Source organism: Actinomyces oris, assembly GCF_001937665.1.
Lineage (GTDB): Bacteria > Actinomycetota > Actinomycetes > Actinomycetales > Actinomycetaceae > Actinomyces > Actinomyces stomatis.
In genome coordinates, this window is the sequence record NZ_MSKL01000019.1 from 57,672 (window position 1) to 101,855 (window position 44,184).

The 44,184-nt window shown below is 69.3% G+C and carries 34 protein-coding genes and 1 pseudogene (1 of these 35 cut by a window edge); 25 read left to right on the forward strand and 10 right to left on the reverse strand.

Going from position 1 to position 44,184, the window contains the following annotated elements; all coding sequences use genetic code 11:
- The 6 genes from BKH28_RS07765 to BKH28_RS07790 form a co-directional block, all read right to left on the reverse strand.
- Positions 1 to 1,368: the 5' portion of a phosphoglucomutase/phosphomannomutase family protein gene (locus tag BKH28_RS07765; protein WP_075418259.1), read on the reverse strand. It extends 51 nt beyond the left edge of the window; only the first 1,368 of its 1,419 coding nucleotides appear in the window; it begins with the start codon at positions 1,366 to 1,368; its stop codon lies beyond the left edge, outside the window.
- Between the two features lie 92 nt (positions 1,369 to 1,460).
- Positions 1,461 to 2,324 carry a carbohydrate ABC transporter permease gene (locus tag BKH28_RS07770; RefSeq protein ID WP_075418260.1) on the reverse strand — a complete coding sequence of 288 codons (864 nt, stop codon included), beginning with the start codon at positions 2,322 to 2,324 and terminating at the stop codon, positions 1,461 to 1,463.
- Positions 2,321 to 3,313: a carbohydrate ABC transporter permease gene (locus BKH28_RS07775; RefSeq protein ID WP_081380089.1), complete on the reverse strand. Its 993-nt coding sequence runs from the start codon at positions 3,311 to 3,313 to the stop codon at positions 2,321 to 2,323. Before BKH28_RS07775 ends, BKH28_RS07770 begins: the two co-directional genes overlap by 4 nt.
- A gap of 56 nt (positions 3,314 to 3,369) precedes the next feature.
- Positions 3,370 to 4,662, reverse strand: coding sequence for an extracellular solute-binding protein (locus BKH28_RS07780; protein ID WP_075418261.1), 1,293 nt, complete (start codon positions 4,660 to 4,662; stop codon positions 3,370 to 3,372).
- Between the two features lie 136 nt (positions 4,663 to 4,798).
- The gene (gene gnpA, locus BKH28_RS07785; RefSeq protein ID WP_075418262.1) at positions 4,799 to 7,009 is read right to left on the reverse strand and encodes a 1,3-beta-galactosyl-N-acetylhexosamine phosphorylase; all 2,211 of its coding nucleotides are present in this window, start codon (positions 7,007 to 7,009) and stop codon (positions 4,799 to 4,801) included.
- Between the two features lie 97 nt (positions 7,010 to 7,106).
- The gene (locus BKH28_RS07790) at positions 7,107 to 8,318 is read right to left on the reverse strand and encodes an ROK family transcriptional regulator (protein ID WP_256695539.1); all 1,212 of its coding nucleotides are present in this window, start codon (positions 8,316 to 8,318) and stop codon (positions 7,107 to 7,109) included.
- A gap of 645 nt (positions 8,319 to 8,963) precedes the next feature.
- Here BKH28_RS07790 and BKH28_RS07795 point away from each other — a divergent pair.
- The 3 genes from BKH28_RS07795 (at position 8,964) to BKH28_RS07805 (ending at position 12,112) form a co-directional block, all read left to right on the forward strand.
- Positions 8,964 to 10,292: a quaternary amine ABC transporter ATP-binding protein gene (locus tag BKH28_RS07795; RefSeq protein WP_075418263.1), complete on the forward strand. Its 1,329-nt coding sequence runs from the start codon at positions 8,964 to 8,966 to the stop codon at positions 10,290 to 10,292.
- A complete protein-coding gene (locus BKH28_RS07800; RefSeq protein ID WP_075418264.1) occupies positions 10,292 to 11,170 on the forward strand; it encodes an ABC transporter permease in 879 nt (292 codons plus the stop codon). The genes BKH28_RS07795 and BKH28_RS07800 overlap by 1 nt, the downstream gene beginning before the upstream one ends.
- Positions 11,171 to 11,236: 66 nt before the next feature.
- Complete coding sequence (locus BKH28_RS07805) at positions 11,237 to 12,112, forward strand: glycine betaine ABC transporter substrate-binding protein (protein WP_075418265.1); 876 nt, start codon at positions 11,237 to 11,239, stop codon at positions 12,110 to 12,112.
- 304 nt (positions 12,113 to 12,416) lie between these two features.
- Here BKH28_RS07805 and BKH28_RS13810 read toward each other — a convergent pair whose 3' ends face one another.
- Positions 12,417 to 12,572 carry a hypothetical protein gene (locus BKH28_RS13810; RefSeq protein WP_256695540.1) on the reverse strand — a complete coding sequence of 52 codons (156 nt, stop codon included), beginning with the start codon at positions 12,570 to 12,572 and terminating at the stop codon, positions 12,417 to 12,419.
- A gap of 256 nt (positions 12,573 to 12,828) precedes the next feature.
- The gene (locus tag BKH28_RS07815; protein ID WP_256695541.1) at positions 12,829 to 13,344 is read right to left on the reverse strand and encodes a hypothetical protein; all 516 of its coding nucleotides are present in this window, start codon (positions 13,342 to 13,344) and stop codon (positions 12,829 to 12,831) included.
- Positions 13,345 to 13,602: 258 nt separating this feature from the next.
- On the opposite strand from BKH28_RS07815, the gene BKH28_RS07820 reads away from it, so the two are divergent.
- The 3 genes from BKH28_RS07820 to BKH28_RS07830 all read left to right on the forward strand — a co-directional run bounded on the left by BKH28_RS07820 (position 13,603) and on the right by BKH28_RS07830 (position 18,562).
- On the forward strand, positions 13,603 to 14,730 hold the full coding sequence (locus BKH28_RS07820; protein ID WP_075418266.1) for an o-succinylbenzoate synthase: 1,128 nt from the start codon (positions 13,603 to 13,605) through the stop codon (positions 14,728 to 14,730).
- A gap of 134 nt (positions 14,731 to 14,864) precedes the next feature.
- Positions 14,865 to 16,607, forward strand: a complete 1,743-nt coding sequence (gene menD / locus BKH28_RS07825) for a 2-succinyl-5-enolpyruvyl-6-hydroxy-3-cyclohexene-1-carboxylic-acid synthase (protein WP_075418267.1) — start codon at positions 14,865 to 14,867, stop codon at positions 16,605 to 16,607.
- 212 nt (positions 16,608 to 16,819) lie between these two features.
- On the forward strand, positions 16,820 to 18,562 hold the full coding sequence (locus tag BKH28_RS07830; protein WP_075418268.1) for a trypsin-like peptidase domain-containing protein: 1,743 nt from the start codon (positions 16,820 to 16,822) through the stop codon (positions 18,560 to 18,562).
- Positions 18,563 to 18,585: 23 nt separating this feature from the next.
- On the opposite strand, the gene BKH28_RS07835 is transcribed toward BKH28_RS07830, so the two are convergent.
- Together BKH28_RS07835 and BKH28_RS07840 are read right to left on the reverse strand one after the other, a co-directional pair.
- On the reverse strand, positions 18,586 to 19,947 hold the full coding sequence (locus BKH28_RS07835) for an isochorismate synthase (RefSeq protein WP_075418269.1): 1,362 nt from the start codon (positions 19,945 to 19,947) through the stop codon (positions 18,586 to 18,588).
- A gap of 34 nt (positions 19,948 to 19,981) precedes the next feature.
- Positions 19,982 to 20,707 (reverse strand): demethylmenaquinone methyltransferase, encoded by a 726-nt coding sequence (locus tag BKH28_RS07840; protein WP_075418270.1) that lies wholly within the window; start codon positions 20,705 to 20,707, stop codon positions 19,982 to 19,984.
- A 376-nt stretch (positions 20,708 to 21,083) separates the two neighbouring features.
- Here BKH28_RS07840 and BKH28_RS07845 point away from each other — a divergent pair, with 376 nt between their 5' ends.
- The 19 genes and pseudogenes from BKH28_RS07845 to BKH28_RS07935 all read left to right on the forward strand — a co-directional run.
- Complete coding sequence (locus BKH28_RS07845; RefSeq protein WP_075418271.1) at positions 21,084 to 22,385, forward strand: geranylgeranyl reductase family protein; 1,302 nt, start codon at positions 21,084 to 21,086, stop codon at positions 22,383 to 22,385.
- Positions 22,382 to 22,741, forward strand: coding sequence for an NADH-quinone oxidoreductase subunit A (ndhC, locus tag BKH28_RS07850; protein ID WP_003787163.1), 360 nt, complete (start codon positions 22,382 to 22,384; stop codon positions 22,739 to 22,741). The genes BKH28_RS07845 and ndhC overlap by 4 nt, the downstream gene beginning before the upstream one ends.
- Before the next feature lie 62 nt (positions 22,742 to 22,803).
- On the forward strand, positions 22,804 to 23,418 hold the full coding sequence (locus BKH28_RS07855; protein WP_175284728.1) for an NADH-quinone oxidoreductase subunit B: 615 nt from the start codon (positions 22,804 to 22,806) through the stop codon (positions 23,416 to 23,418).
- Entirely contained in the window at positions 23,415 to 24,200 is a 786-nt protein-coding gene (locus BKH28_RS07860) for an NADH-quinone oxidoreductase subunit C (RefSeq protein ID WP_075418272.1), read from the forward strand. The genes BKH28_RS07855 and BKH28_RS07860 overlap by 4 nt, the downstream gene beginning before the upstream one ends.
- Positions 24,200 to 25,588 carry an NADH-quinone oxidoreductase subunit D gene (locus tag BKH28_RS07865; RefSeq protein WP_075418273.1) on the forward strand — a complete coding sequence of 463 codons (1,389 nt, stop codon included), beginning with the start codon at positions 24,200 to 24,202 and terminating at the stop codon, positions 25,586 to 25,588. Before BKH28_RS07860 ends, BKH28_RS07865 begins: the two co-directional genes overlap by 1 nt.
- Positions 25,588 to 26,358 (forward strand): NADH-quinone oxidoreductase subunit NuoE, encoded by a 771-nt coding sequence (gene nuoE, locus BKH28_RS07870; RefSeq protein WP_075418274.1) that lies wholly within the window; start codon positions 25,588 to 25,590, stop codon positions 26,356 to 26,358. Before BKH28_RS07865 ends, nuoE begins: the two co-directional genes overlap by 1 nt.
- Positions 26,355 to 27,686: an NADH-quinone oxidoreductase subunit NuoF gene (gene nuoF, locus BKH28_RS07875; RefSeq protein ID WP_075418275.1), complete on the forward strand. Its 1,332-nt coding sequence runs from the start codon at positions 26,355 to 26,357 to the stop codon at positions 27,684 to 27,686. Before nuoE ends, nuoF begins: the two co-directional genes overlap by 4 nt.
- 3 nt (positions 27,687 to 27,689) lie before the next feature.
- The gene (locus tag BKH28_RS07880; protein ID WP_075418276.1) at positions 27,690 to 30,437 is read left to right on the forward strand and encodes an NADH-quinone oxidoreductase subunit G; all 2,748 of its coding nucleotides are present in this window, start codon (positions 27,690 to 27,692) and stop codon (positions 30,435 to 30,437) included.
- On the forward strand, positions 30,434 to 32,038 hold the full coding sequence (nuoH, locus tag BKH28_RS07885) for an NADH-quinone oxidoreductase subunit NuoH (protein WP_075418277.1): 1,605 nt from the start codon (positions 30,434 to 30,436) through the stop codon (positions 32,036 to 32,038). The genes BKH28_RS07880 and nuoH overlap by 4 nt, the downstream gene beginning before the upstream one ends.
- The gene (gene nuoI / locus BKH28_RS07890; RefSeq protein WP_075418278.1) at positions 32,031 to 32,741 is read left to right on the forward strand and encodes an NADH-quinone oxidoreductase subunit NuoI; all 711 of its coding nucleotides are present in this window, start codon (positions 32,031 to 32,033) and stop codon (positions 32,739 to 32,741) included. Before nuoH ends, nuoI begins: the two co-directional genes overlap by 8 nt.
- A complete protein-coding gene (locus tag BKH28_RS07895) occupies positions 32,738 to 33,739 on the forward strand; it encodes an NADH-quinone oxidoreductase subunit J (protein ID WP_075418279.1) in 1,002 nt (333 codons plus the stop codon). Before nuoI ends, BKH28_RS07895 begins: the two co-directional genes overlap by 4 nt.
- Positions 33,736 to 34,041 carry an NADH-quinone oxidoreductase subunit NuoK gene (gene nuoK, locus BKH28_RS07900; protein WP_075418280.1) on the forward strand — a complete coding sequence of 102 codons (306 nt, stop codon included), beginning with the start codon at positions 33,736 to 33,738 and terminating at the stop codon, positions 34,039 to 34,041. Before BKH28_RS07895 ends, nuoK begins: the two co-directional genes overlap by 4 nt.
- A gap of 17 nt (positions 34,042 to 34,058) precedes the next feature.
- Complete coding sequence (gene nuoL / locus BKH28_RS07905) at positions 34,059 to 36,053, forward strand: NADH-quinone oxidoreductase subunit L (RefSeq protein ID WP_075418281.1); 1,995 nt, start codon at positions 34,059 to 34,061, stop codon at positions 36,051 to 36,053.
- 13 nt (positions 36,054 to 36,066) lie between these two features.
- Positions 36,067 to 37,671 (forward strand): NADH-quinone oxidoreductase subunit M, encoded by a 1,605-nt coding sequence (locus tag BKH28_RS07910; RefSeq protein WP_075418282.1) that lies wholly within the window; start codon positions 36,067 to 36,069, stop codon positions 37,669 to 37,671.
- Complete coding sequence (nuoN, locus tag BKH28_RS07915; RefSeq protein WP_075418283.1) at positions 37,668 to 39,281, forward strand: NADH-quinone oxidoreductase subunit NuoN; 1,614 nt, start codon at positions 37,668 to 37,670, stop codon at positions 39,279 to 39,281. The genes BKH28_RS07910 and nuoN overlap by 4 nt, the downstream gene beginning before the upstream one ends.
- Positions 39,278 to 40,384, forward strand: coding sequence for a polyprenyl synthetase family protein (locus BKH28_RS07920; RefSeq protein WP_075418284.1), 1,107 nt, complete (start codon positions 39,278 to 39,280; stop codon positions 40,382 to 40,384). Before nuoN ends, BKH28_RS07920 begins: the two co-directional genes overlap by 4 nt.
- 367 nt (positions 40,385 to 40,751) lie before the next feature.
- A complete protein-coding gene (locus BKH28_RS13550; protein ID WP_256695543.1) occupies positions 40,752 to 42,149 on the forward strand; it encodes an OmpA family protein in 1,398 nt (465 codons plus the stop codon).
- Between the two features lie 286 nt (positions 42,150 to 42,435).
- Entirely contained in the window at positions 42,436 to 43,923 is a 1,488-nt protein-coding gene (locus tag BKH28_RS07930) for an FAD-dependent oxidoreductase (RefSeq protein ID WP_075418286.1), read from the forward strand.
- Positions 43,924 to 44,006: 83 nt separating this feature from the next.
- Positions 44,007 to 44,184, forward strand: a pseudogene (locus tag BKH28_RS07935) (alanine dehydrogenase); the annotation flags it as partial.

Genomic DNA, 44,184 nt, shown 5'->3' on the forward strand with positions numbered 1-44,184 from the left:
CTCGACACCGGTGGGCATCTCGGCGAAGACCCGCAGGAGCGGCTCGGTGCCCGAGAAGCGAATCGTCACCCAGCCGCCGCATGTGAAGTAGACCTTGCAGCCGTCCTCCCAGGAGATGCGTTCGACGTCGTGGGCGAAGGCGGGCAGGTCGTGGGCGCTGAAGATGCGCTGCTCCAGCTCGGTGCGCCGCTCGGAGGTGAAGCCGTAGGCGTTCTCCACCATGACGAGCTCACCGTACCGGGCCACGATGTCGGCGTAGAGCTCGGAGAGCCTCTTGCCCGAGGCCGCCACCGCCTCGACCAGCAGGGAGCCGGCGTAGACCCCGTCCTTGCCGGGGATGTGACCGCGTACGGTCAGGCCCCCGGAGGACTCGCCCCCGATGACGGCCCCGGTCTCGGCCATCTTGGCGCTGATCCACTTGAAGCCGACGGGCACCTCGTGGCAGACCTGCCCGTGTGCGGCCGCGACCCGGTCCAGCAGGTGGGTGGTGGACATGTTGCGCACGGCCGGTCCCGTCCACCCCTTGTGGGTCAGCAGGTAGTCGTAGAGCAGGACCAGGACCTGATTGGGGGTGAGGTAGGCGCCGGTGTCGTCGATGATTCCCAGGCGGTCCGCGTCCCCGTCGGTGGCGATGCCCAGGTCTGCGCCGGACTCGACGACGGCGTTGCGCAGCGTGGCGACGGTCCCCTCGGTGGGTGAGGGCATGCGGCCCCCGAACAGGGGGTCGTGGCGGTCATGGATGACGTCCACCTGGCAGCGGGCGGTCAGCAGGATCGTCTGCAGGCTCGTCTCGGAGACACCGAACATCGGGTCCAGCACGATGCGCATGTGGGCGTGGCGGATGGTCTCGGTGTCGAGCTTGTCGATGATCGCGTCCAGGTACCAGTTGATGGAGCGCTGGACGGTGACGAGCTCGCAGGAACGGGCCTGATGGGGCTCGACGCTGCGCACGTCCGCATCCGTCAGGCCCTGCACGGAGGCGGCGAGCTCGTTGGTGACCCTCAGGTCGGCGTCGCGGCCACCGGGCAGGAAGATCTTGACACCGTTGTACAGGGCCGGGTTGTGGGAGGCGGTCACGGCCATCCCGTAGGCCGCCTTGAGGCGGCGCACCGTCCACATGGTGGTGGGGGTCGGGGAGGGGCGGTCGATGACGGTGACCCGGATGCCGTTGCCGACGAGCACCTCGACGGCCCACCAGGCGGCGGTGTCGGACAGGAATCGGCGGTCGTAGCCGATGACGACGCCCTGCTCGGCCGTGCCCTCCTTCACGATGCGGTTGGCCAGCCCCTGGGTCAGGAGCCTGACGTTGGCGCGGGTGAACTCGTCGCCGATCACGGCTCTCCAGCCGCCGGTGCCGAAGTGGATCATGGTGTTTCCTCTGCTGAGGTGCCGTTGCCCGGGACGGGGCGGCGAGGCGGGTATGGGTGTGGAGGGGGGAGGTCTCTGGGGACGGGCGGGGCTCAGCCCTTGACGGCGCCGGCGGCCAGGCCGGACTGCCAGAAGCGCTGCAGGCCCAGGAACAGCACGATCAGGGGTATGACGCCCAGGAGAGCGCCCTGGAGGAGCGCCCCGTACTGGGGGTTGAAGTAGGTCGACATCCCGTAGAGCCCCAGGGTGACGGGCTTGAGCGTGGCGGAGTTGATGGTCATCAGGGGCAGGAAGAAGTTGTTCCAGGTCGCCACGAAGATGAACAGGAAGATGGTCACCATCGCCGGCGCGAGCAGCCGCAGCACGATGGTGAAGAAGATTCGGATCTCGCTGGCCCCGTCAATGCGGGCGGAGTCGATGATCTCGTTGGGCACCGAGGAGTCGGCGTAGACGCGGCCCAGGAAGACCCCGAAGGGGCTGACCGAGCACGGCAGGATGATCGACCAGACGGTGTTGGTCAGGTGAACGGCGTCGAGGACCAGGTACAGTGGGATGGTCAGCAGCGCGATGGGCATGAGCAGGCCGGAGAGGATGACGACCTGGACGGCGCCCCGGCCCGCGAACTCGAACTTCGCCAGACCGTAGCCGGCGGCCACCGACAGGAGCGTGCCCAGCACCCCGGCGACGCACGAGTAGAGCAGGGAGTTGAGGATCCAGCGCCAGAAGAGCCCCTGGGTCCAGCTCATGAGCGCGCTGTAGTTGGCGGAGAAGTTGTTGTGGCCGGAGAACCACCATCCGGAGGAGGTCAGCAGGTCGGAGTTGGACTTGGTGGAGGAGACGATGAGCCAGTAGACCGGGCCGAGCATGTAGGCCAGGACGATGACCAGGACCGCGATGGTCAGGGCCCGTGCGGGGACCGACGGACGCAGCGAGCGAGGAGTGTCGGTGGGCTTCACTTGTCGATCCTGTTCTGCACGAGGGCGTAGAGGGCGGCCAGGACACCGGCCACCAGGGCGATGAGGACGGAGACCGCGGAGGCCGGGCCCGAGCCGGACGGCGAGAGCGCACCGGTCATCGAGTTGTAGGCCATCATCATTGGCGTGTAGTCCAGCCCCATCCACTGGTTCTGGCTGTACAGAACGGTGGGCTCGTTGAACAGCTGCACGGTCCCGATGATGGAGAGCAGAACCGCCAGCAGCGAGGCGGAACGGACCATGGGGATCTTGATGCGTCGGACGATCTGCCACCCACTGGCCCCGTCGATGCGGGCGGCCTCGTAGAGCTCGCGGGGCACGGACTGCAGCGCCGCCAGGAAGATGAGCATGTTGTACCCGGTGAAGGTCCACGTCGTGATGTTGGCCATGGACCACAAGATGATGCTCCTGCCGAAGAAGTCCACCTTCAGGCCCACCAGTCCCAGCAGCTCATTGATGGGGGAGAAGCTGGGGTTGTACATGTAGAGCCACATGATCGCGGCCACGATCCCGGGGATCGCGTAGGGCAGGAAGAAGCCCAGGCGGAAGACTGTCACCCGCCTGACCAGGAGGGAGTCGAGCACCAGAGCCAGGGCGAGGGCCGCCAGGATCATGACCGGGACCTGGACCACGCCGAACAGCAGGACCCGTCCCAGTCCCCTCCAGAAGACGGGCTGCCCCGCGGCCTGGACGTAGTTGTCCAGGCCGACGAAGGTGCTCACCTTCTCCCCGCCGCCGTAGAGGTCCGAGCCCGAGGCGACGTCGCGGAAGAAGGACCGGTAGACCGACACCACGATCGGAATGAGGAAGACGACGGCGAACATGGCCAGGAACGGGGCCACGAACCCGATGCCCGCACGGGCCTCCCTGCGCTTTCGCAGCGAGGTGGTGCGGATGGCGGGAGAGGTCCGTGGCCGGGCCGGTGACGAGGGGGAGGAGGAACCGCCCGTTGCCGTTGTCGTCGTACTCATGATGCTCTCACTTCGATCGTGGTGCCGGTGGCTGCCCGTGGGCCGTGCTCGACCGCCTACTCGGCGACGGGCAGGTTGGCGTCCTTCAGGGAGCTGACGGAGGTCTTCTGGGCCGCCTGGAAGATGTCATCGACCTTGCCGGTTCCCTTCCCGGCCGCCTCGGCGGCCTTGGTCATGGGGTCCGCCAGGGAGGGCCAGGTCGGCATGAAGCCGAACTTGGAGTTCACGGCCGTGTTGGCCTTGGTGAACTCGGCGTAGACGTCCTGGCCCCCGAAGAAGGTGGAGATGGCCTGCGGGGTCTTCACCGGGGCCTTCGCGGTCAGGACGAGTCCCTGGGTGGCCAGGTCATCGACCTGGGTGTTGAACCAGTCGTTGAAGGCCATGGCCCCCTCGGGGTTGGAGCAGCCCTTGAGGACGGCCACACCGGAGCCGCCGTCGGGGCCGGACATGGGCTTCTCCCCGAAGGCGGGCAGCTGGGCGACCGCCCAGGACCCGGCATTGGGGGAGTCCTTCATGGTGTCGGCCAGGAGCGCGCCCTCCCACGCGGCGCCAATGGTGCCGATGAGCTGCTGGTCGACCAGCGCCTTGCCGAAGGCGTCGTCCCAGCGGTTGGCCACGAGGGCCGTCTTGGAGTCCAGGACCCCCTGCCAGAAGGAGGAGACCTTGGCGGTCTCCGGGCTGGAGACGTTGACCTTCCACTTGTCGTTCTCAGCGCTGAACCACTGGGCGCCGGCCGCGGCCGACTGGCCCGCCAGGGTGTTGGGGGCCTCATCGGGCTCGAAGGCCAGGGCGTACTTGCCCTGCTCCGCCGCCTTCTTGGCGACCTCGGCCAGCTCGGCGCTCGTCGTGGGCACCTTCAGCCCGAGCTTGTCGAAGGCGGCCTTGTTGTAGAAGTAGACCAGCGGGCCGGAGTCCTGCGGCAGGCCGACGACGGTCTTGCCCACGGTCATCAGCGACATCGACCCCTCGGAGAAGTGCTCCTTGTACTTCTCGGCCTGGGCGGACACGTCGGTGAGCAGGCCGGAGGTGTAGAGCTTGGGAATCTCGGCGTAGCCGACCTGCGCCAGGCAGGGGCCGGTCCCGGCCTTGACGTCGTTCTCCAGCTTGACGTTCATGTCCGCGGCCTTGCCGTCGAACTTGGTGGCCTCGACCTTCATGTCGGGGTGCTCGGAGTTCCAGCGGGCCACGATGTCGTTGACCTTGGTCATCCCCTCGCCGTCGGGCAGGCGGTGCAGGTAGTGGATGACGCCGCCGGAGGAGGACGAGCCGGACGAGCCGGTCGTGGCCGAGCAGCCCGCGGTGAGCATTGCGAAGGCGAGCAATGAGGCGGCCAGTGCGTGTTTCTTCATGGGATTTTCCTTCTTCGTCATTGAAAAGGCCCGGCGTCTGCCGGAAGGAGCGGGGGCGCGGCGGGGAGGTGACGTGGAGCTGTCGGCGTTGTCGGTGCGCGCCCGTGTGAGGATCGTGGACATGGAAAGGGGGTGCTCACTGCGAGGCAGCGGTGAGCCACTGGTGTCCTCCTTCCTCCAGACGGACCGTCCGGGGGCCCTGGGGCGTCGGCACCGTCGTGGTGACGGGCTCCAGGGAGTTGTTGATGGCGAGGGTGGTGCGGCCATCGGGGTAGGCGGCCACCTCCACCCTGGGGTCGAGGGCCGCCCAGGCGGAGAACTCCTCCTGGCGGCCCGCGGCCCAGAAGATGGCCCGGTGCAGCAGCCGGGAGTTCTGGGCGCTGTAGGGCAGTCCCGTGGCGTACACCGCCCTGCCCCGGCCCAGCTCGTGGACAGCGAGGCGGACCTGGCCGTCCGCGGCGTCGAGCACCTGGGTGCCGGGGCTGGTGACGACGATGTCGGGAGTGCCCTCGCCGTCGTCGAGGCCGCCGTTCAGGTCCCGGGTGATGAAGTGCTCCTGCGCCTCGGGAGAACGACGGCGCGTGCTCAGTCCCCAGCCGATCTCCCGGTCGACGCCCAGGACGTCGGCGAGCTGGAAGGTGACCCCGTGGGCGGGGTGGGCGCTGGGAGCCCCCACCCCTATGAGGCCGCCGCCGGCGGCGACGAAGGAGCTGACCGCGGCCACCAGCTCCGCATCCGCCCACTGCTCGCCCCCGGAGAAGGCGGTGCCCTCGGCGCCTGCGCAGATGAGGACCTTCACGTCCGGGTCCAGGCCGGCGCGCACGTCGTCGAAGGACAGGAACTCCACGTCCACCGGCAGACCCGACAGCGCCTCGAGAACCCCCAGGTAGGTATAGGTCTGGCGGTACCACAGCGCGTGCGCGACCATATGCGTCATCCAGGAACGCAGGCGACCCCACGAGTTGACGACCGCGACCTTGAAGCCGGGGGTCAGCGGCCGCAGTCCCGCGGAACGCTCGTGGATGGCGCGGAACTCCGCGACAATCTGCTCGATGCGGTCGATGAAGTCGGGGTGCTCGACGGCCAGGGACAGGTAGCCGCCGTAGCCGATCCGGTCCAGGGGGGAGCGCACGATGGCGCGCCGGGCCTCCAGCCAGCTGCGGTTCGCCTCCCTGACGGGGTCACCTCCCGGGTGGAAGACGTCGGGGAAGAAGTACGGCAGGAACCGGCCCTCGGTGTACCGGACGTGCGGGATGTCGGCGATCATCCGGCAGGTCGCCCCCGATCCGACCGAGCCGACGACGGCGTCGAGGCCGGTGATGGCGAAGTGCTCGCCGTAGGGCTCAGTGCCGATCCAGTTGTCACCCAGGAACATCATCGCCTCCTTGCCCTGGGCGTGGACGGCGTCGGTCAGCTCCCGCACCCGGGAGCAGACGAAGCGCTGCTGGAAGTCGATCCAGTCGCGGAAGGCGCGGGTGGGAACCCGGAAGGGGGAGTTGTAGTAGCCGGCGTCGACGAAGTCCTCGGCGCTGAGGCGGTAGCCGTACTCCTCCTCGAAGGCCTCCAGGGCAGGGACGCTCACCGAGGCGGAGTAGCCGAACCAGTCGACGTAGCGCTCGGTGGCGTCGGCGCCGTAGACGAGGGTGAAGTGGTAGAAGAAGGTGGTGAAGCGGACCACGTCCACCTCGGGGTGCTCAGTGAGCCAGGCGCTCAGGTGGGAGCGCACGTGGGACCACGTGGCCTCGTGACGCACGTCGAAGGGCTTCTCCTTGACGCGCGTGGGGTCATCGTCCCAGCCGTTGGTGAGGTAGTTGTACATCTGGGTGGGGTCCCAGGTCTGGATCGCCAGGAAGCTGACGGTGTAGACGTGCCCGGCGAGAGCCTCGTGCACGATGACCGTGCGCCCGTCGGCCTCGATGCTCCACGCCGCAGCGGGCAGCTCCTGTCCGGTGGTGCGGTCGTGGGCCTGCCACCAGCGCGAGACGTCGCAGCCGGTGTCGGGGCGGATCTGGTCGGCGAACCAGGAGGCCAGAAGGTCGATGCTCACGGCGCCGTCGGCGGTGGCGGTGACCCGGTCGGACATGAGGAAGATCCGGGTGGCCTCCTGCGGATGGGCGTCGGCCCAGGTGTTGTCGCCGCGTCCCACGAAGTAGGTGGAGTAGACCTTGGCGGCCAGCTCCGAGACGATGCCGGGCAGTTCGGTGCCGTCGGAGTTCCGCACGGCGTCGGCGCCCAGGCGAGCGATGAGGCGGCGGATCTCCTCATCCATGCCGGTCTGGATCGGCAGGGTGAGGCGTCCTCCCACCTGGGAGGGGAGCGGTGAGGCGGGCTGGGTCTGGAGAGCCATCAGCACTCCTTCGGGCTGAATAGTCTGAACTCCGAACAAAATACAGCATGCGCTGTCCGCCTGCTACTGGCGAGATGGTCGATATATCGGGCGGCGCCTAGGAGCCGGGCCCGCGATCCACCAGTGAGGGGTTGTCGAGCACGGATTCCAGTGCCACCAGAGCCGCCCCTTGTGACGAGGCCCACTGACCCAGGTGGGAGGTCTCCAGTCTCACAGTGGCGCGCTGGTCCAGCAGCCGGGCCTTCAGGGCGGCGGCGGTGGGGTCGAGGAACACGTCGGCGAAGGCGGCCAGGTATCCCGACAGCACGATCACCTGAGGGTTGAGGACGTCCTCCAGGATCGCCAGGGCGCGTGCGAGCGCCTGCTGGGAGAGCTCCAGCCTCCGGGCGAGCCCGGTGTCCCCTGCGTCGAAGCGCTGACGCAGGATCTCGATGCGCGCGTTCAGGGAGGTGGTCTCGTCGCGCACCGCGTCGCCCGGCGGGTACGCCGCCGTCAGGGCCTGCAGGCCGGAGCGGGTCTCCCAGCAGCCGCGCCGCCCGCACCGGCACGTCAGGCCCTCGGGCTCCACGGGCATATGGCCGACCTCGCCGGTCAGGCCCAGCCAGCCGCGCAGGAGGTGGCCGTCGGAGATGATGCCGGCGCCGATCCCCTCGCCTCCCGACAGATAGAGCAGGTTGCGCACCCCGGTCTGCGCGTAGCGCTCATAGGTGGCCAGTGCGGCGAGCTTGGCGTCGTTCTCCAGCGTGATGGTGGGGACGCTCTTTGTCGGGCCCGCGCGGTGGGCGACTGCGTCGCGGACCCGGTCCGCCACGGCGATGTCGTGCCACTCCAGGGTGGAGGAGTAGCGCACGGTGTTGCTGGCGTAGTCGATGATCCCGGGCTGGGCCAGGACGATTCCCGGAACCGTCGTCCCCTGCCGCGTCAGCTGGTCCAGGGCCTGGGACAGCATGGCCGCTACGTGCTCGATCATTCTGTCGGGGTGGTGCCCGGCGTCGCCGACGAGCTCCGAACGGCGCAGGACGACCTCTCCGGTCAGGTCCGCAATGGACAGGAGCAGCGAGGCTCCACTGATCTCCAGACCTATTCCGGCCGCTGCGCGTGGAGCCGTGCGCAGGCCCGTGCTCGGTCTGCCGACGTTACCGGACAGGTCCGGCTCCTCCTCGATGAGCAGTCCTCGGGAGCACAGCTCGGCCACCAGCGTCGACACTGTTGCCTTGGACAGCCCCGTCTCACGGGCCAGTCGCGTGCGCGACAGTGCGGGACTCGTCTGAAGGTGGCGCAGGATGAGCGACATGTTCGAGATGCGCACGTCGGCGTGGGCCTTGGGCCCGTGTGCGCCCGGACCTCCGAGGGGCCCCCAGGGGGCTGGGCCATCCGCCGGGATCCATCCTGCAGCCGGCACGGCAGTCTCCTCCTCCGTCGGTGCCCCGGTTGGTCCTGCGGACCGCGGGTGTGCCCCTCAGAGTAGTGAGTCCAAGCGACAGGAGGGGTCTTTCGGGTGTGCACCATGATCGTTCCGATATGGAGCGGAACAGGCTGACGAAGTAAAAGAGATTATTATCACATCCTGTGGCTCCTGGGGGTTCCGGTTGCACATATGGATGTCATTGGCTATGTGCCTCGTTGTTGCTCGTGCGGTGCAGGACTCTGGGGAAGTCACGATGTTCGTGGTGATTTCAAGCATTCTCGGTGCTGATGAATGGTGATGACCGACCTTGCGCGCAGGGTGGATCCTGCTCCGTTCCATGGGCGTGGCGCCGGACACGCTCACAGGTGTGTCAAGGCCTGAAGTCCCGTGAATTCGCGGGATTCTGCGCCTGTTCAAATTGACCGCGTGAACACTGCGCAGCACCATGAAACGGGCTTGCAGTCGTCATGGGGTCCGGACACGGCTCTCACAACTCGTTTTCCGAACCCTTGCGGCCAGGCCAGGAGTTCGATTGCGAGGAGTGCTGTGAAAGTCATTGAGGCCAACCATGTCTACAAGGTCTTCGGGCGACGACCGTCCGACGGCGTCAAGAAGCTCAAGGCCGGCAGGACGCGGGACCAGCTGAGGAAGTCAGGGCAGACCGCGGCCGTCATCGATACCTCCTTCGACGTCGACAAGGGCGAGATCTTCGTGGTCATGGGCCTGTCGGGCTCCGGGAAGTCCACGCTCATCCGCATGGTCAACGGCCTGCTGCCCATCACCGCCGGCAGCATGACCCTCTACGGGGAGGACCTGGCGCACATCTCGAAGTCGAAGCTGCGCGAGCTGCGCCGCGAGCGCGTCTCCATGGTCTTCCAGAACTTCGCCCTCCTGCCCCACCGCACGGTGGGGGAGAACGCCGCCTACGGCCTGGAGATCCAGGGGATGAATCGCTCCGAGCGCGAGCGCCGGGCCGAGGAGGCCCTGTCCATGGTGGGCCTGGAGGGCTGGGGCGGCTACAAGCCCGGGGAGCTCTCCGGAGGAATGCGTCAGCGCGTGGGCCTGGCCCGGGCGTTGGCCGCCGAGACCGACATCCTGCTCATGGATGAGGCCTTCTCCGCGCTCGACCCGCTCATCCGCCGTGAGATGCAGGACCAGCTCATCGACCTCCAGGGCAAGCTCGGCAAGACGATCCTGTTCATCACCCACGACCTCAACGAGGCCATGCGGCTGGGGGACCGCATCGCCATGATGCGCGACGGGCGCGTCGAGCAGGTCGGCACCGCCGAGGAGATCCTGCGCGATCCCGCCTCCGACTACGTCTCACGGTTCGTGGCCGACGTCGACCGCACCCGGGTCCTGACAGCCGGCTCCATCGCAGAGCCCCCGTACGCGATCCTGGGCTCGGACCGCAGCCCCCGCGCCGCCCACAAGCTCCTGCGGGAGAACCAGCCGCCGTGGCTGCTCGTCCAGAACCGCGACCGCACGCCCTTCGGATACGTCTGGGAGGACGATGTCGCCCGGGCGGTGAAGGAGGGCTCCGACACGCTCCCGCTGTCCACGATCCACGAGATGCCGGTCGTGCCGCACTCGACTCCCGTCAACGAGCTGTTCGCCCACGCCGCGCAGCACGCGGCCCCCATCGTCGTCGTCGACGACGACGGACGGATCTCCGGCGTCATCCCGCGTGTCACCCTGCTGGCCGCCATCAGTGAGCAGAACCAGGAGGCCGGTGCGTCCAGTGCTTCCAGTGCCGATCCCGCGGGTCCCGACGACGTCTTGCAGGACGGCACGGCCGAGCCGGCCGCTAAGCAGATCGATGAGCAGACCGTCGAGGCCAGTGAGACCACCGAGGCTGAAGGAGCCGACGCCTGATGATTCCCGTACAGACACCTCTTCCCAAGATCCCTCTGGGTTCCTGGGTCGAGACCCTCATCAACTGGATCCAGACGCATCTGCACGGCTTCTTGGGTCTGATCTCCCAGAGCGGAACCTCGGTCAATGACGTCCTCGTCGATGTCCTGCTGGCCATTCCGCCGCTCGTCATGGTGGTGGTCTTCGTCCTGATCGCCTGGTTGGCGAAGTCCTGGAGACTGGCCGTGGGGACCGCCGTCACCTTCCTGCTCATCATCTCGATGGGCCAGTGGACCAATGCGATGGAGACTCTGGTCCTCGTCACCTTGGCCACGGTCACCGCCCTCATCTTCGCCATCCCCTTGGGGATCTGGGCCGCTCGGAACAAGTACGTCAGCGCGCTCGTCCGCCCGGTCCTCGACCTCATGCAGACCATGCCGGCCTTCGTCTACCTCATTCCCTCGGTGCTGTTCTTCTCCATCGGTGTGGTTCCCGGCATGTTCGCCACGCTCATCTTCGCGATGCCCCCCGGTGTGCGCATGACCGAGCTGGGCATCAAGCAGGTGGATAAGGAGACCGTTGAGGCGGGGCGTTCCTTCGGAGCGACCGACTGGCAGATCCTGCGGGGCATTCAGCTGCCCCTGGCCGTTCCCACGATCATGGCGGGTGTCAACCAGGTCATCATGCTGGCGCTGTCGATGGCCGTCATCGCGGGCATGGTCGGTGCCGACGGCCTCGGGAAGGAGGTCGTCAAGGCGCTCGCGACGATCGATATCGCCAAGGGCACCGAGGCGGGTCTGTCCATCGTGTTCCTGGCGATCTTCCTGGACCGGGTGACCGCGGCCCTCGGGGCGCCGCGGGAGAAGGGCTCGCTGCTCTCGCTCATCAAGAAGCGGTGACCCATGACTCGACGACGCTTTTCCGTTCCGCCCTCGCCGGCGGCAGGCGCACACCGAAGGAATGCTATGCAGGCCTCCCGTCGTACCTTCACCACGGCTCTTGCCTCCCTCATGGCAGGAGGTGCGCTCGCCGCCTGTGGTCGAGGCTCGGGTGGCGGTAAGACGCTCCGACTCGGCTTCATCCCCTCCTGGAGTGACGGCCTGTCCATGACGCATCTGGTGAAGACCCAGCTCGAGAAGGCCGGGTACCGGATCAAGCTGACCGACCTGAGTGAGGCGGGGCCTCTCTACGCCGGGCTCAGCCAGGGGGCGGTTGACCTCTACCCGTCGGCCTGGCCGGACGTCACTCACAAGGAGTACATGGACAAGTACCGCAAGTACATCGAGGACCTGGGGACCTACTACGACGCCGCCAAGCTGACCTGGGCGGTTCCCTCCTACTCCTCCATGAAATCGATCGAGGACATCAAGTCCCACGCCTCGCAGATCGGCAACAAGATCATTGGTATCGAGCCGGGCGCCGGCCTGACCAAGGTGTCGCAGGAGGACGTGATCCCCGCCTACGGTCTGGGGGACATGAAGTTCCTGACCTCCTCCACCACCGGGATGCTGGCCGAGCTCAAGAAGGCGGTCGACGCCAAGAACGAGATCGTGGTCACCCTGTGGCACCCCTTCTGGGCGAACACCACCTATGACATGCGGGACCTGGAGGATCCCAAGGGTGCACTCGGCAAGGGGGAGGGGCTTCACTTCCTGGGGCGAGAGGGATTCGCGCAGGAGTACCCCGAGATCGCGAAGTGGCTCGGCTCCATCACGATGGATGAGGCCACCTACGGCAGCCTCGAGGACCTCGTCGTCAACACCTATGGCGAGGGGAAAGAGGATGAGGCCGCCATCGCCTGGGCCCAGAAGCACCCGCAGTACGACTTCAAGAAGTCCTGACGTCGGGTGCTGCCCCCGCCCTCGAAAGCCTGCGAGAGGCGGGGCGGGGGAGGGCGGCTGCAGGGCTTGGGCGAGGCGCTCCGAGCGGCGCGGGTGAGAAGACCCGTCGGCGGGGACATTCTGCGCGGCCGGGTGCGTCCCTCTCCGGGCGGGGGCATTCGACGCCGTCGGGGACAGGGAACCGGTCCCCGCACGCGCAGAACGTCCCCGGTCGGAGGAAAGAGCACCCGCACGCGAGAAATGTCCCCGGTCGGGACCGGCTCCACCACGACTCGCAGGCCGGGCACAGTGACCGCGGGGTATCTCAGTCCTCCATGCGGTTGCCGTCCTCATCGAGGTGGTAGCCCTCGTCATCGATGGGGCGGAAGGTCATCCGGCCGTCGGCGATCTCCTCGGCGAAGTGCTCCCGGGTCATCAGCCGGGTCTGGCGGCCGCGTTCCTTCATCTCCTCGTAGGACATCGGCGTCTTCCACGGCTGATCCAGCGTGCAAGAGATGAGCAGGCAGGTCGCCCAGGTGAGAGGAGTCAGGTGAGTGGAGGGGGCGCGGTGCGAAGATCAAGGCCGCCAGCTCCGGTCTGATGCGCGGGTGACGTCGCGAGCGCTCATATGCCCTTCCCCTGATGCTCACAGCTCACGGATGACGCCTTCTCACCCTAACAAGGCTGCGATCGTCGCCGCAGTTGACCTCCATCGAGGTGGCTCGGCGCCGTGGGGCCTACAGCGCCGCGTGCGCCAGTGCGATGCGGCGGAGCTCGGGGAGGTGCTTGCGGGCGTCGCGGAAGTCGGCGGTGACATACTCCGGTGGGATCGGTTGGGGCTGGTGGATGCGCTCCTGAAGGGCGTCGTATCCGAGGGAGGTGTCCCACGGCCTCTCAATGAGGGCGACGAAGGCCATGAACGGCAGCCACGTGAGAACCGTCAGCGCCGTCGTCGCCGCCGGGGCGAGGAGCCGCGCAGCCAAGAATCCCGCAACCGCGGGGCAGGTGGCGGCGATGAACGTCAGCAGCAGGCCGTGAGGGTCCCTCGAGCGCCAGGCCCGCATGATGAGCCGATGGGCCGAGGCGTCGATCAGCTCTCGAATCGTCACCGCCACCAGGGAGAACAGGCACGCCCTGCCGAATCCCAGCCCGGCGCGGGTCAGTGAGGACCAGACCAGCACGATGATCGTCAGACCGAACGCGCTGGGCAGTCCGAGAACGAGGCGGCCCACGACCATCGCGGATACGGGCATGACGGGCCTCCAGTGATGATGCCCTGTATCGCCCCGCCCCATGCTGCCCTGGTTCATGACGTCCCTTCGATCTGATCACGAATTCAACCGCGCACGTCATTCTACAAAAGCCCGTGGACGGTGGCTGCGCCCACGGCTGCGGACGGCTCCGGCACAGGGGCGAGCAAGCGAGGCCGGCTGAGGGCGTCGGACAGCGTTCTGCGGAGCTCGGCGGACGTTTGCCGAGGTGGGTCCCGCCACCCTTGTCCCGGTTTTGTCATGTTGATTGAAGATCGTGCGTATTCTGTGCCCGTGAGTCCGGACCATCAGCATGCCAGCGGCGAGATCGACATCGCCTCTCTTCATGCTCAGGACTCCACCGGCCTGCTGGATCGCATCGACCGCGCCATCGTCTGGGACATCCCCCTGACGACGCCGTTTCGCGGCATCACCCGTCGCGACGGCGTCCTGCTCCACGGCCCCGGCGGGTGGGGCGAGGTCGCGCCGTTCTGGGATTACGGCTCGGAGGCCAGTGCTCCCTGGCTCGCCTCCGGGCTGTCCCAGGCCCTGGGCAACTCCTTCCTTCCCCGCTACCGCGAGACCATCTCCGTCAACGTGACTGTTCCCGAGGTCGGCGCCGAGGATGCTGTCGAGCTGGTGCGAGCCTCCGGCGCCAGGACCGCCAAGGTCAAGGTCAGCGGCAGCAGCGACAAGCGCTCGGCGGACCTGGAGCGGCTCGAAGCGGTCCGCTCGGCCCTCGGGCGTTCAGGGAAGGTGCGCATCGACGTCAACGGCGCCTGGGACCTGGACACCGCCCGCGAGAACCTGACCCTCATGGACCGGGCCGCCGGAGGGCTGGAGTACGCCGAACAGCCCTGTGCCACCGTCTACGACCTGGCCGACCTGCGCCGCGCCGTCGACGTGCCCATCGCCGCGGACGAGTCGATCCGGCTGTCGGCCAACCCCCTGGAGATCGTCCACCGGCGCGCCGCCGACGTCGCCATTCTCAAGGTGGCCCCGCTGGGCGGAGTGCACCGAGCCCTGGACATGGCCGAGCGCCTCGGGCTGCCCGCGGTCGTCTCCTCCGCTTTGGACACCTCCGTGGGCATCATGACCGGTGCCACCCTCGCCTTCAGCCTGCCGTCCCTCAGCCACGCCTGCGGCCTGGGGACCGTGCGCCTGCTGACCCAGGACGTCGCCGAGCCCAGCGTTCTTCCCAGCAACGGGACCCTGCGTCTCGACGCCGCCGCCCCCGTCTCCGAGCGCCTCCTGAACGAGGTCAAGGCGGGGCCCTACCTCACCAGGCACTGGCAGACGCGCCTGCTGCACCTGGCCGGTGCCCTTCACGCCCGCCGCCAGCGCGAGGCCCGCGACCCGAGCCGGGCCGTGGCCGGACTGCCGCTGTAACCCCTGCGCGAACCGTGCGGTGGGCTCACCGCACTGTCCGTACTGTGACCAATCGCAGCGCGGCGCAGACGGCACGCTCTCGTATCCTCGCCCCTGTGACCGACTCTCCGGAGCACCCGCAGCTCCCGCCCGCCATGGCCGACGCCCGCAGTCTCGTGGCGGCCCTCCTGGCCGAGGGCGTGCACGAGGTCGTCCTGTGCCCGGGATCGCGCAGCGCCCCGCTGGCGGACGCCCTGGCGGACGCCGCCGACGCCGGGCGCGTACGTCTGCGCGTCGTCCTGGACGAGCGCAGCGCCGGCTTCATCGCCCTGGGGGCCGCCCGCGCCCACGCCCTGAGCGGGCGCAGCCGCTGCGCCGCCGTCGTGACCACCTCGGGGACGGCCGTCTCCAACCTCCACCCGGCCGTAAGCGAGGCCGACGCCGCTGGCATCCCCCTGCTCGTCATCAGCGCCGACCGGCCCCACGAGCTGGTCGGCACCGGCGCCAGCCAGACCACCGAGCAGACCGGGCTCTTCGCACCGGCCCTGCGCCTGGGCGTCGACCTGCCCGCCGACTTGACCGCCGACCTCGGGGGCTGCGCAGCCAACGCCGCCGTCACCGGGCAGGTGCGCCGCGCCGTCGTCGCGGCCACCGGCGCCCTCAGCCGGGATCCCGGACCGGCTCAGATCAACGCCCGCTTCCGTCCGCCCCTGACGGCGGAGGGAGCGGCGCCGGCCGCCCCGGCGCTGCCCGCCCCATCGGTAGCCACGGCTGCCCGGACAGCGGTGCAGGATCGCGCCCTGGCTACCGACGATTGCCGGCGGGCCGACCACGGCTCCTCATCGGAGCGGAGGGGGCGGGGACTCATCGTCGCCGGCGACACCGCCCACCCGGCCGTCGGTGCCCTGGCCGGGTCTCTGGCCGAGCACCTCGGCTGGCCGCTCCTGGCCGAACCCACCTCCCAGGCCCGCGGCGGCCCCCAGGCCCTGACCCGCTACGCCGAGCTGCTGGGCACCCAAGCGGGCCGCGCGCTCGCGGAGCAGGCCGAGCACGTCCTCGTCCTGGGCCACCCCAGCCTCAGCCGCTCCGTCACCGCGCTCCTGGGGCGCGAGGACCTCGATATCACCGTTCTGACCGAACGGGCCCGGTGGGCCGACGTCCCCGGGCAGGCCCGACGGATCCTCCCCGTCGACGGCCCCGATCACGAGGTCATCGACGACGTCGCCCTCCGATCAGCCCGGTTGGTCGCCTCCCTCGGCCTGCAGCGGGCAGACACGACCTGGAACGAATCCTGGCACCAAGCCGTGGCGGATCTTCCCGATCCGGGCCGCTCCAGCAGCGCCGACACCCTGGCCCAGGCCGTGTGGGAGGCGAGCCTGGCCCCCGGCGCCCCCACCCTCCTGCTGGGCTCCTCCATGACGGTGCGGCGTCTCGACCGACTCGCCCGCCCCGGTGCCACCGTCCCGAAAGCAGTTGCGAACCGAGGCCTGGCCGGAATCGACGGCACCATTGCCACTGGCATCGGACTGTGGACGGCCTCGGGCGGACCGGTGCGTGCCGTGATGGGAGACCTCGCCTTCCTCCACGACGCCATGTCCTTGAGTCGGGGAGTGCGTGAGGAGGAGGCCGACCTGCAGGTGATCGTCGTCGACGACGGCGGGGGCGCGATCTTCTCCCACCTCGAGTACTCCCGCACCACGTCACTTGGCCGGTTCGAACGACTTTTCACCGCCCCCCAGTGTGCGAATATTGCTGCACTGGCCACCGCCCTGGGGGCTCGTGTCCATGTCCCAGATGATGTCGCGGCCCTCCAGAGGATCCTGGCCGAGCCGGTCGACGGTCTGAGCGTCGTCGTCTGGGAGACCACGAGGCACGGTCCTCACACCCTGACAACATGAACGACGATAGAGATGGACGGCAGCCAGCGGGATAGGACTCGCGGGAGAGGGCTTCGGGTTCCCCGAACCCACTGCCGCACTCTCAGCCCGCTGCAATACAACGGTTACACGATCCACAGTGCAGCCTCAGGGAATCATCGGAAACGGCACAGAGCCCTGGTGTTGTCTACCCGTGGATCTGGAGAGGGCGAGACGCCCGAGGAGGAGCACAGATGAGCGGATACGACGAGGCGAACCCGGAGGCCCACCGGCCCGACGAGCCTGGAGCGGCGGCGGACGACAGTCACTCCGGTGTCGACTCCCGGTCCGCCGGCAGCCAGGACAGCCCGGCTGCGGCGGTCTCCGGCAGCGAGGCCCCGAGTGCGACCGAGAATCAGGTCGGCTACGAGGATCTCTCACAGGCCTACGCCGCCGACGCCTCCTATCCTGAGACGCTCGTGCCTCACAACGCAGGCGAGCAGCGCTGGGACGACACCCGGCAGCTTCCTGCCGAGCCGCCCACCTCGCAGCTGCCCGCCGACCAGTCCGCGTCGGTCTACGCTCAGTCCTCCCAGGGGCAGTACCAGCCCCAGCAGTCCTATCAGCAGTTCCATCAGCAGGGCCAGTACCCCGCCCCCCAGGAGCAGCAGGCGGCGCCGACCAGCTATTCATCCACCCAGCAGCCTTACCAGGCGCAGCAGGCGCACTTCGGCTCGCCCTACACGAGCGCCCCGACGACACCCGGCGGCTACGCGCAGGCCGGCGCCCCCGGCGGGGAGTCCTTCTACGCGACATCGAAGGCCGCAGGCAGTGAGACCGGTGCCGAGAGGCGCCGGGGGCCGGGCTGGATCGCCCTGATCGCCTCCGCGGTGGTCGCCTCCCTGCTGGGCGCTGGTGGCGCTGTGAGCGCGGTCAGGTACATGGACACTCACGGTGGGGACGTTTCATCGAGTTCCTCAACGGCACCCACCGCGATCGCCACCGGGAGCACGACCCAGACCGTTAACAGCGCCGGCCAGGCCCCCGACTGGGAGGCTGTCTCGGCCGCCGTGTCCAACGCCGTCGTCTCCATCGCCATAACCACCGGCAACGGCAAGGCCCTGGGGTCCGGAGTCATCTTCGACAAGGAGGGGCACATCATCACGAACAACCACGTGGTGGCGGGTGCCTCGCAGATCCTGGTGACGCTGGCCGATGGCCGCGTCTACGAGGCCGAGCCCACCGGGACCGACCCCGCCACCGACCTGGCCGTCATCCAGCTCAAGGACGCCCCCGACAACCTCACCGTCGCCCAGCTCGGCGACTCCGACAAGCTGGCCACCGGTCAGGACGTCATGGCGATCGGTAACCCGCTGGGCCTGTCCTCGACCGTCACCACCGGCATCATCTCGGCCCTCGACCGTCCTGTCGTCAACTCCCAGAGTGAGGACGGCTCAGGAGGAGGCTCCCCGTCCTCGGCGGTCTACACCAACGCCATCCAGATTGACGCCGCCATCAACCCCGGCAACTCCGGTGGGCCCCTCTTCGACGAGAACGGACGGGTCATCGGGATCACCAGCTCCATCGCCACCATGGGGAGCTCCAGCGGTGGTGAGGGGGGCTCGGGGAGCATCGGCATCGGCTTCGCCATTCCCGTCAAGCTGGCCGACAAGGTCGCCAAGCAGCTCATCGAGTCGGGGGCGGCGACCCACGCCTACCTGGGCGTCAACCTGCAGACCGGTTCTGCCAAGGTCGATGGTGAGACGCGCGGCGGTGCCAAGATCATCTCGGTCGAAGGCGGTTCTCCGGCCGACAAGGCCGGCTTGAAGAGGGACGACGTCGTCATCGCCATCGATGGCAAGACCACCTCCCAGGGCTCGGCACTGACCGGTTACGTACGCCAGTACTCCGCCAACGACAAGGTCAAGCTCACAGTCATCCGCGACTCCAAGAAGCAGGACATCGACGTGACCCTGGTCGAGCGCAAGGACTCCTGACGCGCTACCCGCTCAGAGGCGTCTCAGAGAGGCACGCCCAGGGCGCTCAGCATGGGGCGCATCTTGGCGGTCGTCTCCGCCAGCTCGTCGACCGGCTCGGAGTCCGGCATGATGCCGCCGCCCCCGAACACTCTCGCGGGGGACTGCGGTCCGGGACCTTCCGCGGGCAGCTGGGCACTGCGCAGCGCGATGCACCACTCGCCCTCACCGTGCCAGTCGACCCAGCCCACGGGTCCGGCATAACGCCCCCGGTCCATGGACTCGGCCTCCTCGATGAGGCGTGCGGCCGCCTGTGTCGGTGTCCCGCACACGGCCGCCGTCGGGTGCAGTGCGTCCACCAGGGCCAGCGCCCCGGTGTCCCCGGCGACGACTCCGGTGACGTCACTGGCCAGGTGCAGCACGTTTGGAAGCGTCAGGACGAAGCGGGCCGGGGCCTCCACCACCGAGCACAACGGCTCCAGCGCCGTGATCGCCGAGTCCCGGGCCAGCTCGTGCTCCCGGTTGTTCTTCTCCGAGCCCTCCAGCCAGGACGCCAGGCGCGCCGTCGCCAGGGTGTCCTCGCCGGCGTGCCGGCGGGCCGTGCCGGCCAGCACCCTGCTGATGAGGCGCCGATCACGTAGACGCAGCAGCAGCTCAGGGCTGGCCCCCACCATCTGGTCGACGGCGAAGATCCAGGTGGAGGGGTAGTCGCGGGCCAGGCGCCGCAGCACCGTGCCGGTGGCCAGCGGCGTCTCCGGGCGGGCCAGCACATCGCGGGCCAGGACCACCTTGCGGACCCGCCCCGCACGCATCTGCTCCTGCGTGCCGGACACCGCCTCGCACCACTGCCCCTCGCTGAGTGCCCCGGTCTCAACGGCGGCAGTGCCGCCGGAGTCCCCGCCGTCGCCGGCTTGCTCCCGGTCGATCGCTGCGCGCGCCTGGGCCACCATCGCCTTGAGGAGCGCCTCGGGATCCGGGTGCTCCGGCTCCGCCCCGTTGGCAGCCTCAGGTACCGCGGTCGTCAGCCAGGCGCCGGAGTCGTCAAGCCCGACGAGCACCTCGGGGACAACGAGGACCGAGGAGTGCTCGGAGGCGGGGGAGAAGGTGATCGTTCCCAGGGCCACCGGTCCGGTTCCCGGGCGGACCAGTGCATCACGCCACCAGGCCGCGCCGACGACGGCCCGCCACGCGGCCCGCAGCGCCTCGATGCGCCCCGCCCCGTGGGCCTCGATCACCAGGACACGGCCCAGCCCGATGAGTCCGCGTCCCTCATGGACCCAGGAGCTGACATCCTCCCGGCACCCCAGCAGGTCGATGAGGGTGAGCCCCTCCAGGGCGCCGTCGGGCAGCTCATGGGTGCGGAAGGACAGGCGCGGCGGCGCGACCCGGCAGCGCTCGGCCCTCACGACGTCGGCCCCGGGGCGGTGCTCGGACCGATTCTCACTGATCGCCCTGAGCGCGCACGGGCCGAGTGGCCCGGTGGACCGCGACGATCCCGCCGGAGAGGTTCTTGTATCCCACGCCCCGCCAGCCGGCCTCGTGCATGAGACCGGCCAGCTCCCTCTGGTCCGGCCAGGCCAGGATCGACTCGCCCAGGTAGTCATAGGCCTCGGTGTTCGATGAGACCAGACGGGCGGCGGCCGGCAGGGCGCTGCCCAGGTAGAAGCGGTACAGGTGACGGAAGGCGGGCCGGCTCGGGGTGGAGAACTCCGCAATGACAATCCGCCCGCCCGGAACCGTCACCCGGCGCATCTCCGACAGTGCCCGTGCCGTGTCCTGCACGTTGCGCAGCCCGTAGGAGATGGTGACGACGTCGAAGCTCTCATCGGCGAAGGGCAGCGCCGTGGCGTCCCCGGCCACGAAGGCGATCTCGGGGTGGCGGCGCTTGCCCTCGGCCACCATGCCGGTGGAGAAGTCGCAGGCCACGACCTCGGCGCCGTCGGCGGCGTACTCCACCGAGGAGGTGCCGGTCCCGGCGGCCAGGTCCAGGACGCGCGTTCCCGGCCTCGCGGCGACGGCCGCGCGCGTCACCCGGCGCCACATGTGCACCTGGAACAGGCTCATCACGTCGTTGGACAGGTCGTAGCGGCGCGCGACGGCGTCGAACATCCCGGCGACCTCGCGAGGGTCCTTGGCGAGGCTGGCTCGAAGGGGGGAACGGCTCATGGGGGTCATCATCGCAAATCCCGGCTGCGGTATCGCCGTCAGGCGTGCCGGGGGCCGTTGCTGACCGACCTCCGACCGCCCCGGTGTCGCTCTAGGACACAGGTCCCGTCCGACAGTGTTGAAATTCGTTACTCACTTGCAGCGTAATTCTGGGGCGCCGCAGTCTTTCGTTGAGGTGGGGACTTCCCTGAAGATTGCCGTCACGGCAACGAAAACCCCTGTTCGCCACCTCCGTCGGCGGCCTCGTCATGGAGGCGCCCGTCGCCTGGGTACAGTCGGCACAGGCTCCGCCGAGTGCGGGGCCTGCATTACGGTGCCAACTGTGATGCCTACGACAACGCCCGCTGTACCAGAAGTGCCGAGGAGGGAAGCCCGAGTGACTCAGGCAGCCGCCCAGCCCAGCGCCTCCACCACCGCCGACGTCATCGTCGTCGGGGCCGGCCCGGCTGGATCCTCGGCGGCCTACCACATGGCCACTCTCGGTCTCGATGTCATCCTCCTGGAGAAGCAGGAGCTCGGCCGTGACAAGGTCTGTGGGGACGGCCTGACCCCCTCGGCCGTGCGTGAGCTGGTCTCCATGGGGGTGGACACCTCCGGCTGGCAGCGCAACCGCGGCCTGCGCGTCATCGGCGGCGGGCACCTCCTCCACTTCCCCTGGCCGGAGCAGGCATCCTTCCCCTCCTACGGGATGGCCCGCCCCCGCGCCCTGCTCGACCGCGACCTGGCCGAGCACGCCGCCGCGGCCGGCGCCCGCCTGCTCACCGGTGTCACCGTCACCGGACCCGTCACCTCGCCCACCGGCCGCGTCACCGGTGTCGAGGCCCGCCCCACCAACCGGGTCGCCTACCCCGGCATCGAGGGGCCCACCACCTTCACCGCCCCGCTGGTCGTCGACGCCGGAGGGGTCTCGGCCCGCCTGGCCACCGCCGTCGGGCGCACCAAGAACGAGCGCCGCCCCATGGGCGTGGCCGTACGCGCCTACTTCCGCTCCCCACGCGCCAAGGACGCCTGGATGGAGTCCCGCCTCGAGCTGTGGGACGGCACCCCGGGCAAGTCCGACCTCCTGCCCGGCTACGGATGGATCTGGTCCGTGGGGGAGGGGCTGGTCAACGTCGGGCTCGGCTCGGTCTCCTCACGCGCCCAGGCCACGTCCATCGACTACCGCGCGGTGTTCAACCGCTGGATGGACAACGTTCCGGCCTCCTGGGGCTTCACCCAGGAGAACCAGGTCGGCGGCCTGGTCAGCGCCGCCCTGCCCATGGCCTTCAACCGCAAGCCTCACTACGCCGACGGCCTCATGCTGCTGGGTGATGCCGGAGGCATGGTCTCGCCCTTCAACGGCGAGGGCATCGCCCAGGCCCTCATGTCCGGCCGCCTGGCCGCCCAGGCCGCCGCCCAAGCCGGTGCCCGCACGACCACCTCGGGCCGCGAGCAGGTCCTGGCCCAGTATCCCAAGGCCCTCAGCTCCGAGATGGGCGGCTACTACACGCTCGGCCGTGTCTTCGTCGCCCTCATCGAGCACCCCGAGGTCATGCGCCTGTGCACCCGCTACGGGCTGCCGCGCAAGCGCCTCATGAAGCTCGTCACCAAGCTCCTGTCCGATGGCTGGGAGCGCCGCGGCGGCGACGGAATCGACCACTTCATCCAGCTCCTGACAAGGATGGTGCCGGAAGCATGAACCCCTACGCCTCCCTGCTCATCATGGCCGCGCTGGCCCTCCTGGTGGCCGTCGGCGGTCTGGCCATGAGCGCCATCATCAGCCCCGCCCGGCGCAACCGGGTCAAGGTCGCCAACTACGAGTGCGGCATCGACCCCACCCCCGCCAACACCGAGCACGGGCGCTTCCCCGTCTCCTTCTACCTGGTGGGCATGACCTTCATCATCTTCGACGTCGAGGTGGTCTTCCTCTACCCCTGGGCCACGGCCTTCGGCCGCCTGGGGTTCTTCGGGTTGGGGGCGGCCGTTCTGTTCATCGGCCTCATCACCGTGCCCTACATCCTCGAGTGGCGTCGCGGCGGACTGGACTGGGACTGAGCCGGCTCTGACCGGCGAGGACCCAGCCCGACGATCTCAAGGAGTACACAGCAGTGAAGAGCATGAAAAAGCACAACGCCTACATGGCGTCCATCCCCTCCAAGCGCAATGACCCTTACGCCGCCGCTGCCGCCGAGGTGGACAGCCCGGGCTTCCTGCTGACCACCGTCGAGAAGCTCGCGGGCCTGGCCCAGGCCCGCTCCATGTGGCCCGTCACCATGGGCCTGGCCTGCTGCGCCATCGAGATGATGGCCGCCGGCACCCCCCGCTTCGACATGGCCCGCTTCGGCTGGGAGGTCTTCCGCGCCTCCCCGCGCCACGCCGACGTCATGATCGTCTCGGGCCGCGTCTCCCACAAGATGGCCCCGATCGTGCGCAATGTCTACGACTCCATGCCCGAGCCCAAGTGGGTCATCTCCATGGGGGCCTGCGCCTCATCGGGAGGCATCTTCAACAACTACGCCGTCGTCCAGGGCTGCGACCACATCGTCCCGGTGGACATCTACCTGCCCGGCTGCCCGCCGCGCCCCGAGATGCTCCTCAACGCCATGCTCGAGCTCACCCGCCAGATCGAGAAGAAGCCGCTGTTCAAGCACCGCGAGGAGATCGCCCGCGCCGTCGAGGCCGCCGCCCTGTCGGCCACCCCCACCCATGAGATGAAGGGCCTTCTGGCATGAGTGAGAAGAACGCTCCGGGACACGACTCGGGCTCCGACGCCGTGTCCGAGATCCCCGAGGTCTCGGCGGTCCCCGACGTCCCCGAGGTCGCCGGCACCCCCGTGCGCCCCGAGCTGCGCCTGGAGGTCATCGCCGCCCCCACCGGCCAGTTCGGCGCCTCCGACGCTGGCGACACCACCGGCTACGGCGAGCACCGCAGCGTCGTCACCCTCGCCCCCGCCGCCGTGCGCCCCTACGGCGGCTGGTTCGACGGCGTCGTCGACGCCCTGATCGAGGACCTTCAGGAGGCCGGCATCGACCCGGCCGCCGCCATCGAGAAGGTCGTCATCGAGCACGACGAGCTCACCCTGTTCATCGCCCGAGAGCACCTGCTCGACGTCGCCCGCCCCCTGCGCGACGACCAGGACCTGCGCTTCGAGCTGTGCCTGGGTGTCAGCGGCGTCCACTACCCCGAGCTGACCGGGCGCGAGCTGCACGCCTGCATCGAGTTCATGAGCCTGACCCACGGCGGGCGCCAGCTGCGCCTTCAGGTCACCTGCCCCGAGACCGACCCGCACGTTCCCTCCCTCGTCTCGCTCTACCCCGGGAACGACTGGCACGAGCGTGAGACCTGGGACCTCATGGGCATCGTCTTCGACGGCCACCCCCACCTGACCCGCACCGCCATGCCCGACGACTGGGTGGGCCACCCCCAGCGCAAGGACTACCCGCTGGGCGGCATCCCCGTCGAGTACAAGGGCGCCCAGACGCCGCCCGCCGACACCCGGAGGTCCTACCGCTGATGAGCACCACAAGCACCTTCCGCGCCTCCGGCCCCGCCACGGACGAGCTGTCCGCCGGCGCCGAGCAGTTCACCGTCAGCGGTGGGGACTGGGACGACGTCGTCGCCCAGATCGCCGAGCGTGACGAGGCCGACCGCCTGCGCAACGACCGGATCGTCCTCAACATGGGCCCGGTCCACCCCTCCACCCACGGCGTGCTGCGCCTGGTCCTGGAGGCCGACGGTGAGGTCGTCACTGAGGTCCGTGTCGGAACCGGCTACCTGCACACCGGTATCGAGAAGAACATGGAGTACCGCACCTGGGTGCAGGGCGAGACCTTCGTGACCCGCATGGACTACGTGGCCCCCTTCTTCCAGGAGGTCGGCTACGCGCTCGCCGTTGAGAAGCTCCTGGGCATCACCGACGACATCCCCGAGAAGGCCTCCGTCACCCGCGTGCTGCTCATGGAGCTCAACCGCATCGCCTCCCACGTCGTGGCCGTGGGCACCGGGGGCAACGAGATGGGCGGCACCACGCTCATGACCATCGCCTTCCGCTGCCGCGAGAACATCCTCAAGGCCTTCGAGATGGTCTCCGGGCTGCGCATGAACCACGCCTACATCCGCCCCGGGGGGCTGGCCCAGGACATCCCCGAGGGCTTCACCGAGTTCGTGCGCTCGGTCATGCCGGACATGAAGAAAGACATCCACGAGCTCGAGCTGCTGCTCCTGGAGAACCCGATCCTCAAGTCCCGCTTCATCGGCGTGGGGGAGATCAGCCTCGCCGGTGGGCTCGCCCTGGGCCTGACCGGGCCGTGCCTGCGCGCGGCCGGCTACCCGCTGGACCTGCGGCGCTCCAAGCCCTATTGCGGCTACGAGACCTACGACTTCCGGGTCCCCACCTACAGGGTCTCCGACTGCTACAACCGCCTGCGCATCCGCCTGGACGAGGCCTACGAGTCCCTCAAGATCGTCTCCCAGTGCCTGGACCGCCTCGACGAGATCTCCGCCCGCGGCGACGACCCGTCCAACACCACGATGGTGGCCGACCCGACCATCGCCTGGCCCGCCCGCATGTCCATCGCCACTGACGGCCAGGGTCAGTCCCTGGAGCACGTGCGCGAGATCATGGGCAGCTCCATGGAGTCCCTCATCCACCACTTCAAGCTGGTGACCCAGGGCTTCAGGGTCCCTGCCGGGCAGGTCTACCAGACCGTCGAGCACGCCAAGGGGATCCTGGGCGTCCACGCCGTCTCCGACGGCGGTACCCGCCCCTACCGGGTCCACTTCCGCGACCCCTCCTTCTCCAACCTGCAGTCGCTGGCCATGATGGGGGAGGGCGGCATGATCGCCGACCTCGTGCCCACCCTGGCCTCCATCGACCCCGTCCTGGGAGGCGTGGACCGCTGATGAGCACCACCGAGAACGCAGTCAACCCAGCCGTCGAGACCATCGCGACCGTCAGCGCGGTCGGCCCGGTGAGCACCGTCGCGGCCGCCGCCGTCGCCGCCGGCTACAGCGCCGAGGTCGCCCAGGGCCTCCAGGACGACATCGAGCGGATCATCGCCCGCTACCCGGAGGGCAAGGAGCGCAGCGCCCTCATCCCGATGCTCCACCTCATCCAGTCCGTGGACGGCTACGTCTCGCCGGCCGGCATCGCGCTGTGCGCCGCCCGGCTCGGCCTGGAGCGGGCCGAGGTCAGCGCCGTGGCCACCTTCTACAGCCAGTTCCGCCGCCACCCGGTCGGCACCTATCACGTGGGCGTGTGCACCAACGCCCTGTGCGCCGTCATGGGCGGGGACGAGATCTGGTCGGCGGTCACCGAGCACACCGGTCTGGGCGCCGAGGAGACCAGCGAGGACGGCACCATCAGCCTCGAGCGCGTCGAGTGCAACGCCGCCTGCGACTACGCCCCCGTCGTCATGGTCAACTGGGAGTTCTTCGACAACCAGACCCCCGACTCCGCCGTCGCCATGATCAAGGCCCTCGAGCGTGGCGAGGACATCGCTCCCACCCGCGGCCCCGAGACCGTCCCCACCTTCCGCGAGAACGAGCGCCTGCTGGCCGGCTTCGAGGACGGCCGCACCGACGAGGGGCGCGGCCCCGGTGAGCCGACCCTGCGCGGCCTGCGCATCGCCCGCGAGCAGGGCTGGACCGCGCCGAAGGAGGAGACCAAGTGAGCGACACCGCCACCTACACCGCGCCGGGAACCCTCACCCCGGTCCTGAGCGACCTGTGGGACCAGGAGCGCTCCTGGACCCTGCAGGCCTACCTCGACCACGGCGGCTATGAGGGCCTGAAGAGGGCCAAGACCCTCAGCAGCGAGGACCTCATCACCCTCATCAAGGACTCCGGCCTGCGCGGCCGCGGCGGCGCCGGCTTCCCCACCGGCCTGAAGTGGTCCTTCCTGCCCCCGGTCGACGGCGGCCCGCGATACCTCGTGGTCAACGCCGACGAGTCCGAGCCGGGCACCTGCAAGGACATCCCCACGATCATGTCCAACCCGCAGGCACTCATCGAGGGCATCGCCATCACCTCGCGCGCCATCGGCGGCGACCACGCCTTCGTCTACCTGCGCGGCGAGGTCCCCCACGTCTACCGCCGTCTGCTCAGCGCCGTGCGCGAGGCCACCGAGTCCGGCCTGCTGGACACCGGCTTCGGGCTCGACGGCCAGCAGCGGCTGCGCATCACCGCCCACGCCGGCGCCGGCGCCTACATCTGCGGTGAGGAGACCGCCCTGCTGGACTCCCTGGAGGGCCGCCGCGGCCACCCCCGCCTCAAGCCGCCCTTCCCCGCCGTCGCCGGCCTCTACGCCCGTCCCACAGTGGTCAACAATGTCGAGACCATCGCCTCGGTCCCGGCGATCCTGGCCCGTGGCGCCCAGTGGTACTCCACCATGGGCACTGAGAAGTCCAAGGGACACGGCATCTTCTCCGTCTCCGGCCACGTGGCCCACCCCGGCCAGTACGAGGCCCCCTTCGGCATCACCATGCGCGAGCTCATCGAGCTCTCCGGCGGCATCCGCCCCGGCCACGAGCTGAAGTTCTGGGTGCCGGGAGGCTCCTCGACTCCGATCTTCGGGCCCGACGAGCTCGACGTCCCCCTGGACTACGAGTCCGTGGCCGAGGCCGGCTCCATGCTGGGGACCCGCGCCCTGCAGGTCTTCGACGAGACCGTCTCCGTGGTGCGCGTGGTCACCCGGTGGACCGAGTTCTACCAGCACGAGTCCTGCGGCAAGTGCACCCCCTGCCGCGAGGGCACCTACTGGATGCGCCAGATCATGCTGCGGCTGGAGGCCGGGCGCGGGCTGCCCGGCGACGTCGAGAAGCTCGAGTCCATCGCCTCCAACATCGCCGGACGCTCCTTCTGCGCCCTGGGCGACGCCTCCGCCACCCCGGTCCTGACCGGCATCAAGCGGTTCCGCGAGGAGTTCGAGGCCGGCTACACCGCCGCCGCCGGTGAGCTCTTCCCCTACGCCGCCTCCTCCGTCTTCGAAAGCGCACGGTGAGCCATGACTGCTGAGACGACCACCAAGAGCTCCGCACCCGCGGCGCCGCCGGCCCCCGAGATGGTCCACATGACCATCGACGGCCTCCCCGTCGAGGTCGAGAAGGGGACCCTCCTCATCCGTGCCGCCGAGCAGGTCGGCGTGCGCATCCCGCGCTTCTGCGACCACCCGCTGCTCGCGCCGTCGGCCAACTGCCGCCAGTGCCTGGTGGAGGTGGCCATGCCGGGGCGCGACGGCGTCGTGCGGCCCATGCCCAAGCCTCAGCCCTCCTGCGCCATGACCGCCATGGAGGGCATGGAGATCTCCACCCAGGCCACCAGCGAGGTCGCCGCCAAGGCCCAGGCCGGCACCATGGAGTTCCTCCTCATCAACCACCCGCTGGACTGCCCGGTGTGCGACAAGGGCGGTGAGTGCCCCCTGCAGAACCAGGCCCTGGAGCTCATGGCCTCCGGCGCCCAGTCCGCCACCCGCTTCACCGACGTCAAGCGCACCTTCCCCAAGCCGCTGCGCCTGACCAGCAACATCCTGCTGGACCGTGACCGCTGCATCCTGTGCCAGCGCTGCGTGCGCTTCGCCGACCAGATCCCCGGTGACCCCTTCATCGCCCTCCAGGGCCGCGGCGGCGGGCACCCCTCCTTCGACATGGACGGCGACCCCGAGCACGCCGGGGGCCTGTACTCCGAGCAGATCGGGCGCTTCGACGCCCGCGTCCTGGACTTCCACACCGAGCCGACCCAGCAGCCGCTCGACGCCGACCTCCAGACGATCCGCGGCGTGCCCTCCCTGACCGCCCTGGGCGACCTGACCGGTCCCGGCGGTGAGCCCGGCGCCTCCGACGGCACCGACTACGGCCCCGACCTGGCCACCGGCCGCGAGGACCTGGACGCCTCCGGGCGCCCCTTCGCCTCCTACTTCTCGGGCAACATCATCCAGATCTGCCCCGTGGGCGCCCTGACCTCCGCGAAGTACCGCTTCCGGGCCCGCCCCATGGACCTGGTCTCCACCGACTCCGTCACCGAGCACGACGCCTCCGGCTCCGCCATCCGCGTCGACATGCGCCGCGGCGTCGTCCTGCGCCACCTCGCCGGCAACGACCCCGAGGTCAACGAGGAGTGGATCACCGACAAGGACCGCTTCGCCTTCACCTGGTCCTCCCAGCCCGACCGCCTCACCGTGCCACTCGTGCGCGACGAGGAGACCGGCGAGCTCGTCACCACCTCCTGGTCCGACGCCCTGGACGTGGCCGCCCAGGGACTGGCCCGCGCCGCCTCCGACGGGGGAGTGGGGCTCCTGCCCGGCGGCCGCCTCACCCTGGAGGACGCCTGGGCCTGGTCCCGCTTCGCCCGCACCGTCCTGGGCACCAACGACATCGATCAGCGCGTGCGCGCCCACAGCCAGGAGGAGGACACCTTCCTAGCCGCCCGGGTGGCCGGCACCGGACTGGGCGCCGTCACCTACCGCCACCTGGAGAAGGCCGGACAGGTCCTGCTCCTGGGCCTGGAGCCCGAGGACGAGTGCGGCTCCCTGTTCCTGCGCCTGCGCAAGGGGGTGCGCGCCGGAGGCGTCAAGGTGGCCACCGTGACCACCTGCCTGAGCGCCGGCAGCCGCAAGCTCTCCGCCCAGGCCATCCTCACCCCGCCCGGTGAGGAGGCCCGCGTCGTCGCCCACCTCAGCCAGACCCACCCCGACCTCGTCGAGGCCCTGCGGGCCGACGGCGCCACCATCCTCATCGGTGAGCGCGCCGCCCGCGTTCCCGGCCTGCTGAGCGTCGCCGACGCCCTGGCCACCGCCACCGGCGCCCACCTGGCCTGGGTCCCGCGCCGCAGCGGCGAGCGCGGTGGCATCGAGGCGGGCCTGCTGCCCGGCCTCCTGCCCGGCGGTCGCCCCGTGGCCGACTCCGAGGCCCGTGCCCAGGTCGAGCGGGCCTGGAACCTGGGTCCCGAGCACCCTCTGCCCGCCTCACCGGGCCGCGATGCCACCGGCATCCTCTCGGCCCTCCTGGAGGGGAGCCTCGGCGGCACCGTCGTCGGCGGTGTCGATCTGCGCGACTTCCCCGACCCGGGCCTGGCCCGCGCGGCCCTCGCCGCCAGTGGCTTCACCGTCCAGCTCGAGGTGCGCCGCAGCGAGGTCAGCGAGCACGCCGACGTCGTCCTGCCCGTCGCCCCGGCCGTGGAGAAGAACGGCACCTTCGTCAACTGGGAGGGGCGTGTGCGCCCCTTCGGTCAGGCCCATGTCTCACGCGCCCGCACCGACCGCCAGGTCCTGGGCATGCTCGCCGACGAGATGGGAGTCGACCTCCAGGTCGACGACCTGGTCGTCCTGCACGAGCAGCTCGCCGACCTGGGCCTGTGGCGCGGGAAGCGCACGCCGGTCGCCTTCGGGCCCGCCCCAGTGGTCTGCGCCGGTGCCCCCGTCCCCGCCGACGGCGTGGAGGCGCGCCTGACCACTCACAAGCCCATGCTCGACGCCGGACGCCTCCAGGACGGCGAGCCCTTCCTGGCGGCCACCGCCCTGCGCCCCATCGCCCGGGTGGGCGCCGACCTCGCCCAGCGCCTGTCGCTGGCAGCCGGCCAGGAGGTGACCGTGGCGACCGCCACCGGATCGATCACCCTGCCGGCCGTCGTCGGCGGAGTCAGCGACGGCACCGTGTGGCTGCCCGAGTGCTCGGCCGGATCCACCGTCCACCAGACCCTGGGTGCCGGGCACGGCTCCCAGGTCACCCTGACCCACGCAGCGGAGGTACTGAGGTGAACCCGATCCACGCGGCTCAGGCCGCCGCCGACGACGCCATCTCCAACGGAGGCGTGACCGCCGACTTCTCCGCCGAGACCTGGTGGCTGACCCTCATCAAGGCCGGCTTCATCGTCGCCTTCCTCATCGTCAGCGTCATGATGGCGCTGTGGGTGGAGCGACGCGGCCTGGCCCGTATGCAGACCCGTCTGGGCCCCAACGTCAACGGCCCCCTGGGCCTGCTCCAGGCGGTCGCCGACGCCGGCAAGCTCATCATGAAGGAGGACTTCTGGCTCAAGGGGGCCGAGAAGGTCATCTACCTCCTGGCGCCGCTCATCGCCGCCTTCAGCGCCTTCATGGTCTACGCGGTCATCCCCTTCGGGCCGCAGGTGAGCATCTTCGGCCACTCCACGCCCCTGCAGCTGACCGACTTCCCGGTGGCGGTCCTCTACATCCTGGCCATCACCGCCTTCGGCGTCTACGGGATCATCCTGGGCGGCTGGTCCACGCACTCCACCTACCCGCTCTTCGGCGCCGTGCGCAGCGCCGCTCAGGTCATCTCCTACGAGCTGAGCATGAGCCTGTCCATCCTCACGGTCTTCCTGGCCTCGGGGACCATGTCCACCTCCGGGATCGTCAGCGCCCAGCAGCGCATCTGGTGGGCCGTGGCGATGGTGCCCAGCTTCATCATCTACGTCATCTCCATGGTCGGTGAGGTCAACCGCCTCCCCTTCGACCTTCCCGAGGCCGAGGGCGAGCTCGTCGCCGGCCACATGGTCGAGTACTCCTCGATGAAGTTCGCCTGGTACTTCCTGGCCGAGTACATCAACATGTTCAACGTCTCGGCCGTGTGCGTTACCCTGTTCCTGGGCGGCTGGCGCTCGGCGATCCTCGGCCTGTTCTGGGAGGGCGCCAACTCCGGTTGGTGGCCGATGCTGTGGTTCGTCGCCAAGGTCTGGGCCGTCATGTTCTTCATGATCTGGACCCGTGGAACCCTGGTGCGCATCCGCTACGACCACTTCATGAAGCTGGGCTGGAAGGTTCTCATCCCGATCTCCCTGGTCTGGTTCGTGCTGGTGGCAGTGGTGCGCGCCTTCCGCACCTTCTCGGGCGCCTCCGTGCAGGCACTGCTGCTGCCGATGGCCGGTGTCTTCTGCGTCATCATGTTCATCCTCTTCCTCATGCCCGACAAGGAGGAAGAGGAGGAGCTCTACGACGAGTACGACGACGAGGACGCCGACGACGACGTCGAGATCCTGAGCGCCGACGACGATCACGTCGCCTTCCTCGAGGGCTTCCCCGTCCCGCCGCCTCCGGGCAAGTCCCTGCCCCCCTCACCGCGTGCCCGTCGCGCCGCCCTGGCGGCGGAGGCGGCCACCGCGGCCGATGACTCCGAGACCGGGGCGGTCACCGCCGTCGGTCTGCTGGAGGACGTCGACCTCGAGGACGACGACGCGGCCGGCTCCGCGGACTCCGCCGCATCCGCCGAGTCCCCCGACTCGGTCGGCACGGACGCGGCCACCGCCCTGCCCACCTTCACCCTTGACCTCAAGGCCGACTCGGCCGGTGGCAAGGACACAGACACGGCCGCTGAGGCACCCCAGGAGGGAAAAGATGACTGATCGCCCCCACCGTTCCCGGGGCTCGCAGCACGACAAGTGGCTGCGCGACGCTCCCTCCGCCCTGGCCCGGGCCTTCGCGCCCGTGGCCGGCTACGGGGTCACCATCTCCTCGATGTTCCGTCCCGTGGTCACCGAGCAGTACCCCTTCGAGCCGCCCCAGGTGATGCCCCGCTACCACGGGCGCCATCAGCTCAACCGCTACGACGACGGCCTGGAGAAGTGCATCGGCTGCGAGCTGTGCGCCTGGGCCTGCCCCGCCGACGCGATCTACGTCGAGGCCGCCTCCAACGAACCCGGCGCCCAGTACTCGCCCGGCGAGCGCTATGGGCGCGTCTACCAGATCAACTACCTGCGCTGCATCTTCTGCGGCATGTGCATCGAGGCCTGCCCCACCCGGGCCCTGACCATGTCCACCGACTTCGATGAGCTCGTCGGCCCCGGCCGCGAGGGTCTCATCTACGAGAAGGAGGACCTGCTGGCCCCCGTGCCCGAGGGCGCCGTGGCCGCGCCCCACCCCATGGTCGAGGGCACCGAGGACGGCGACTACTACCGCGGGCGGGTCGTCGGCTCCACCCAGGCCCAGATCGACTGGGTGCGGGCCCACCGGCCCGACGACCCCAGTCTGGACGATGCCCGCGCCAAGGCCGTCCCCACCGCCTCCGGTCGGGGTAGCCGTCAGACTGCGAAGGGAGCCCTGCGATGAGCGCCCTCCTGATGACCGGAGCCTCCGCCGCCGTCCCCACCGCCCTGACTCAGGACGGTCACCTGGGGCTGGGCGAGGCCATCGTGTTCGGCGTCGTCGCCCTGGTCACCGTGGCCTGCGGCATCGGCGTCCTGACCGCCAAGCGCGCCGTGAACGCCGCCATCAACATGATCGGCATCATGGTCTCGCTGGCCGTCCTCTACATCGTCAACGAGTCGCCCTTCATGGGCATCACCCAGGTCGTGGTCTACACCGGCGCCGTCATGACCCTCGTCCTGTTCGTCATCATGCTCGTGGGCGTCGGCGGCGACGAGCCGGTGGGAGCCGCCGGTACCGTCATGAGGCGCCCGGTCCTCATCCTGCTGGGACTGGGGCTGGCCGGCGCCCTGACCGCCGTCGTGTGGCGCTCCACCCTGCCGACGCCGGTCGGCCTCAAGGACGGCGCCAAGGCCGCGCCCGACCTGCTGGCCGTCACGCTCTACCACGACCACGTCGTCACCATGGAGCTGACCGCCATCCTGCTCATCGTCGCCGCCGTCGGCGCCCTGACCCTCACCCACCGTCAGCGCATCCGGGCTCGGCTCAGCCAGCGCGGGGTGGCCGCCGGCAAGATGCAGGACTACGCCACCAAGAGCGCCCACCCGGGCCAGAAGCCGATGCCCGGCGTCTACGCCTCCACCAACTCCGCCGCCGCCCCGGCCCTGGACGCGCAGGGCGAGGCCGTGGAGGAGTCCGTGCCCAGGGTCCTGCGGGCCCGCGGACAGGGCCTGGAGCTGTCCGACGTCTCCCCGGAGATGGGTCTGGCCCAGCGCTCGGGGACGATCGTCTCCCGCCTGGACGGCGCCCCGGAGGCCGGTGCAACCGGCGGCTCCCGGGCCGCCCGCCGCTCCGGGATGCCCGCCATGCCCGGCGCCGCCGCCCCCGCCGTCAAGCAGCCCGTCCTCAGCGATGACGGGGCAGCCGACTCGGCCGCCCCGGAGCAGAAGGAGGAGAAGTGAGTCTCCCCATCACCGTCTACCTCGTCCTGGCCGGGGTGCTGTTCACCCTGGGGGCGCTCACGGTGCTGCTGCGCCGCAACGCCATCATCGAGCTCATGGGAGTTGAGCTCATGCTCAACTCCGTCAACCTCGTCCTGGTGACCTTCTCCCGGATCCACGGCAACCTCACCGGTCAGGTCTTCGCCTTCTTCGTCATGGTGGTGGCCGCCGCCGAGGTCGTGGTGGGTCTGAGCATCGTCGTTTCCATCTTCCGCACCCGCAGGTCCACGTCGGTCGACGACGAGAACCTGCTCAAGAACTGAGGGGAGAGACCACCGACATGCTTCCCGCTCCTGTCACCGCCGTTGTGACGCCCCTGACCGAGGCCACCGGCCCGGCCTCCTGGGCCTGGCTGCTCATCGCCGTCCCCGCGGCCTCCGCCGCCTTCCTGCTGCTGGCCGGCCGCCGCTCCAACGCCTGGGGCCACTGGCTGGGTCTGGCCGCCTCCTTCGCCGCCGCCTGCCTCGGTGTGGGCATCCTCGTGCAGGTCCTGGGCCTGCCCGCCGAGGAACGCGTCATCGGCCTGCCCCTCTACCACTGGTTCTCCGCCGGGAACCTGAACATCGACGTCGGCCTGCGCCTGGACCCGCTGTCGCTGACCTTCGTCACCCTGGTCACCTGCGTCGGCTTCCTCATCCACCTGTACTCGGTGGCCTACATGGCCCACGACCGCGACCGGCGCCGTTTCTTCGCCTATCTCAACCTCTTCATCGCCGCGATGCTCACCCTGGTCCTGGGCGACTCCTACATCGTGCTCTTCGTCGGCTGGGAGGGCGTGGGCCTGGCCTCCTACCTGCTCATCGGCTTCTGGAACACCGCCGACGCCGATGCGCCCCAGGGCGAGCAGGCCACCAGTCGCGAGAACGCCGCCGCCGCCAAGAAGGCCTTCGTCATGAACCGTGTGGGCGACGTCGGTCTCCTGCTGGCCATGATGACGATCGTCGGCCAGATCGGCTCGGTCTCCTTCGACGACGTCTCCGCCGCCGCCCTCGACGGCTCGGTGACCACGGGCTGGCTCACCGCCATCGGCTTCTTCCTGCTCCTGGCGGCCTGCGGCAAGTCCGCCCAGTTCCCCCTCCAGGCCTGGCTGGGTGACGCCATGGCCGGCCCCACACCGGTCTCCGCCCTCATCCACGCAGCCACCATGGTCACCGCCGGCGTCTACCTCATGGTCCGCTCCGCCGCCGTCTTCGAGGGAGCCCCGAGCGCCCAGACGGCCGTGGCCGTCGTCGGCGCCATCACCCTGCTGCTGGGGGCCGTCATCGGAAGCGCCAAGGACGACATGAAGAAGGTCCTGGCCGCCTCCACCATGAGCCAGATCGGCTACATGATGCTGGGGGCCGGTCTCGGCCCGATCGGCTACGCCTTCGCCATCTTCCACCTGCTCACCCACGGCTTCTTCAAGGCCCAGCTCTTCCTGGGGGCCGGCTCGGTCATGCACGCCATGGGCGACCAGGTCAACATGCGCCGCTTCGGCGGCCTGCGCGGCGCCATGGCGATCACCTGGGTCACCATGGGCATCGGTTGGCTCGCCATCCTGGGGGTGCCGCCCTTCTCCGGCTTCTGGTCCAAGGACCGCCTCATCGAGGCCGCCTTCATCGGCGAGGGCGCCAAGCCCTGGATCCTGGGAACCATCGCCCTGTTGGGCGCGGGCCTGACCGCCTTCTACATGTCCCGCCTGTTCTTCATGATCTTCCACGGCAAGCAGCGCTGGACCACCAAAGACGACCTGGAGGGCGAGGTCCATCCCCACGAGTCCGGCTGGCTCATGACGCTGCCCCTGATCGTCCTGTCCGTGTTCTCCGCGGGCCTGGGCGGGCTGCTGACCTACAACAACATGTTCGTCACCTGGCTGGAGCCGGTCACCGGTCACGCCGAGCACGGTGAGCCGGTCCTGCCGGCCACCGTCATCATGGGCGCCACCCTCGCCCTGGTTGTGGTCGGGGTTGTCGTGGCCTGGTGGATGTACGTGCGCCGCACGGTGCCCGTCGTCCTGCAGCCCACCAACCCCCTGGTGGAGGCCGCCCGCAAGGACATGTACCAGGACGCCGTCAACGAGGCCCTGGCCATGCGCACCGGTCAGGGGCTGGTCCTGGCCACCGACGCCGTCGAGCGCTACGTCGTCGACGGCGCCATCGAGGGTGCCGCCGCGGGCACCGGCGCCCTGGGGCGCCTGACCCGCCGCACCGAGTCCGGGTACGTGCGCTCCTACGCCGGCTACATGCTGGCCGGAACGGTCCTCGTACTCATCGCCGTCCTGGCCGCCAGGTTCTGAGAGGACACGTCACATGCCGACTCTTCCCGCATCGCTGCCCGTCCTGACCGTCATGGCGATCACGCCGTTGGCCGGGGCGCTCCTGCTGTGGCTGGTTCCGCCGCTGCGCCGGCTCCACGCCCGCGCCGTGGGTCTCGTGTTCTCCCTGGCGGTCCTCGCCCTGGGCCTGTGGGCGCTGAGCGCCTTCGAGCTGGGCCACGCCGGCACTGTCCAGTTGACCGACACCCACTCCTGGATCCCCGCCATCGGCGCCTCCTGGGCCCTGGGCGTCAACGGCCTGGGCCTGTCCATGGTGCTTCTGGCCGCCTTCGTCACGCCCCTGGTGCTGCTCGCCTCCTGGGGCGAGGTCCCCGCCGACCGGCAGGGGCTGTTCACCGGGCTCGTCCTGGCGCTGGAGTTCTTCGTCGTCGTCATCTTCTCGGCCCGGGACCTGCTCCTGTTCTACCTGTGCTTCGAGGCGATGCTCATCCCGGTGTACTTCCTCATCGGCTGCTTCGGCGGACAGAAGCGTCAGCGCGCCGCCCTGAAGTTCCTCCTGTACTCCCTGGCCGGCGGGCTCGTCATGCTCATCGGCGTCATCGCCGTCTACCTGCACTCCGCCCAGAACGGCACCCCCAGCTTCCTCATCGACTCGGTGGCGGCCAACCTGCACGTGTCGGCCTCCGCGGGGCACTGGATCTTCCTGACCTTCTTCATCGCCTTCGCCATCAAGGCGCCGCTGGTCCCGGTCCACACCTGGCTGCCCGACACCGCCGAGCAGGCCACTCCGGGCACCTCGGTGCTGCTCATCGGCATCCTGGACAAGATCGGCACCTTCGGCATGATCACCCTGGTCCTGCCGATCTTCCCGGAGGCCTCCCGCTGGGCCGCCCCGGTGATCCTGGTCCTGGCGGTCGTCTCCATCATCTACGGGGGCCTGGCCGCCATCGCCCAGGACAACCTCTACCGCCTCATCTCCTACACCTCCGTGAGCCACTTCGGCTTCATGGTCCTGGGGATCTTCATCGGCAACCAGGTGGCCGCCAACGGCGCCATGGTCTACATGGTGGCCCACGGGCTGTCCATCGCCGGCCTCTACCTGGTCACCGGCTTCATGGCGCGGCGCACTGGGACCGTCGCCATCAGCGAGCTCGGCGGCATCGCCCGGGTCATGCCGCTGGTGGCCGGGACCTTCCTGGTCTGCGGGCTGGCCTCCATCGCCCTGCCGGGCCTGAGCGGATTCGTGCCCGAGTGGATGGTGCTCACCGGCACCTTCTCGGTCTCGCTGGCCCTGGGCGGTGCAGCCGTCGTCGGTGTCGTCATCGCCGCCGTCTACATGCTGCTGCCCTACCAGCGGGTCTTCACCGGAGCGCCTGCGCCCGAGCGCGTCGGCAGCCCCGACCTCGACGGGCGTGAGCGCCTCGTCGTCGTCCCCATCATCGCCGCGATGCTCGCGCTCGGGCTGGCCCCGGCCACCCTCACGCACGCGCTCGACGACGTCGCCCGGCAGGTCGCGCTCACGGTGACCCGTTCCCCGCAGGACGCCGCCTCCGCCGTCGTCGCCGGTGACAGCCACGATGCCGGCGGTGCATCCGAAGCGCCCGCCGCCTCCACTGCTACGGAAGGGAACACCAAGTGAGCCCCTCAGCCACTGCCCCGATCGTCAACTGGGACGCCCTGACGCCGGTACTCATCATCCTGGGCGCCGGTGTCCTGGGCGTCCTCGTGGAGGCATTCATCACCCGACCCGCCCGCCTGGCCATCCAGTCCACGCTGAGCCTTCTGGCCATCCTGGCCTCCGGGGTCTCCCTGTTCCTGCGCTGGGGTGAGGTCAAGGCCGCCGGGGCCGCCGCCGCGGCGACGCCCCAGTTCCAGCTCCCCAAGGGCTTCCTGCCGGGTGCCCGCATGTCCGCGGGCCTGACCGAGGATCCCTTCTCCATCGCCGCCCAGGGCATCCTCCTGGTCATCGGGCTGCTGGCCGTCATGGTCATGGCCGACCGGACCTCTGTCGGTGACGGGGCCTTCGCGGCCCAGGCCGCTGACCGGCCCGGCAGCGCGGAGGAGACCGAGTCCCTCCTGGCCGGGTGGACCACGACCGAGGTCTTCCCCCTGACCCTGTTCTCGCTGGGCGGCATGATGCTCTTCGGAGCCAGCAGCGACCTCATCACGCTGTTCGTCATCCTGGAGATGATCTCCCTGCCGCTGTACATCCTGGCGGCCACCGCCCGCCACCGCCGGCTGCTCAGCCAGGAGGCGGCGCTGAAGTACTTCGTGCTGGGTGCCTTCGCCTCGGCCTTCCTCCTCATGGGAGCGGCCCTGCTCTACGGGGTGGCCGGTGCCGTCGACTACGAGACCCTGGGCGAGGCCGTGCGCACCGTGCCGGGGCAGGAGTGGCTCGTCCTGGCCGGCCTCATGCTGGTGATCATCGGCCTGCTGTTCAAGGTGGCGGCCGTGCCCTTCCACGCCTGGAGCCCGGACGTCTACCAGGGCGCCCCCACCCCGGTCACCGGGTTCATGGCCGCCGGGGTCAAGGCCGCCGCCTTCCTGGCACTCGTGCGCTTCTACTACATGATCGCCGGTGCCATGGGCTGGGACCTGGCCCCCGCCCTGTGGGCCGTGGCGGCGCTGACCATGCTCGTGGGCACCGTCGTCGGGGTGGTTCAGCACGACGTCAAGCGCATGCTCGCCTACTCGGCCATCGCCCACGCCGGCTTCATGCTCATCGGGATCCTGGCCTACTCCCAGGCGGCGATCTCCGCGCTCAGCTTCTACGCCCTGACCTACGGGATCGCCACCGTGGGAGCCTTCGGCATCATCACCCTGGTGCGCTCCAACCGTGACGGCTCCGTAGGCGGTGAGGACGGCGACCTGGATGCCTTCAAGGGGCTGGGACGCCGCAGCCCCTGGGCGGCCGGAGCCATGACCGTCTTCCTGCTGTCCTTCGCCGGAGTGCCCCTGACGGCCGGCTTCATGGCCAAGTTCCGGCTCTTCGCCACCGGCCTGAGCGGTAACGGGGTGCCCTTCGTCATCCTCGCCGTCGTCTGCTCGGCCGTGACCGCCTTCTTCTACATGAGGCTCATCGTGCTCATGTTCTTCCATGAGCCCGACGGCGAGCGCTCTGCGGTCGTGGGCAGCCAGGGCCCGATCCTCCTGGCGGTCGGCGTTGCGGTGATAGCCACAATCGGGTTGGGCGTTTTGCCGCAGACCGCCTTCGACCTGTTCGACCAGACGGCTATGCTCCTTCCGTGATCGGATCACTGCCGCTGAGCGCCCCTGAGCTGGAGTCGCGCATCGTCCCCGCCCTCCAGACCATCGAGGACCGCCTCATGGAGGTGGTCACCAGCGCCGACGAGACCATCAACCCACCGACCTCGCACCTGGCCGAGGCCGGCGGCAAGCGCCTGCGCCCGGTCCTGGCCCTGCTGACCGCCCAGCTCGGAGACCCGGCCCTGGCCACCGGTGAGCAGATCCGCGACGCCGGCGTGGCCGTGGAGCTGACCCACATCGCCACCCTCTACCACGACGACGTCATGGACGAGGCCCCGCTGCGCCGCGGCGCCCCGAGCGCCCAGACCGTGTGGGGCAACTCCGCCGCCATCCTCACCGGCGACGTCCTCGTCGCCCGCGCCTCCCAGCTGGTGGCGGCCCTCAGCCCGGAGGCCGTCATGGCTCACGCCAAGACCTTCGAGCGCCTGTGCATGGGCCAGCTCCATGAGACCCTGCCTCGCCCTGCGGGCACCGACCCGGTGGACCACTACATCCAGGTCCTGGCGGACAAGACCGGCTCCCTCATCGCGGTGTCCGCCCGCTTCGGGGCGATGCTCACCGATGCCGGGGCGCGAACAGAGCGGATCGTGGAGGAGTTCGGAGACAAGATCGGCGTGGCCTTCCAGCTGGCCGACGACGTCATCGACCTCATGAGCGACTCGGCCACCACCGGCAAGACCCCCGGCACCGACCTGCGCGAAGGCGTGGACACCATGCCGGTCCTCCTTCTGCGCAAGGCCCTGGCGGCCGGTGAGCTCGATGCCGCCGGCCAGGCCATCCTCTCTCGCCTGTCCACCGGTGACCTGTCCGACGACGCCTTCCTGGCCGACGTCGTCGCTCGCCTGCGCGAGCACCCGGTCCTGGCCCGTACCCGCGAGATGGCCATGGCCTGGGCCACCGAGGCGGTCGAGGGCCTGGAGGGCCTGGAGGAGGCCGTTCTTGACGGCACCCGGCAGCGCCTGACCCGGGCCGGCATCGAGGGTGAGGCCGCCGCGGAGGCTATGGCCGACGCCGGTGAACGGGTGGTGCAGGTGCGTGCGGCTATGGAGGACTTCGCCCGCATCCTCGTGGACCGGGCCGCCTGACAGACCGGTCCGAGGGCTGAGGAGGCCTCGCAACTACCCATTGACTCCCCATGGGGAGATGGGGAGCTGATGGGGAGAGACGGGTACCTCCCCATCGTGGGCCGTGGACAGCGGCGAATAGGGTTCCAGGCACGTGTTCCCGATGCGCCGAAAGGTTCCCGACATGCCGTCCTCCACGCCGCTGTCTCCTGATTCCTGTGCCCGACTGACCCGACGTGGCGTCCTGGCCCTGCCCGCCCTGGCCGGTGCCGGGGCTGTTCTGACGGGCTGCGGAGTGCTCACGAAGGGCGGCTCCTCCTCGGGGAAGAGCTCGGGTGCTGCGTCCCCGCGTGCTGCTGCCACCGCGACTGGCCCCCATGGTGGGGTGATGCTGGAGGCGGAGTGGAAAGGAGCTCCGCTCTCGGTTGAGGTGGGTCCCGCCGCAGTCAACGGCAAGTACGCTGTCGTGCGCTTGGTGTTCACAACGACCTCGGATGAGAATGTGAGCCTGTTTCAGCCATTCGGTTACGCATATCGTCCGGGGACGATGGTTGCTATCAGAATGCTCTCTTTGGATAAGGGCTTGGTGTATCGTGAACTGGACGAAGAAGTACGTCATCTATATGATGGTGTTGAAAAAGATAAGCCTTTGGAAGTATTCCCAGTGTTTCATGCGCCGCCCGAGGATGTCGGCGTCGTGGATCTGTTCCTGCCTTATGTGGGGATTGCTACAGGCGTTCCGGTGCTGAAGGATACTGAGACTGATTTCTCAGTGAATGATGTGGTGTCCAAGGCGAAGCTCGACGAGTCGGAGGCGGGGCCGTTCAAGATCGAGACCATGTCGCTGGCTGCTGATGATTCGTCGGATACGAAGCAGGATGAGAAGTCGACGACGGTGACGGTGGCCGGGGACGTCACGTTCGCGACAGACTCCGATCAGCTCTCGGCTCAGGCTGACAGCGTGCTGGCGAGTGTGGTGGAGCAGGTCAAGAAGTATCCCTCTGGTGGGGATCTGACGATCACGGGGCACACCGATGATGTGGCCGATGATGCGCATAACCAGGATCTGTCGGAGCGGCGGGCCAAGGCGGTGTCGGATCGGCTCAAGAGGCTGACGGACCTGTCCAAGTGGAAGGAGTCGGTCTCGGGCAAGGGGGAGTCGTCTCCTCGGGTGTCGAATGACACCGATGAGCACCGGCAGGTCAACCGTCGTGTGGAGATCACTCTGACACCCTCGAAGCCCGCCGAGTCCAGTGCGCCGCCGAGCACGGGCGCGGCACCGTCGTCGACCGCGATGCCAAAGGCTGCCGGCCCCGTGGGTAAAGGGCCTGAGGGAGTTGACGTGACGATTCGTGACAAGGTGGCGCACATGTCGATCGATAGTGTCACTCGGGTGGGTAAGTTCTTGATCGGCACCGTCAGGATTGAAGCGGAACAGGATGTCATGATGCCCGCGGCATGCCTTGTTTTGCCTGAAAGTATTGAGGGGCTGGGGTGGGTGGCTCTGAAGCACGATATACTCAGCCTCGGAGTTTTCAGTCTGACGGTTCTCGGTGGCGGAAAGCGTTACCTGGAGGCCGGGTTCAACTTCTCGGATGGTAGTGGCAGCTTGTTGGCCAACCCGTTCGTTTATGATCTTGTTGCGGGTGGCGTGATGAGTATGCCTACTGTATGGCCCGACCCCGGCGGGGACAGAGTCGTTGTTGACTTGCCCGATGGAAACAATCCGACTGCGCCGCACAGGATTGTCGCCCGTCTTACCGACATCCCGGTCGTCAACGCGTAGCGCCTCTGTCGCTCAGAAAGGGGGAGGTCGACAAGGGGGTGCCGCGCCGTCCTGATCGGCTCCCCGGTGGAGGACTCACCGCCCGATCCCGCCGGTGCCTCTCCGACGTGACGCGGCTCAAAGCGGCGATGTTGCCCGCGCCCTGGGGGAGGGCCGCCCTTCCTCCATAGACTGTGGCGCGGTGCCCCGCCGTCATCGCCGTCGCCCCGGACCGGATCAACCGGCCCTCCCGGCAGCGGGAGCGCGGGCGCCACGTCCACGTCCCCTGAATCAGGAACGAAGAACAGTGAACGCACGTCCTCTCAATGTCGCCGTCATCGGAGCAGGCCCCGCAGGCATCTACGCCTCGGACATCCTCTCGAAGTCGGGTCTGGACGTCTGTATCGACCTGTTCGAGCGGCTTCCTGCGCCCTACGGGCTGGTGCGCTACGGCGTCGCCCCCGACCACCCGCGCATCAAGCAGATCATCGTGGCCCTCTACAAGATCCTCCAGCGCGGGGACATCCGGCTCATCGGCAACGTCGAGGTCGGCCGCGACATCTCGGTGGCCGAGCTCCACGAGCATTACGACGCCATCGTCTTCTCCACCGGAGCCGACACCGACGCCCCCCTCGACATCCCCGGCGTCGACGCCCCCGAGTGCTACGGCGGCGCCGACTTCGTCTCCTGGTACGACGGGCACCCCGACCACCCGCGCACCTGGGACCTGAGCGCCAAGGAGGTCGCCGTCATCGGCGTCGGCAACGTCGCCCTGGACATCGCCCGCGTCCTGGCCAAGCACGCCGACGACCTCATGACCACTGAGATCCCCGCGAACGTGGCCGCCACCCTCCGGCAGTCCCCGGTCACCGACGTACACGTCTTCGGCCGCCGCGGCCCCGCCCAGGTGAAGTTCACCCCGCTGGAGCTGCGCGAGCTCGGCAAGCAGGCCGACGTCGACGTCATCGTCGACGAGGAGGACTTCGAGTACGACGAGGGCTCGCAGGCGGCCCTGGCCTCCTCCAACCAGCAGCGCCAGGTCGTCAAGGCCCTCGAGGGGTACGCGATGCAGGAGCCGGAGGACCTCACCGCCTCCCACCGCATCCACATCCACCTCTTCTCCGCACCCCACGAGGTCCTCACCGACGACGACGGCCACGTCGTCGGCCTGCGTACCGAGCGCACCCGCCTGACCGGAGACGGCAACGTCACCGGCACCGGCGAGTACCGCGACTGGCCCGTCCAGGCCGTCTACCGCGCCGTCGGATACGCCTCCAGCGCCATCGAGGGCCTCCCCTTCGACGCCGAGCGGCACGTCGTCCCCAACGAGGGCGGCCGCGTCCTCGGTGAGGACGGCAAGCCCCTGACCGGTCTGTACGCCACCGGCTGGATCCGCCGCGGCCCCGTGGGCCTCATCGGCTCCACCAAGTCCGACGCGCAGGAGACCATCACCAACCTCGTGGCCGACGCCAACGCCGGCCTGCTGCACGCCGAGACCAGTGACGAGGCCCAGGTCGGCCACGACGCCGTCATCGCCCTGCTGGAGTCCCGCGGCATCCCCTTCACCAACTGGGAGGGCTGGGAGCTGCTGGACGCCTACGAGCGCGAGCTCGGCGAGGGCTACGGCGAGGTCGTCGTCACCGGAGGGGAGTCCAAGCCGCGTGAGCGCGTCAAGGTCGTCTCCCGTGACGCCATGACCGCGATCTCCCGCTCCACCGAGGTCCCCGAGGACCTCATCGGCCAGCCCGAGGCGGGCCGCGTCCCCGAGCGCGTCGCCCACCGCCTGGCCGACTGAACCCGGGGGCCGGCGGCCCCGCCGCCGGCCCCCGGCCCACACGCGCCACACCACCCCTTCACAACCACCCCGAAGGCAGAACCATGCGAATCGGCGTTCCCACCGAGATCAAGGACAACGAGTTCCGCGTCGCCATCACGCCGGCCGGTGTTCACGCACTCATCCGGCGCGGGCACACCGTGACCATCCAGGCGGGCGCCGGCCAGGGGGCCTCCATCCCCGACGCGGAGTACACCGCCGCCGGCGCAGTCATGACCGACG

What these genes read in the sequence shown, in the direction of transcription:
- BKH28_RS07775 (WP_081380089.1), bottom strand. Translation starts at nt 3,313, where the DNA reads ATGAGTACGACGACAACGGCAACGGGCGGTTCCTCCTCCCCCTCGTCA.
- BKH28_RS07880 (WP_075418276.1), top strand. Translation starts at nt 27,690, where the DNA reads ATGACTGCTGAGACGACCACCAAGAGCTCCGCACCCGCGGCGCCGCCG.
- BKH28_RS07895 (WP_075418279.1), top strand. Translation starts at nt 32,738, where the DNA reads ATGAGCGCCCTCCTGATGACCGGAGCCTCCGCCGCCGTCCCCACCGCC.
- BKH28_RS07800 (WP_075418264.1), top strand. Translation starts at nt 10,292, where the DNA reads ATGATTCCCGTACAGACACCTCTTCCCAAGATCCCTCTGGGTTCCTGG.
- BKH28_RS13810 (WP_256695540.1), bottom strand. Translation starts at nt 12,572, where the DNA reads ATGTCCTACGAGGAGATGAAGGAACGCGGCCGCCAGACCCGGCTGATG.
- BKH28_RS07780 (WP_075418261.1), bottom strand. Translation starts at nt 4,662, where the DNA reads ATGAAGAAACACGCACTGGCCGCCTCATTGCTCGCCTTCGCAATGCTC.
- gnpA (WP_075418262.1), bottom strand. Translation starts at nt 7,009, where the DNA reads ATGGCTCTCCAGACCCAGCCCGCCTCACCGCTCCCCTCCCAGGTGGGA.
- BKH28_RS13550 (WP_256695543.1), top strand. Translation starts at nt 40,752, where the DNA reads ATGCTGGAGGCGGAGTGGAAAGGAGCTCCGCTCTCGGTTGAGGTGGGT.
- BKH28_RS07830 (WP_075418268.1), top strand. Translation starts at nt 16,820, where the DNA reads ATGAGCGGATACGACGAGGCGAACCCGGAGGCCCACCGGCCCGACGAG.
- nuoE (WP_075418274.1), top strand. Translation starts at nt 25,588, where the DNA reads ATGAGCACCACCGAGAACGCAGTCAACCCAGCCGTCGAGACCATCGCG.
- BKH28_RS07820 (WP_075418266.1), top strand. Translation starts at nt 13,603, where the DNA reads ATGTTGATTGAAGATCGTGCGTATTCTGTGCCCGTGAGTCCGGACCAT.
- ndhC (WP_003787163.1), top strand. Translation starts at nt 22,382, where the DNA reads ATGAACCCCTACGCCTCCCTGCTCATCATGGCCGCGCTGGCCCTCCTG.
- nuoL (WP_075418281.1), top strand. Translation starts at nt 34,059, where the DNA reads ATGCTTCCCGCTCCTGTCACCGCCGTTGTGACGCCCCTGACCGAGGCC.
- BKH28_RS07910 (WP_075418282.1), top strand. Translation starts at nt 36,067, where the DNA reads ATGCCGACTCTTCCCGCATCGCTGCCCGTCCTGACCGTCATGGCGATC.
- BKH28_RS07860 (WP_075418272.1), top strand. Translation starts at nt 23,415, where the DNA reads ATGAGTGAGAAGAACGCTCCGGGACACGACTCGGGCTCCGACGCCGTG.
- BKH28_RS07855 (WP_175284728.1), top strand. Translation starts at nt 22,804, where the DNA reads ATGAAAAAGCACAACGCCTACATGGCGTCCATCCCCTCCAAGCGCAAT.
- BKH28_RS07840 (WP_075418270.1), bottom strand. Translation starts at nt 20,707, where the DNA reads ATGAGCCGTTCCCCCCTTCGAGCCAGCCTCGCCAAGGACCCTCGCGAG.
- menD (WP_075418267.1), top strand. Translation starts at nt 14,865, where the DNA reads ATGGCCGACGCCCGCAGTCTCGTGGCGGCCCTCCTGGCCGAGGGCGTG.
- BKH28_RS07865 (WP_075418273.1), top strand. Translation starts at nt 24,200, where the DNA reads ATGAGCACCACAAGCACCTTCCGCGCCTCCGGCCCCGCCACGGACGAG.
- BKH28_RS07805 (WP_075418265.1), top strand. Translation starts at nt 11,237, where the DNA reads ATGCAGGCCTCCCGTCGTACCTTCACCACGGCTCTTGCCTCCCTCATG.
- BKH28_RS07815 (WP_256695541.1), bottom strand. Translation starts at nt 13,344, where the DNA reads ATGCCCGTATCCGCGATGGTCGTGGGCCGCCTCGTTCTCGGACTGCCC.
- nuoI (WP_075418278.1), top strand. Translation starts at nt 32,031, where the DNA reads ATGACTGATCGCCCCCACCGTTCCCGGGGCTCGCAGCACGACAAGTGG.